Here is a 57671-nt window from a genome sequence, read left to right on the forward strand (position 1 = left end):
AGGTCGAGTGAGTTACGACGCGATAGGCAAAGGTGAAAAGATCGTTTTGATCGCTGAGAACCCGTTACCTCGATGAGGGTTGAAGTCTTCAATGTGAACGAAAAATTCAAGTATCTCAGAGGGTTTATCATCTTCGACTAATAGGAACTCGAGTAATCCCTGTTCGACATGGCATGAAACAATGGTCTCACTCGAATAGTCAGCTAGAACCTGTTCAACATTGATTAAGACGCTCGTCTCAGGCAAGACGTTGAAAGCATCTTGCGCGCATTTAAGAATACAGCTGCACACATACTCACGATATAAGGTGTTGCTTTCTGAAAGGGATAAGGTTTCTAACTTTACTTCGCCTTGGCACAATACCTTTTTCTCTTTTGGGATCACGTTGTGCTTATTAACCTGAATATTGACTTCTAACAGGTGCCCATTCTTATAGGTATTAAAGTTATGGTTTATCAGCTTAGTGTCGACTACAGCGGCGTTTATAGGGTTCTGTTGCGCTTCTGAAAGGGCAGAAAGCTTGGCGCCACTATCGTTGTTTAAAATGCCTTTCGACAACTGATTACCTTTGGCCCAGTAGCTGTAGTGTTGAACCCAACTTACAAACTCAGTTTTGTATTGTTCGATGTCTTGTTCGGCGGCACGCTCGATATTATTGGTGAGGGTGTACAACTTCGACTTGCTGCCCAACAGCATATCTAGCCAGTTAGGCTTGTACTCATCAAGCGCTTCCATGGCTTTGACTTTATGATCGAATCGGACCGTTGGCATTGCCGGCGCAGGTTCCATCGCAATCGACTCCCAATTCATTTTTGGGGTCGGAATGGTATGCACGGATTGGATTAAGTGGAGGTGCTGATTGAATAAGCTCACTTCACTTACAGCGTCCTCAAGTTGTTTGGTATTCATCTACATTCCTGTCGACTGTTGTTCTTGTCATTTGGCGCTTAGTTTATGGTCAAAGCGCCAGAACAGTATTTAAATGAATGTGAATGATCTTTCGTGAGGTTACTTGATATTGGTTTAGGAATATTTGGGGAGGAAAGTGGGGTTTATGATTGAGTTAACAGCATAGAAACACAGAGAGCAAGGCGCTCTCTGTGTTGGTCATTTTGCTACTATCGAAACTTGCTGATGAGCATTATCTCTGGCGTCTTGCGACCAAAGTAAATCGGTAATCGTTAGACGTGAAGTAGTTACGGCTGTATTCAAACACCGTATTATTGGCAAGGTAACCACGAGTGCGCTTTTCAATAATCGGTTGAGCAGGGTCAATACCTAGCTGTTTAGCCACGTCTTCTGGCGGAAGAATCGGAACCAGTTCTTGTTCACTTCGATCAATCACCATGCCTTTGGTGTTTTCAATAAAGTCGTATTTTGATGTTTGCATCACTTGATAGGTAAGATCCGGGAATAGAGCAACCGGTAACCAGGTTTCTTCAACCGTGATTGGGTTGTTGTCTATAAAACGAACACGCTTTACGTAGAAAACCAATTCGCCTTCTTTGATATCTAGATGTTCAGACATCGCCAAAGAGCAGGGTTTCATTTCAAAGGCCAAAACCTCACTGTGTGTAACCACATCCAAATGCGCCCACTTTTCTTGAAAGCTCGACTGTTTGTAGATGTCGTAATTGATCTTGTTCTCTTTCACATAAGTGCCGCTGCCTTGAACGCTTTCAAGCTCATCGTTTTCGATCAGTAGCTTGAGTGCTTGTCTTACGGTGACACGGCTGACAGAAAAGACTTCACGTAGCTGTGCTTCTGTTGGAAGTGCTTCTCCAACTTTATATTCACCAGAACTGATCTTTTCTCTTATTGCATCGGCGATTTGGCGATACATCGGGAGTCTTGCCATTTTTGCCTCATTTGTACGCTAGAACAACTAGACTTTGTTTAAGAACCTGTACCTTAAACGCGTAGATTTGCTCTATATAATCCTAATTCAAAAGGTTAGGGTGAGCATCGTATCGGTATTTTGTAGTACATATAATACAAATTAAACGATACATAACAAGCTTTCTTAAAGGATTTACCAATACGATTTGAATACAAATTAAATACAAATATGTATTGATGAGATCGTGATCACGGATTAAATGTCTTGAAGTTGTATTATTCCTATCGTCGGCAGGGACGACTGTCGTACTAATCCGTGACTATGGGACAAAGGTTATGAAACTTACTACTCTAACGAATAAGTCGCTCGTAAATCTGCAAACTACGTTTAGCAGTCGAGAAGAAGCGATTTACGCACTTGCTGACCAACTGGATCAGCAAGGCAAACTGCATAACAAGCAAGAGTATCTTGATGCAGTATTTGCTCGTGAAGAGCAAGGCCCGACAGCGCTTGGTGAAGGCCTAGCTGTACCGCACGGCAAGACTGACGCGGTTAAAGAAGCTGGCTTCGCAGTAGCAACGCTTAAAGAAGAGATGAAATGGAAAGGCTTGGATGAAGACGAAGATGTCAATCTTATCTTCCTAATTGCGATTCCAAATGCAGAAGCGGGTTCTACCCACATGCATCTGCTCACTGCACTGACAACTACATTGGTTGACGACGATGTTCGCGAAGCGGTATTAAAAGCGACAACGGCTGAAGAAATCTTTGCGCTTCTTGATGGCGACAATCAACAAGAAGAAAGACAAGACAACTTAGATACAAATGCACCGACAATTGTATGTGTGACTGCTTGCCCTGCAGGTATTGCTCATACTTATATGGCAGCAGAATACCTAGAAAAAGCCGGCAAAAAGCTTGGTTACAAGGTTCATGTTGAAAAGCAGGGCGCAAACGGTATTGAAGATCGCTTAACTGCGGAACAACTTAATAATGCTGTAGCGTGTGTGTTTGCTGCTGAAGTTGCGATTAAAGAATCTGAGCGTTTTAATGGCATTCCTCGTGTTGAAACCCCAGTTGCAGAACCGATTAAGCACGGTGAACGCATTCTTAATGAAGCGATTGAAGAGTCGAAAAAAGGCAACGGAGCAGAACGTAAAGTTGCTACCGATGACAAACCGAAGAAACTGCCGTTGAAAACTGAGCTTAAACAAGCACTGCTTTCTGGTATTTCTTACGCGGTTCCTCTTATCGTTGCTGGTGGTACTGTTCTTGCGGTTGCTGTTCTTATCGCGCAAATTTTTGACCTGCAAGAGCTTTACGCAACAAAAGATTCTTGGCTATGGATGTATCGCAAACTAGGTGGCGGCCTACTGGGTACATTGATGGTGCCAGTACTGGCGGCTTACACAGCTTACTCATTAGCAGACAAACCCGCACTTGGCCCTGGTTTTGCCGCAGGTATTGCAGCAAACATTATTGGTTCTGGTTTCCTAGGCGGTGTTGTTGGTGGTTTGATTGCTGGTTACGTGATGCGTTGGGTAAAAGAGCATGTTCGCTTAGGCCCTGCGTTTAACGGCTTCCTTACTTTCTACCTTTATCCGGTGATCGGTACTTTGGTGGCAGGTAGCTTGATGTTATTTGTTATCGGTAAACCTGTAGCGTTCCTAAACCAAGGTCTAACGGACTGGTTGAACGGTATGTCAGGCACCAATGCGCTGTTATTGGGTGCGATTCTTGGTCTGTTTGTATCATTCGACTTAGGTGGTCCGGTAAACAAAGCCGCTTACGCATTCTGTTTAGGTGCAATGGCGAACGGTGTTTATGGCCCATACGCAATCTTTGGTTCAGTAAAAATGGTATCGGCGTTCACCGTAACGGCTTCAACCATGATTGCTCCACGCCTATTCAAAGACTTTGAGATTGAAACCGGTAAATCTACATGGCTACTTGGCCTAGCGGGTATTACCGAAGGTGCAATCCCAATGGCGATTGAAGATCCAATCCGTGTCATCGGCTCATTCTTACTAGGATCAGTGGTTACAGGTGCGATGGTTGGTGCGGCAGGTATTGGTCTATCGACTCCGGGCGCAGGTATCTTCTCTATCTTCTTGTTACACGATTCAGGTTTGGGCGCATTCTCTGCTGCTACAATCTGGTTCGGTGCTGCGATTGTCGGCACAGTGATTTCAACTGTTACTCTTCTGATGTGGCGTGGTCATGCTGTAAAAAAGGGTAAGTTTGAAGCAAGTACTGCAACACAGAACTAACTAAATTTTGAGCTAACTTCTAACTCGCAATTAAAACACCATATAAAAAATAACGAACAACTTGGCTGTCCTAAATACCTGTGCTCCTAACGGTTTTATTCACACAGATTCTGGGCGTGGTTTTCTGCACCCTAAATTTAGTGGCAGCCAATTTTAACCTCTTGAAAAAATTTAATTTAGTCGTATTTGAGTTCGAATTTTAGATTTACTCGAAGCGACACATTTAGGTAAATGATTATGACTACATCACGCGTACATATTACTCCACACATGCACTGGGATCGTGAATGGTATTTCACAACAGAAGAGTCTCGCATTCTTCTTGTGAACAACATGGAAGAAATCATGAACCGTCTGGAGAGTGATCCAGAATACAAATACTACGTTCTAGATGGTCAAACCGCTGTTCTAGAAGACTACTTTGCGATCAAACCAGAGAACACAGAACGCGTAAAAGCATTGGTTGAAGCGGGCAAGCTTATTATTGGCCCTTGGTATTCTCAAACCGACACAATGCAAGTTTCTGGTGAGTCGATTGTGCGTAACATGATGTATGGTATTCGTGACTGTATGAAATTTGGCGACGCAATGAAGATTGGTTACCTACCAGATTCATTCAGCATGAGTTCTCAACTGCCGATGATCTATAACGGTTTCGACATCACGCGTGCAATGTTTTGGCGTGGTTGTTCAGAGCGTCATGGCACCAACAAAACAGAATTCTTATGGCAGTCTAATGACGGCAGTGAAGTTACGGCACAAGTGCTTCCGCTAGGTTACGCAATTGGTAAATACCTTCCGCAAGATGAAGAAGGTCTACGTGCTCGTTTAGATAAGTACTTCCCAGTGCTAGAAAAACCATCGGTAACGAAAGACATCCTATTGCCGAACGGCCACGATCAAATGCCGATTCAGAAAGACATCTTTGAAGTAATGGACAAACTTCGCGAAATCTACCCAGATCGTGAATTCTCAATGAGCCGCTTTGAAGAAGTGTTCGAAAAAGTAGAAGCGGCACGCGACCAACTCGATACAATCAAAGGCGAATTCAACGACGGAAAATACATGCGTGTTCACCGTACGATTTCTTCTACGCGTATGGACATCAAATTGATCCACGCAGAAATCGAAAACAAGATTGTAAATATCTTAGAACCGCTAGCATCTATCGCTTGGACATTAGGCTTTGAATACCACCACGGTTTGATTGAGAAAATGTGGAAAGAGAGCATGAAGAACCACGCTCATGACTCGATTGGCTGCTGCTGTTCTGACAAGGTTCACGCTGAGATCCTTAACCGCTACATCCTTGCGGACGACATGGCGACAAACCTGATTCATTTCTACAAGCGTAAGATTGTCGACCACATGCCGGATCGCGAAGGTTGCGACAAACTGGCGATGTTTAACCTTTCTCCGTACGAGCGTGAAGAAGTGGTGAACACAACCATTACTATCCGTGCTCAAGAATTCTCAATCTTTGATGAAAACGAAAACCCAGTTGAGTACTTCATCCAAGACAAGCGCCAAATTGACCCAGGTAAAGTAGACCGTCAAATCGTTCACTACGGTAACTACGACCCGTTTATGGAGTTTGATATTCAAATCAAACGCACTGTGCCAGCAATGGGCTTCACCACGTTACACATCCAAGGGAACGAGAAGGGCGCAGTAAAAGTTGCAGAACAAAAAGACTATTTGCTAGAGAACGAGTACTACCGAGTCAATGTGAACGACAACGGTACTCTGACTATTTTCGATAAAGAGACAGAGCAAGTATTCGACCAAGTACTTCGTTTGGAAGACGGTTCTGATGACGGCGATGAGTACGATTACTCTCCATCTCGTCAAGAATGGTTACTGTACTCAGACGAGTTCCCAGTGGAAACATCGATTGACCACCAAGGCTTCCAATCGGTAGCGAACATCGCTTTCCGCATGAACGTACCAGCAAACCTTGCAGAGCGTGAAGAACGCACGGGTCAAAATGGTTTTGTTGAAGCGCAATGCCAAGTGGTATTGAAACAAGGCTCTCGCCGCATCGAAGTCCGTATGGAATTAGACAACCAAGCAGACGACCACCGTGTACGTGTTTTAGTACCAACGCCATTTGTTTCTGAAACTGTGGTTGCTGATAACCAGTTCGGTTGCATTACTCGCCCAACCAATGACCCAGCAATGGCGGTTTGGGAGGAAGAGAAGTGGAAAGAAGCGCCAGTTCCTGTGTATCAGTTAATGAACTTTGCTGCGCTAGAAAACGGCAAAGCGGGTATGGCTATTATGTCGAATGGTCTGCGTGAATTTGAAGTGATTGCATCTAAAGGTGACGAAAATAGAGATACCTTCGCACTGACACTATTCCGCGGTATCGGCGTGTTAGGCAAAGAAGAGCTATTGCTTCGTCCGGGTCGTCCTTCAGGTATCAAGATCCCGACCCCTGATTCACAAGTGCGCGGCAAGCTAGTGTGTGAATTCACGCTGTGTGGTTTCTCTGGTAACCACATTGACGCAAACGTCATGGCGCAAGCACGTGACAATGTCACTCAAATCGAATGCTACAACAAGATCCCTTACAACGCGATGAAGCTAAACGTGGGTGAGCAGAACCTTCCGATGAACTTCAGCCTTCTGTCTAAGCAACAAATAGGCGCGGTACTAAGCGTACTGAAGAAAGCGGAAGACGAAGATGCACTGATCATGCGTGTCTACAACCCAGCAGAAACAGGTTCAGTGTCAGATTCAATCTCGTTTACTCAAACCGTTTCAAGCTGGAAAGAGACAAGCATGGATGAGCGCGTTCGTGAAGGTGATGTAACAACAGAAACCTTCGGTGACTTGTCTTTTGGCGACTTATCTTTTGGTGAATTAGCATCTTGCCAAGCAAAAACATTCCAAATCAAATTCTAATTTCAATAACCCGCTCACCTTGGTGGGCGGGAATGGTGAACGACAATGAAAATTGTAATTGCCCCTGATTCGTTTAAAGAATCACTCGACGCTCATCAAGTTGCGTCTTGTATTGAGCGTGGATTTACGGACGTTTTCCCTCATGCAGAGTTTGTGAAAATGCCACTCGCTGATGGTGGTGAAGGCACGGTAGACGTGTTGCTAGAGGCGCTCAATGGTAAGAAACAACGGTTGAAAACGATGGACCCAATCGGACGTGAATGCACAGCTTACTGGGCATCGTTAGAGCAGACTTTTGATGGAATTAAGGTGAAAACTGCCTTGTTGGAATTTGCTCAATCGTCGGGCTTAGACCGATTAACGGTAGGAGAAAGAGCACCTTTAACCGCGTCTTCGTTTGGTACAGGGCTATTGATTAAGGATGCGTTAGATCAAGGCGTTGAACAAATCATTATCGGCTTGGGCGGTAGCGCAACCAACGATGCAGGTGCTGGTATTTTACAAGCGTTGGGAGGCAAGTTATTAGACAAGCAAGGCAACGAGTTATCTGGTGGCGGCGCCGAATTAAGTCAGCTAGCAAGCATCGATCTTGATGGGCTGCACCCGAGATGCAAAGAAGTTGCGTTCGTGGTCGCTTGCGATGTGAATAATCCACTGTGTGGCGAAAGCGGAGCAAGTGCCGTGTTTGGTCCTCAGAAAGGGGCTTCACAAACTCAAGTTCAACAACTTGATGCTGCCATTGGTCACTTTGCCGATATCGCACAAGCACATACGGGTACTAATCATCGCGACACAGCTGGTTTTGGTGCTGCTGGTGGCACACCTCTGGGGTTAAGTCTTGCATTCAATATCCAAATTAAAGCGGGTATTGAGATGGTATTAGATGCCTTGGATGCAGATAAGGTTCTTGAAGGTGCTTCACTGGTCGTGACCGGAGAGGGGCAGATGGACAACCAAACCCTGCAAGGTAAAACACCTTTCGGTATCGCTCAGAGAGCTCAAAAGCTGAGTATTCCAACCATTGGAATTGCGGGCTCTTTGGGGAAAGACGTTGAAAAGCTTTACGGCTCAATGTCTAGCTTATTTGGAACCGTACGTTCACCTCAGTCTTTAGACCAAGTTTTATCAGAAGCGGATCAAAACCTGACTCGCACTGCCCGTAATATCGCCGCCACGCTCAAGCTTGGCAGCCAGATTTTTAATGAGAAGTAATGATGTCTCTATTTAAACTCGACAATGTTATTCAAAACTATGCATGGGGAAGCAAAGACTCCATCAACCAACTGTTTGGTATTGTGAACCCAAACCAAGAACCTCAAGCAGAAATTTGGATGGGTGCTCATCCAAATGGTTGCTCAAAAGTAGGCGATACCGGTGAGCCGCTTTCTCACATGATTGATGAAAATAGAATCGATGTCTTAGGTGGATACACGGCGGCACGTTTCGGTGAACTACCTTTCTTATTTAAGGTGTTAGCAGCTGAAACACCGTTGTCGATTCAGGTTCATCCGAACAAGCGTAAATCTGAATTAGGTTTTGAGAGAGAGAATGCACTCGGCATCCCTTTGAATGCGTCAAATCGTAACTACAAAGATCCAAACCACAAACCTGAACTGGTTTATGCGTTGACCTTCTACAAAGCGATGAATGGCTTCCGTCCAATCGACGATATTATTGCCTTGTTCGAAGAAGCGGATATTCCTTCGTTAGCGATTGAACTTAATGTACTGAAAGCCAATGCCGACAGTGATTCTCTGAAGTCTTTCTTTAGCGCAATTATGTCTCTTGAAGGTGACCGCAAAGTGTCTGCGCTTAATGAGCTTTATGCTGCACATGCGCGACCAGCTAAAACGGTCATGGGGCGTGAAGCTCTGCAATACAGCATTGAATTCAAACAGCACTATCCGGGTGATATTGGTTTGTTTGCACCATTGATGCTCAACGCGGTTGAACTGGCGCCCGGTGAAGCGATGTTCCTGTTCGCAGAAACACCTCACGCTTATGTTCAAGGCACAGGCTTGGAGATCATGGCAAACTCAGACAATGTGCTGCGTGCCGGTCTCACACCTAAATACATAGACGTTCCTGAGCTTATCGACAACACGATCTTTGAGCCGATTAAGCCAGAAGATATTCGCCTTAAGCCTGTATTGAAAGAGGGCAAGATGAGCTATCCGATTCCTGTGGATGACTTTGGATTTGATATCTTATCTGCGACTGATGAGAGCAAGTCACAGTATCTACGTAGCGCGGAGATCTTGTTCTGTGTGGAAGGAGAGGCGACCGTAACCTCAGAAGGTCGTACAGTTTCTCTTAAGCCTGGAGAATCGGTCTTTGTAAGTAGTAATTCAAGTGTTTACCAATATCAAGGGAATGGCATTTTGGCTCGTGCTTTTAACTAGTGCCCCCGTGCTAGCGATCAGCAAAAGAAATGTCAGAGTGCCACTGTAAAGTGGTACTCAATATTGGATTGATGGTTGTTACAGATCTGTCTTTGACAGTCATGATTATTGACCATACCCGCTACTCTGGCGGGTTTTTTATTATTAGAATGAGCATATATAAGCTTGTAGAAAAACAAACCCTGCGATCAGAGCAGGGTTTCCTATTGAATCAGTACTGAGTGATTGGTTAGGCAATGTGCGTCATTTTATTAAGCACAAAGGTTTCAATACAATCTTCAGTCGCAGCCATGTACTCGGCTATGTGTTGGCTCGCTAAGTGTTTCTCCAGATGAGCTTCAGACTCCCAGTTCTCATGAAAAACGAAGTGAGCAGGGTTACTGTTATCTTGGTGCAGATCGTAGTTAATACAGCCATCTTCAACACGGGTTTTATCGATCAATTTAATCATCTCTGATTTAACAAGCTCAGTTTTGTCTTCTTTAGTGACGATCGTTGCAATAATAGTCAGTTTGCTCATTCTTTATCCTCAGTGTTCCACTCGGTAAGTGTAATTAATATAAGCAGTTGAATGAGAGGGGTAAAGATTGGCTAGATCCAATTACTATGGATACTTTAATCCATAATTAAAGCCAGTCTCTTTAATAAAAAATGCCCGACTATAATAGTCGGACATGGATGATAGAGTTTATTCGAAAGTATTAGTTGTTGATTTCTGCTTTAATCCAAACCATACGGTGGTCAGAAGATATGTCCTTACCGTTTCCGTAATTACCTACACGTTCGTCATTCATTAATAGACGGCCGTCTTCGAACGTTGCTGGCCAGTAAATACCAGAGTCTGAAATCGTTAGGTTTTCTGATGGTACAACATGATCAAGGCGTAGTCCGCTCGTGCTGGTCACTTGACCAGGGTATGGAGTATCCCAGTTTGCTTCTTTACATTCGCCAAGAGCTAGACATTCTGGGCCACCAAGGCTGGCAGGTGCTAATGGACCGAACGTCGCTAACCGGTTAACTTTGTCGTGGTCCATCAGTGCATTGATTGCTGTCAAATCACCATCACCTTTAAGAGGGTCAGCGTTAAGGTCGCCCATAACAACGAATTTAGCGTCTGTACTTAATCCGCCAGTCACGCCTTTATCGTCGTACATGTAGCTTTGACCTTCGATGTAATCGACCCAGAAATTAACTTCATCTGCATTTTGAACCTTGTTCTTACCCGTGTCGAAAATAGGTGGCGTTGGGTGAGACATAAGTAGGTGAATCGTCTCTGAGGTACCATCTTCTTGAGGGATTAGGATCGGTGCGTCAACGTGGTTTTTAGAAGAAAGGCGAACTTCTGCCCACTCTTCAGTAGTATACCAGTCGTCACCACACTCCATGCCATCTGGGATAGGGTTCCAAGAATCGTTACAGTTGGTGATAGTTGGCATGGTAGCCGAAGGCATATCGCTCCATTTGAACTTTTGGAAAGTACGAATGTTGTCGTGATCAATTTCATACATAGACATTAGAGTGAACGCATATTGTCCGTGGTAGGTACCAAAGCCCCATGCATCGCCTGGTAGTTGCCCCGGATTACCGTCATTATCTAGGTCAAAACCAAATTCGTTTAAAAGGCCAGTGTTGGTCGCGAAGTTGGCAAAGTACTGGAATACGATTGGATCTAACTGAGTGCCGTCTTGATCAAAGCTATTTGAATTTTGAGATACAGATAGGTAGTTCAAGCGGAAACCGATAAGAGCATCGTTATTTTCAGCGGTACCATCGTTGTTAAACTCCGCCATCATGATTACTTCTGGGCGTTCAGTCTGGATGATTGCAGCTACGTTACGAATCTGGATTACTTTAAGAGCGGTGGCTTTGGCTTCTTCAGACAAAGTATCATTTTCCCAGCCTTCAACCAATGCGTCTTGCTCTGGCTTAGTCAGTTTCATTTCAGCTACAAGATCTTCGTAGGTATAACGGTCAAAAGACAGGTTGAATACGGCGATTTTAGCTTCTGTAGAAGATGGTACGGTTGGTTCTTGAGGGTAGTAGTTATTAGTTGTTTCGTCACCGCAGCCGAATAAAAGGGTAGTAGAGATTGCTAGCGCTAGTGATGTTTTTAACATTTTCATAAAATGATTCGCTTTTGTAGTCCGTGGAATAGGAGGGCGCGCATTTTATGTTACAAAATGAAATCCTGTAAGTGACTCTTGTCACAGTTGGTAATGTAAGAAAACGATTTCTTACACTGTATGTGTGATATTTGACATTGGTCCATTTTTGATTAGATTTTTTATTCAACCCAAATCGTAAATAGGGTAATAAAAACAAGAAAGCGCCGAGACAGTTTGAGCCTAGGCGCTTGATAAAAAAGAATATGTTATTAAAAGGTTAAGCGTACTGTTCCACCGTCATAGCCCAATTTTTCTTCTGCTGTTCAAAATTCATTTTGATTTGTTGGTAACGAACCTTAAGTACTGAGTGTTCGTACTTTTTCACAACATCTTCGCGTTTACTTTCAATTAGCTGCTTTTTGACCTCGTAGTATTCGTTCATGTTTGATACAAGTGCATCGAATTCTTGTTGAAGCTTTTCCGCGATTTGTTGCTTATCGGCACGGTGCATGATTTTTTGCTGCGTGCGCTTTAATAACATTGATGCTTCGGCTTTTTCGATGCGAGCTTGAGGCGTTTTCTTAAGCTTGCTTGCTAAGCCCATTAAAGAAGCACTCTTAATCAACCATTTAGTTGGATCGTATTGCCACCAGTAGATGCCGTTACGGTAATCGTTCTCAAAGATGTGGTGGAAGTTGTGGTAGCCTTCGCCAAAAGTGAGTACCGCTAGCACACCGTTGTCACGCGCTGTGTTTTTGTCGGTAAAAGGTTGGCTGCCCCAGATGTGAGCAAGAGAATTAATGAAGAAAGTTGTGTGGTGGTTAAGTACCAAACGAACTGCACCCACAATTAACAACATGCCAAGCACGTCTCCGTAAATTACACCTAATGCGATTGGAACACCGAAGTTCATAAGTAATGCTAATAAAACGTAATGCTTGTGCTGCCACATAACAATCTTATCTTTTTTCAGGTCGCGACAATTTTCGTAATCTGTGTACATTGCAGTGTTGTAATTACGAATCATCCAGCCGATGTGCGAATACCAAAAGCCACGCTTTGCTGAGTATGGGTCTTTGTCGTTGTTATCGACATGCTTGTGGTGCACACGGTGATCAGAAGACCAGTGTAGCGCGCTGTTTTGTAGAGCAAATGCGCCACCTAATGCAAACAGAAACCTTAGGCTTGAATGCGCTTCAAATGCTTTATGTGACCATAAGCGGTGATAACCCGTCGTGATAGAAAGGTTACAGAACGTAAAACAGATCGCTAGCCATATCCAGTGCTCCATACCATAGCCAAAAAAGTAGCCATAAACGGGAGCCGCGACAACAGCTAACAGCATGCTAAAAGAGAATACAAAAATATTGAGCCAGATTAGTGGTGGCTTTTTTGTTGATGGTTTATCGGCACTATTCATTAGTAAATTTCCATTGAGCTTACATCTGTTCGCTAGAATATCAGCGTACACGTGTAAGTCAATATTGAAAGTGTAAACGTGTATTAGTATGTTTTGCTTAAATATTGTATAAAGGTAGTGTGAAATGTAGTAACAAGTCATAAATGGAAGTACTAAGGGCTAATAAATGGAAATTAAGGTAGCTGAATATAAAGATTATGAGCGGATTGCCCAATTACACGCGGATAGCTGGAAGCTATATTACCGTGGCATTCTTGCTGATGATTACCTAGAAAATGATGTTCTGGAGGACAGATCTGTTATTTGGCAGACTCGTTTGATTAATCCTCCTTTCAACCAACATGTTTTATTGCTTGAAGAAGGCGGTTTACTGGTTGGTTTCGTCTGCGCGTTTGGTAATCACAACTTTGAACGTGGCACGTTCATTGATGCGTTACACGTAGACAATAATTACCACGGTCGTGGTGTTGGCAAGCGTCTATTGTCTGAATTATCAAAGTGGTTGCAGCAATACTATTCTGATTCGGGGCTTTACCTAGAGGTGATGTCTGAGAACCACCAAGCGATTGCTTTTTATCAGGCAATTGGTGGCAAAGAAGAACTAGAGCAAGTTTGGAACGCACCATGTGGCAGCCAAGTGAATGAAAAAGTGATTTCTTGGAGCTCTCCCGTTGAACTTGAACAGAAAACAGCGAGCGTTGTGTATTCTTAGTAGCTTCTTATTTAAGTAACTATAATTACTGAAGTCACTTTAAAGCCGAAGAACGAAGACAAAAGCCCCGAGCATTCAATTGTTCGGGGCTTTTTTGATTGGATTGTACCGTCCTAAATATGGTTGACACATTTCCAACATGAAATTGGAGAGTGTCATGAAAACAACAAGTAGACGTACTCAACGAGATTGTTCTCTTGCCTTTAAATTGGCAGTCGTAAGCCAAGTTGAAAAAGGCGAAATGACTTATAAACAAGCTCAAGAACGTTATGGGATCCAAGGTCGCTCTACCGTTTTAGTTTGGCTTCGCAAACATGGTCAACTAGATTGGTCTAAAGGAATAGAACAATCGAGAGCGTTAGGAGCGACTATGTCAAACTCTTCCTCAACTCAAACCCCAGAGCAACGAATCAAAGAACTCGAGCAGCAATTAGAAGAGACTCAGCTCAAAGCTGAGTTCTTTGAAGCGGTTGTAAAAGTCATGGATCGAGATTTCGGTGTCCGAATCTCAAAGAAGCGCAAGGCCGAGTTATTAAGGAAAAAACGGTCAGAAAGTTGACCGTCACTAAAGCTTGTCACTTCATAGGTATTACACGACAAGCTTTCTACAAGCGCTGTGATGCAGAAATTCATCAAACAAAAAAAGATGAATCAGTACTCGGTTTTGTGAAGGAGCAAAGGATGATGCACCCTCGTATAGGGACTCGTAAGCTGAAGTATTTACTTGCTCAGAAAGATATTGAAATCGGGCGAGACCGCTTATTCTCTCTGCTGAGAATGAATCGATTATTAGTGCAGAATCGAAGGGCTTATCATCGAACCACAAACAGTAATCATCGCTTTTACTGCCATCCAAATCGAATCAAAGAAGGCTTAATACCGGAAAGACCAGAGCAATTATGGGTTGCCGATATTACTTATCTAGCAACGCGGTGTGGTAGTACTTATCTCAGTTTAGTGACGGACGCTTACTCAAGAAAAATCGTGGGCTATCACATAGGTGATGATATGAAAGCTCGCACGGTCAAGCAGGCCTTTTTAAACGCGTTGAAAGAGCGGAAGAATACAGGTGAGCTTGTACATCACTCAGATCGAGGTGTTCAATACTGCTCTGTGGAATACCAAGAGTTGCATCGACAGTATAATGTATCTTGCTCAATGACTGATGGCTATGACTGTTATCAGAATGCGTTGGCAGAGAGGATCAACGGAATATTGAAGACGGAGTATCTGTTGAATAAGCCTAATGATTTAGATGAAGCAAAGAAAATGGTCGCCGAATCAGTAAAAATCTATAATGAATATAGGCCTCACACAGCTCTAAAATACAAAACGCCCGATGAAGTACATCGAGCGTTTTAGTCAATCAAGTGTCAACCCATATCAGGATGGGTCAGATTAATGGTCGTTATAATGAATCGCTAAGGCGCGTCAAATACTGGGCGATTAATCACTCCATGTGATCTTATTTCTACCGCTCTTCTTCGAAATGTAGAGTGCTTGATCGGCATCGTCGATAAGTTGTTCGACAGAGCCGAGAGCCTGTGACGCATATTTCACACCGATTGAAATTGTTACTTCTAACCGAAGGAGAGAAGGAGATTCTAATAGGGAGTTAACTAGCGATTCAATTGAAGCCTCAGTTTCTCCTTGGACCATCACCAAAAACTCTTCACCGCCGTATCGAAAGCAGTTACTGCTGGTTGGTAGCCTTTTTTGAATCTCATCGGCCAGTTCTTTGATCACCATATCACCCATTTGGTGGCCGTAGGTGTCGTTAATCGATTTGAAATGATCAATATCTATCATGATCGATGTTATGGATAACTGACGGTCTATGCTTGGTTCGATCACCTGATGAAGATAAAGGCGGTTGTAGCAACCCGTTAGAGCATCTTGATAAGAAAGGGCTTCAAACATATTGGATTGTTTGCGGAGTTGTATTGCTTGTTTACGAAGCTGTTCGGATTGAGTGAAGCGTTTATGCACTTCGAAATCTCGTCTTAAACAAGAAGCTGCAATAAGAATATAAGCTGAAGCGTATACGGAAATGGTTTCTATTTCGTGACTAGGCTCTGCTTCATAAAGCTGAGGGGCAAGGCCAATGAGATAAGCCAAAAAGATAAATGACAGCGTAGAGATGCTGTATTTAACAGACAGTCTTGAAAAGGTTCCGATGTAGATCATTACGAGAATGATGCCACCTTGGTAATCGAAATTACTCAGCTCGATAGCGAGTCGGCCTACATAGACCAAGAAAAGCGAGCTAATTACAAGGAAGGTACTCTCTATGAGTTCTAAAACGTTGGGTTTATTTGTAATGCAGTATCTGGCGACAGCCATCATCAATAGAAAAAGTAAGACTCGGAAAATGATAGGTGTTACACACTCTGTACCAAAGTGAATGTAGTCGGTAACAATGAAAGCACAGAATATTGAGATCGGGATGTAGATGAAATTTATGTACGGCAAATAAATTTCATTATCGAAATAGGTTTTAAATCTTTGATTCTTGAACCCAGAATAAGAGCGCATTGAGAAACTAGCCGAAATGAATACACAATAATTTGCGTAGTATGTCACAGTCTTTGGGATTGTAAATGACCATTTCTATAGATTTGTCAGTATGTTAGCTAGATCAATAAACGGTACAAGGCAATACTCACGCTCTATTATCGGTAGAACGTGAATATCTTAGAGGCTGGTGTAAGAGTGGTTAACAGAAACTAATGGAGATTAACAAAAACTAATAGCGATTAGCGCTTGTTCTTCAAGTAACGTTTACGGCGCTCTTCCTTCTTCTTAATCTGTTGCTCAGCTTTCAGCGCAGCCGCTTCTTCTACTTCAACCAATTCTTTGGTGATCATCTCTGGTAGCTCTAGCGTTACTTTACCTAAAGTACCGTTGCGAAGTTCGTGAAGTAGGATTTCCGAACACTTGTGAATGTCTATATGACCACCTGCACGAAGTGCACCGCGTTTACGACCAATCGCTTCCATCAACTCGATGTCAGACTCGGGCAGCTCTTCAATTTGGTAGCGTTCTTGCAAAAGGTGAGGGTACTGCTTCGCTAAGTACTCGACTGTGTAGAATGCCACTTCGTCGTATTCCATTGCTGTATCTTTTACCGCACCAGTCGCAGCTAAACGGAAGCCGCTGTGTGGGTTTTCTACTTTAGGCCAAAGGATCCCAGGAGTATCTGAAAGGATCACGCCGTTTTGCAGGTTGATGCGTTGTTGACGACGAGTTACAGCTGGTTGGTTACCCGTTACCGCAATCGTACGTCCAGCCAAACAGTTGATGATGGTCGATTTACCCACGTTCGGGATACCCATAATCATAGTTCGGATGTTCTTACCCATTTGTTCACGGTGTGGTGCCAGTTTACGAACTAGTTCCATGACGTGGTTAACTTCTTCTTTTACGCTGGTGGTAATCGCAATCGCTTTAACGCCTTGCTCTTTCTCGAAGTGTTCAATCCAACGTTCAGTAAGCTCAGGATCGGCAAGATCGCGCTTGTTCAACACTTTTACACAAGGCTTATCGCCGCGCAGTGAAGAGATCATTGGGTTTTCACTACTGAACGGGATACGAGCGTCCAGTACTTCGATGATCACATCAACCTGTGGGATAACTTCTTCGATTTCTTTGCGGGCTTTATGCATGTGACCCGGAAACCATTGAATAGACATAGAGATAAACCTTGATAAATATATTTGCTGCACATTGTAAGGGTTCGCTAGGGCGTGTAAAGCGCTATGTTGTACCTGAAGCCATGTCTTTACAGTGTAATCTAGGGGCTGTGGCTGTCACATGACTAGATATGGCAGGAGTTTCCCTGCCATTTAACAACACCTAGTAACAATGGATGAGATTGTACGAACGACTGAAAGTTGATTTTTGACGGGTTATTTCCTAGTTCGTGACTCTAAGAAATGGGTCATAAATACCATGTATAGCAAGACTAAAAATAGCTGGAAAATACGAACGTAAAACTTGTCATCCAACGCGCCGCTGCTTATTGATGTTCCCATAAGTACATTGAATCCGGTAAAGGCCGTAATATATATAGGTGCCTTTTGTGGAACGGTATAAATCTTTATTCCGAAAAGCGCAATGACACTGAGTACAACCATCATATATACATACATATTAGGTGCTAAAGATATGATGAGAAAAGTGACGAATGAAATCAGGCCTGCGAGGATGTTACTTACTGTGAAAAATAACGCGGTCTTACCGGACGTTTCGCTGCTTGCCATTAACGATGATAACATTACAAATGCAACGGTAAGCAGTATCTGAGAAAGTTGAAAATAGAAGTAAAAGCATACGAGTGGAAATGAAATCACCCATGCGCGTATAGCGGCTGTCCATCGCATTTCTTTGGTAAGTGGAGATACGGGAAAGCCAACAAAGTCCGTCTTCTCTTCTTCGGGAAAATAAACGTGTGAAAGGGAATACAAAGCGACGGCCAAAGTGCCTGAAAACGCAAAACCGATTCCGACATTCAGCGCGGATGCTTGATCGATTATCGTTATGGATGGAAGTAATATCAGTTCGATCATTAAGAATGTTGCGAACATGACCCATTTAGGGTCGGTAAATAAATAGTATGCCCAAAGCATCCCGAGTGTGAGTATAGAAAGAAAGGCAATTTTATACTCAGGTAGCCCCGTTGATACTACGAATCCAATTACGGCGGTGGATAGAAGCGCATAGGCCAACTGTTTGACATGGAGAATATGAAATTGAGGTTTATCAGTGATAAATTTTGCGGTCAGAAGTGGCGTACAAAAAGCTAATGGCCAGTTAAACCATAGTGCAAGGAATGTTGCCAAGCCGACTGTCGTGACGTAGCGAAAAATCCTACGCTCTTGTGCTTGTTCTATTTTATCGAACATAAGAGAACAAGCTCACTACGTTAATCCAGAATTTTCCAAGTAGGTTGAATAGAGTGTTTTCGCCAGTATAAACGATGACATCTGCTTGGCCTCCAATTCGCATTGATTGGATCGCTGATGGTTCGTTTATTTTGATCGTAACTGGAATACGTTGTGTGTCTCTTAACCATCCATTTTGGTTTTGTACACTCGCAAGGTCGCCAAGTTGTTCGTTTTTACCCCATGTGACTCCCAGGTCGATTGAAGAAACTGTGCCTTTGAACGTAGTGCCTGGAGCAAGATCTAATGCGATTTCAACATCATCGCCTGGCTTTATGTTACCGAGACTATTCTCTCGGAAATAAGCTTCAAGCCATAAATTGTCGCTTTCGACGAAGGTGACTAATGGAGAACCTGAAGAAGCGTATGAACCTTCTGATAAATTCAAGTTGGTTACCGCACCATCTGAAGGCGCTGATAGGGTTGTGCGCGATAAGTCTAATTGGGCTTTTTGTAATTCAAGTAGTGCTGATTGTATTTGTGCATTTTCCTCTCCCTCTGAACCCACTTGAGCTTTAGCTTTTTCTAGATTAGCGCGAGCGTTCATTACCTCAGCATTAGCTTTATCAATCGTGGCACGTGTTGTATCTGCATCTGACTTTGATACAACCCCTTTGTCTGCCATCGCTAATACTCGTTGACCCTGACGCCGAGCATTTTGTTGTGCAACTAACGATGTCGTGAGTTGTGCTTGAGCGGAAATAATACTGGCCATTTGCGCCCCAACTTGCTGCCCGGCTATCTTCAATTTTGCTTCTGCTTGTTTAACGGCTATCTCATAGTCGGTAGAGACAATTTTGAGCAACACGTCATTTTTCTCTACTTTAGTGTTTGCTGTAATATTAATTTGTTCTATTAAACCTGATACTTGTGGTTTTAAGGAAATGACGTTGCCTTCAACTCTAACGTTGTCGGTAGTTGGAATCATCCTGTCTGAAACTACAGCGATACCAATAGAAAGTATGGTGAATGCCAACAGACTGTTTGTCGCTATTTTTACTTTATTGATTGGTTTCTTTTTTTGCGTTTCAGTGTCGATTTTTTTTATTTCTGACATGTGAGGCTCTCAATTTAAGATTCTGATATGTAGGGAGTTAGGTGTTCTACTCCCATCAATGAACCATCACGTTATTAATGAGAGAGTGAACTATTTTTAAGATAAAAATAAGATCAAATATCTTGATTTAATGGCCATGTCGTGACATTGGTTTTTTTATTTTCGTGATGAAATTGAAATATATGCTAGGCAGAGTCAAATCGGTATTAATTAAATTGGTTATTTTTGATGTGTCACCAAATGGCAAGCATGACGTTAGATGAATGATTAACATGGATTTTGAACATCAATTGCAGCCAATTAAGAGGTTCGAGAACTGCAATTGAAACAAGACTAACGTTAAAGGGTACTGGATATGAAACTGATAAAGATTCTCGCATTCTCTATGATTGTGTTGACTTCCAACGCGTATGCAATCACAGATGCCAGTAAGATTGGAGCAAACTCAGGTGCTATGAATTACTGCTACGATAACTTTTCTGACCCTAGCCAAAATTCGAAATATAAAATTCTCAAACTGAAAACCTATGAAAAGTACCGAGATCTACTTAGTGATGAACGTGCAAGAGCGTTATTAATGAAAAGGGCTGCAGAAGGTGGCGATTATTTAGGAGGCCCTCTGGATAAGAGTCGATGCAATAGCCTACGAAAGGTGCTTTATATTAAATATAACTAAATAGTATGAATCTAACCCCTTATTTTTTTTGCCAAGTAAGGGGTTTTCTAATTTTTAGGCACGACTGTCAACATATCAAACGAGAAACATCTAATTATAAAGAAGGTCCTAACGTATGGCGTTACCGAATAGAGGAGTACCACTTGTTCGCACAGATTGTGTTCATGACCTGGCTGAACTCTTTAGTGAAAGAGATATTAATGTTTATTCTTTGATTACTGGTGTTAAAGCACCGGTTGACATACAAAGATGTGAATTCCCGTTTATACCTGAGACTGTTTTACTCAACATAATCAGAATGTTTGGTGAAAGTGTTTCGTTGGACACATTTGTGACTCGTGTTTGGTTAATGTGTAAGAACACCTATATACCGGGCGTGATTGCTCAGTTGGTTAAAGCAAGGGAGGGCACTGTAAAAGAAGCGCTAGAAGAATTCTGTGAAATCATTCGATATTACTCAAGCGGAGTTAAAATATCGTTAAAGCTCCATAATGATTGTTACTGGTTAGTTCGCGAAAAAGAGGGCGCGACACAAGACTGGTTTAAGTACGCGGAAATATTCTCGTTCATTTTCCTGGATGAGTTGATAACAGCTTTGACAAAACACAATAGCAAAGAAAAGTATGTGACAATTGTCAGCCCACATACGGAGTGCTTTTTTGAATGCTCACAGTTAGCACATGTTCAGTTTTTTACACTCCGCTCAGTCACAGGTATTCGTCTAAATAACGAAATTTTGCGTCAAAAAGTTAACTTAATAAAAAATTCAGGAAGAGAGGTTATAGATCAAGAAGGTATACCTAGTGATTTTTTGTGCTCATTCAAACATGCCATGCAACCATATTTGTCGATGGGAAAGTTACCCATATCAACGGCTGCGAACATACTGGGAATGAGTCCTAGGACTATCCAGAGGCGCTTATTCGGCGCAAGTGTAACTTATCGCGAAGTATTGGATGATCTTATTCTAAATGAAGTTCAGGTTCGGCTGAAGTACTCGGACGACTCAATAACGTCAATAGCAACCAATATCGGCTATGGTGAATCTGCTAACTTCACTCGTTTCTTTAAACGCAAAACAGGGTTTACTCCTTCACAGTTCCGCAGCCAACATCCAGGGTTATAGTTTTCTGTCAGTGAGGGGTAATTGTATGATTGACTCAAAACTCTATACATTGATTAGAAAAGTTCGTCTTTGGTTTCTCGTTTTTGTGCTGGATATATGAACTTTATTAAATCGCATTCCCGTGGCGCGATATGACAATTCTTAAACGCTCTGATCCAATAACATTATTGGGTAGACAACAAATAGAGGAATCATCATGTCACACCGTTTTAATGAATATCGCTTACCACTTGAAAGCTCTCTCAAACATGCAGTTTCTTACCTAGAGTCTTTAGCAGATAGACCGGTAGACAAAGGTACAACCTCACAAGCGTTACGTGAAGCTATCGGCGGGGATTTACCATTGCGACCAACAGACCCATCACAAGTGATTAATGACATGGTAAAGAATGTCGATGCTGGTTTAATGGCATCTGGTGGTGCACGTTTCTTTGGGTACGCGATTGGCAGTTCATTTCCCGCTTCACTAGCAGCCGATTGGCTCGTGAGTGCTTGGGACCAAAATGTGCCTTATTACGTTTCTAGCCCTGCTATGTCTGTTGTTGAAGAAACAGCTGCAGAGTGGATGGTTGAGCTACTAGGTTTAAATAAAGGTACGGCGGTAGGTTTCACTTCTGGTGCTCAAGAAGCGATTTACACCGGTTTGATTACTGCCCGCAATACACTGCTTGAACGCGCTGGTTGGGATGTGGTGACAAAAGGCTTGTTTGGAGCTCCTCGTATTAACGTTGTTGTCAGTGATCAAATTCATTCAACGATCAAGCGCGCGCTATCCATGATTGGCATTGGTCTTAAAACGATTGTCAAAGTACCAACTGACGATAACTTACGTATTATCCCAGATAACTTAAAAGAAATTATTTCAGGCTTAGAAGGCCCAACGCTTGTTTGCGCTCAAGCTGGCTGTATTGATTCCGGTGCTTTCGACCCATTTAATGAATTGGCTGATGCTGTCGAGAACCACGGCAACGCGTGGCTTCACGTAGATGGTGCAATTGGTTTATGGGCTGCCGCAAGTGATAAACAAAAGTATTTATTAGCAGGTATTGAACGCGCAGATTCTATTGATACTGACGGGCATAAATGGTTCAACATGCCGTATGACAGTGGAATGATCATCGTAAAAGATGCAGCGGCACTATCTAAAGCGATGGGCGGTAGTAACATGGGTGACTACCTTAATGATGCAATGGAAAAACCAGATCGAAATGCGATTAATTTTGGTATTTCTGCATCAAGAAGAGCACGTGGCGTTCCTGTGTATGCAGCATTCAAATCATTAGGCAAAGAAGGGATTGTTGAACACATTGATCGTTGTACTGAGTTAGCTCAGCGTATGGCGAATAAGCTTTCATCCGTGCAAGGTATTACGATTTTGAATGATGTTATTTCTAATCGTTTCTCAGCACAATTTGGTGAAGGCGATGACACTTACCGCAATGAACTAACAGATCGAGTAGTTCACCGTTTACAGGAAGAGGGAACATTATATCCATCAACTTCGGGTTACAAAGGTTTGAAGACGATGCTGTTCTCTGTTCTGAGCTGCCATACTTCGACTGAAGACATCGACCTATCTGCTGAGAAGATTGTTGAAGCATACCTGACGGAGAAAGAATTGATGGATAATGCAGCCTCTTAATTCATCCCTCAGAGAGTAAGTCCCAATTGAATATTGGGACTTTTTACTAATTTCCATCTAATCCATGAGTTCTGGAACCATTATCTTGAGATGAATAAAAAGCCGCTATATCTCTCAAGTCTTGATCATCGAGCTTACTGAGCTGAACTCGCATCATTTCTGCGTAGTCGCCTTGTCTATTTCCGCTTTGGTATGCTTTCATCGTGTTATAGAGGTAAGTTGAATTTTGACCCGAAAGTTTGGGGTAATCAGTGTTACTTGTTTCACCCGTGGGGCTATGACAGAAAACGCAACTTGGTGATTTCATTTTACCCAGTTCAGGATCGCCAAAATCAGAGGCATGAAGGCTAGGGGAAAGAGTGAGTAATAGTAAAGCGAAGGATTGATAAGTCATGTTTTACTCCAGTTAAAAACATGACAATAAGGCTTACCCTAAGGGGAAGCTCAAGTCTGAATTGCTATAGGTGTTAACAGTTAAAGCGTACTTTTTGCTCTGTTAGGTAAGTAGAGGGGCTGCAGAAGTGATGTTTTCGTGAGTTAACAAGTTCGACTCGTATTTTAGCGGGCGGGATGTTTTTCTACTTTTTAAAGTGTGATTAAACCACAGACGATTCGATTTAAACTTCGTTTATTGGCCTGACAGTGATTCTATGAGGAACTGAATAATATCAGGTCACCTTTCAAGGGCTTAAATTCTAATACGTCAGTTTGAAACAGAACTGCAATCTGCATTTTTGTATTTATGTTCATAATTTCAACTATATGTCTGGTTGTATAATAGTCTCTAAACTATTGATAAAATGTGCTTTTCTTATCGCTTCTTTTCTATTAGTGACATTTATTTTTTTGTATATGTTGTATACGTGCGTTTTTACCGTACTTTCTGAAATAAATAGTTCGCTTGATATCTCTAGATTTGAATCTCCTCTGACAACTCGTTTAAATATCTGAGCCTCTCTTTTCGTCAGGTTAGACAGTATTACCTGAGACTTGAAAGTATAAGAGCACGCATTGGATAAAATATGTGACATTAACTTTCTAGGTAGCCATAGATCGTCATCACATACTGTTTTTAAACAACGTGTAAGGTGTTCAATAGGAGCATCTTGATAAATCATCCCCTTTATATTAAACAGGTTGAATAACTGCATTACGGTAATACTCTGTCCGGTAATATCTGAGGGAACGTCATAGACTACCCATTTACTGGACTCTATTTTTGATAAGATGATGTTGATATCTTCGATATTTTCCAAGAGTAAGTAGCTAATGAGAACGACATCGAACGTTTTATGATTACGAGAGCGCTCAATGCTTAAAATACATTCTCGGCTAAAAGAAAAATCACTGTATTTCCCTATTTCTCGTTGAATAAACTGGTTGTTAATACCGTTGTCACCTACCAGGAGTATGTGCTTTAAATTATTTTTATTTTCATACATAATTTACTCCGAAACTGAAAAATCGTGTTTGATTGTATGATGATGGATTTTATATAATTGAGTTGCATATCTCACTTTTTATATAATTACATGATTATGGTTGTTGTGAAAGTTGGGGTTCGATAGAAATTTGTAATGTATCGTCATATTGTCCTCCTGGTTTGTTCTCTGTCTCACCGATGACAAAACTCAAAGGAATAGGCTGACCAATCGTAGCGGAAAGACGTTGAATTCTAGCGTCAAGTTGTTCAAGGTTTACTCTGTCGTTTTCGAGGGAAAGTTGGTATGGAATGTCCCATTTTGCCTCATTAGATTCATGACGTAGCATTCCTTGATGGGATGATTCCAATACGATGGTATAAGCTGTGTTGCTTTGAACCCATAGGTTAGGTGCGGAACGAATAACCTTGTTGGAATATAAAGTCCCTAGATCAAGGTCATAATGTTGTTGGGTCAATCCATAAAAATGAATTTTTGCAGCAGGCGGAACGTTAACAGATACCGGGAGTGAACTAGGACTAATTTCTATTTGTTTACTATCTGAGGTATAAGAAGGCGAGACTTCCAATAACCCTCGATAGGTTCCTGACGCTAGCCATTGCTTACTTGGGAAACGCATTTGTATCGTTGCCGAAGGTTGGCTTTCGGTTAATGATAAGTGCCATTGATTAGCCACTGACATACCAATCTGCCCACTCCATTCAAAGCCGAGTTTTGCTTGGTTTACCCCTTTTAACGATCGACTGGTATCGTTAAGTTGTAAAATTAAGTCTAATTTGCAGGGTTCGCCAATTATGATCGCATCTATACGATAAGTGTTTATTGTTGCGAACGTTCCTGCGCTGAAAACATCATATTGTGATTTCGATGAGACGGGTTGAATAGCCAAGGCACTGGCTTCACACGCCAATGCCGAAGGTACATGGCTTATGGCGATGAGGAACAAGGCTCCCCAAAGAACTTGTTTATTCCACATAAACATCTCCTAGTCTTATCAAGTTGTCACTGCGTTCACTGAGGGTAATGATGACTGATTCTTGTTCTTTAGTGTCGAGTACCAATTGATATTTTCCCGGCTTTAATCCAGAGATTGCGAATATGCCGTTACGATTGGTAAAGAAGTCAATCGGCAACTGTTTTGCCTCACCAAGGTAATGTGCGACACCAGCGACAAGTGAAATAGGGTTGTTACTTTGACGATCGAATAGCTTGCCAATAACAGTTAATACAGCATCAGATCCGATCTGTAGCTGGAATCCCCGTTTATAACCAGGCTTAATCCAAAAAGCACCATCGCCTAAGTCATACCCTGGTGGCAAGTTATCGACCTCGTAACCGACTACTTGGCCATTATAAGCAACAAGGTCAGGAACCATGGCACTTGCATCTCCTTTAAGGTAAACGCGTGCGTACTCACCATCTCTTGTTGGGTCGACAGCCACATCATTTTTTGCGAGGCTTTCGTGCTTGCTAACAATAGCAAATGCTTCGCGCACCGGTCTGCCGATCGTCACAGATGAACCTGCAAAAGCAAGGGCACTACTTATCGTCACATCAGTACTGTGATTTCGTGTTTCACCATTAATGTCTTCAAGCCGCGAAGCGTGGGTCGCGTTTAATTCATAACGGTTAGCCGTGTAGTTAATCCCAGCATCCATATCGGCATCCGTTTCTTCGTTAGTAATGACACTCGCAAACGCCGACATCCCCCCTGTGTTACCAATATTATTCTGATAGCTGTAATCTAAGGCGGCTTCATTAAGCTCTGTGGTGTAACGACCGACAACACGAGTTTGTCGACTAAGAGGCCAACTTATGGTGACAGTAGTGCTGATATCATCGTCTTCGGTTGCGTTATGCCGATAGTTAACGCGGGCACTCCAGGTAGCGGGGGTATCAAACAGTCCGTCCGATAAACTCGGGCTAATCAGCCAATAATCGTTTTCTTTGTCTACTCCCGAGCGATAATTGAGGGTCATGGCCGCGCGTAAAGACTGACCAAGGTAAATAGAGCTGAATGCAGATACATAATGGGTGGTTAAGTTGATATCGATATCGGAAGCATCAAACCCTGAGACCCCAGCAAAATTGTTGGTCAGATATTCATAACTTACACTCAGTTGTGGGGACAGCGTGTTCGTATTAGAAAATTCCGCATCGAACGCAAATTTGTAAGCGTCGCCAGTTCCAAATGTAGGGTGTTCGCTACGCGAAGCATTGAGTTCAGTGACGCCCCATGTAGAAGCGAGTAAAGCGGTGGCTCCATATTGGTAAAGATCTTCACGGGTTTGGAAGTTGGCACCTAACGTTAACCAAGGGTTAATACCCACATCGATATAACCATGCAAAATACGTTCGTCGGTTAGATATTCTATTTGCCCATTCTGTAATTCAGAAGGCGCTCCATACATGACGCTATATTCAAACTCACCGCTATTGAGCAAGTCGTTACCGGTCGCAATAGAAAACTCGATGCGTTCTTCATTCCCGGAGCGGTCGGTGATGACGAGTACAATATCATTGCTACCTTGCGCTAGAGGTATGTCACTAAGGTTATAGCTACCAGCGCCTAGCGTTAATCGCTGGACTGCAATCCCATCTATATAGACATCGACATTTGAAGCTCTTTGAAGTGTGAATGATTGATTGGCTCGTGGTCGTGCATTTCTGGTTGGAATGAGCGTGAAATCTCGAGTTAAGCCAATACCAAGTATGTCGGTGCTGTCCTGAAAAGATTGACCACTGTTGTACATATCACCGAGCACAAGTCGCGTGCCTTGTTCTGCAAAGTCAATATTAAGACGAGATCCTTCTCTTACGTATCGCGAATCTTGCGATGAGCTGTTTTCTAAATAAGATTCATACTCAAAGTTTAGAAAACCAATGTTAAGTGCTGAGTCAAACTGACTGCGATAGAGATCCTGCCTTGACGAATTCTGATCGACATATTGGCTCTCATTAGCCGAAAGGGCAAAGTTAACGTATCCACTAAACAAACTTGGCTCAGCATAGTTATAAAAATCATCTGCGCCATTCATAGACAGTTGCTGGGTTAAGCTAAATTCAGGCGGTACTGTCACGATGCATTCTAATGAAGAAAAATCGAAACTAAGACCTAATCCTACGCTCTCAAAATGGTGCTGAGACAGCATTTTATCGCTTGTCGTGTCATTGAGTTTCCCAATACCTTCTTGAGTTACGACGGACGAAAGGAGAGAAAGCGTACTTTCCTTCGGTAACAAGATTTCATTGTTTGCAGTAATGATAATGTCCGCTTCTCCAAGTATGGTGTCACTTATTCTTAACAAAGAGGTAAGTTGAATATCTCGTCCTGTCGGGTTCAAGACCATTTCTTGACCCCAAGCAGCAGGGCTTAAGGCAGCACAATAAAAAAGTACTAATACCAAGACATACAAAACTTGCCATATCTTGGGATAGGTTTCAGTTTTCATGCCCATGGTAAGTGCCCACTGGTAAATAATTTAAAGAAGAAGGCAAAGTAATAATGGAGCGTGGTGGAATAAACTGCTCACCTAAAGCCTCATGTACTTTTTGGCTCTGAGATTCGAGCCCCGCAAAATGAAGTAACGATGTATAGGTAAATCGCGACCCAGAATTAGTGAGTGTCAGTTGACCTTGTTCATCTATGTGTAATTTCACGTCAGGCTCTAAAGAGGACGAGTGAATGTGCAACAACGCATTGTAGTGAACTTGTAAATTGATACCGGTTGTTAGCCCGATGGGTTTGTCTATCCTCGCGTTGTTCTGGCCAATATTCACGGTACTGAAGCGAACGAAGTAACTCTGGGAGGTTTCGAGTGATCGGTTTCCCAACCACTGTATACGGAATACTTGGCGTGCACCGGGTGCCAACATTGCGGCTGGTGGAAACACAAACATCTCTTCACTCGATAGATCTGATGTTTGGAACGTGCCATCAGATAAGAAGTTCAAACGACGAACGTTAGCTTCAAGTGGGAGAGCTTGTGTTGAATTATTAGTTACAACCAGTTGCGATGTTGCCCGGTGATCTGTGTTGAGCTCGATGACGGTTGGAAACAATGTTATGCCAAACGTTTGTGCACACAGAAAGCAATAAATGAGCCCACCCAAGATATAACGTCTCATTGTTATTGATCCTGCTCTATTTCAATCGATAGGGTGTCCACATCATAATTTTTAAGAGGCTGCATTTCGAAAAAGCGAGTGGAGTAGGGTAGGACTAAAGTACCCGGAATACGTTTAGCGATTTCTACGCCTTTTAAATATGTTGAATTTTTACCATCAGATATTTTCCATGTTGTATTGGTTAATCGACCATAACTATTACCACTGTTAAGTACTTCAAGAACCCATTTGTTCTTTTTGTCATTTTGTTCGATACTTTTAATTTCTAGCTGAGAAGCCGTGTTCTGAGGTCGCACGTTGATAAGCGTATTAAACTGAAGCAAAAGACTTACTTGCCCTTGATTACTGCTCGCTCTTTGAACTTTTACTTGCTTAACAGCAATGCGATACGCTTTAGATTCTGTGATGGAAGGATCGCCCAAATACCGCACCATAATGGATTGTGATCTTCCAGGTTCTATTATTGCGGTCACTGGTATCACTAATAACTCGTCATCTGCAGGCGTCGTGGTCTCTTTCCCATATTCGTTCATTGTCATAAATACTGGAGACAATTCAACCGTGAGTGGTTCGGTAGACGAATTCTCAACCCTCATCGTCATTTGAGCTCTTTTTCCTAGTGGTGTCATTTCCATAGACATCGGCTCTACTTTGAACGCATGAGCTGACAAACAAGTGAGTGACAATAACAAGAGAACAGTCCATTTATGCATGATCCATTTACACATCGCGGTGAGCTCCAAATTAAACTAAAGTCAGTGATGCAACTGAGGTTAAGGTGTTTTAATACTGAGGTTAAGATTAAGCCGGAGGCCAAATAATAGCCCCCGACTTATTAACCTCTAATTTGAGGTGATATTTACGGTTAATGTATCTGAGTAGCCACCTGCCCATGGGGAGGTTTCTGTTGTCACAATATCAATAGATGCGGCAACACCAGTAGCCAATACTCCGGAACCGCCATAAGAATTACTGACTGAAACGTCATTTTGACCTGGGCCCCCTGGTGCATTAAGCGTAAAAGGAGCTAAACCTGAAGGGTTGAATGTTGCATCGTATGTAAGAGCGTAGTCTTCGCTATCGTCTGACTCTAGACCACCTTCAGCACTTGTCAGTGTCACAGTTGCACCATCGACGTCATTACACTTCATGTTAAGACCACTAACAGAAAGGTTTTGAATTTGAGATACGTTACCGAAGTCCATCAGTTGCGTTGAAAGACCAGTAACTTCACATACAGGTGAAACAAAACCAACTAACTGGACATCACCAGGAGCGGCTTGGACTTGAGCACCAAAAATAGCAGTGACTGTTGCTGCGTAGAGTGTTAGCTTTTTCATTAGAAATTCCTTTATCTTAAATGATTGGCTCGAATACTGCTGAGCGTTTGTTGTTCTGCAGATACATTGCAGAGTTTTCACTTTGTCACGCTATGAATCGAAGGGTAAACTTCGATCTCGATAACGTCTTGATAATAACCTGCGAAACGCAAGCTATTTTCGAGTGCTACCCTAAGGCTCCCATGTTGAGCGAAAGGAATAACACCAGAACTGTTTATCATTACGGGTGAAGTAAGTTGGCTGCTGTGCCTACTTTCATAAAGACGAATTTCGTCTATTTGTAATGACAAATTGTAACTCTCAATAATATCAACCCCTTGGTGTTGATATTTTAAGCCTCCATATTTTGAGTTGATCGTTATACCCAACGGACGGTTACAATACATATTAAAAGGCAGCGATTGCACATCACGGTGTTCCGTAAAATTCATAATGTTGCCAGAGGAAAAGTTTATTTCGCATCGATCTTTGATCTGACCACTAATTCCTAACGTTAAGTTGTTAGCGCTAGCATAGAATGAAAGTGACATACTAAAAATTAACACGGATACGGTGAAGTTATGAAGAATCCGAAATACTCTAAACATAATTTCACCTCTCACTGATTGAATGTAACTTGTTGCTTAACTTTCAAAACTATAAGTGCTTTAAAAAATGGTGAAGTAGTAAAAAAAGTTTATTATTTAGGAGAAGTATGAGTTTTAGTATGATTTTAAGCTGAGAGGTAGAAGCGAAATTATTAGAGAATAATTTAATATTCAATTGGATAGCTTGGTTTTACTCAATACTAATATTGACGGAGATTTTTTATTTAATTGATTTAAATAGAGCTATGGTCTATACGGGTGTTTTGGAGTTTTTGATGGGTTAATGTCATCATGAATGTGACAGTATTATTAACGAAAACACCAATTTGATTATTTAATTTATAAGTTGATTGTAGCGATTTCAGATTTTAATAATGGAGGGCGAATATCTACTTTTTCTTTATTGAAATTAGTTCTTTACAAGAATCTATTAGGATTGATGTGCTCTAGCTTTAATTACCGTATGTGTGGTTATTAAAAACTTGAAGCTATTATGACTAAGTCATTTACCTTTAGTGACAATACAATGCTGATAAGCCATTCATGTAAATCCAACTTAAACAATAATTTAATGTTTAAATGTTAGAATAATTTCCAGAAAGTATTCTCATAGGCCAAAATGAGATCGCGTTCTGATCCAGTCAATTAAGTGTGTTTATTAGAAAATTAGCAGGTGTCGAAGGCTATTTGGGCTGTGGAATGGGTTAATGATTTTGCTGAAAGAATAAAGCTTCCCACAGGGGATGCTTTATTCTCAATTGCTATAAAGGCTAATCTCGTCAAGAGTTAAAGCGCATTTTCTAGCTTTGTTAGGAAAGTAACGATGTCTTCTGAACTGATATCTCTATGGGTAACAAAACGTACTGGATTACCTGGCGACATCGTAATACCTTGTTCACCTAACTCTCGCGCGATGCGGTTAATATCCACAGATTCATCTAACTTCGCAAATACAATGTTAGTTTGAATGAAATCAGGGTTAACAGAGAAGCCTTCTAGCTTGCTTAAACCAATCGCTAGGTTTTTTGCGTTCTCGTGATCATTTTTAAGTTGAGCTACGTTCTCAGTCAGCGCCATTTTACCTGCGGCGGCAAGAATACCCGCTTGGCGCATACCGCCTCCGACCATTTTACGCAGTCGACGAGCTTTAGCGATGTACTCTTTGTTGCCAAGGAGTAGTGAACCGATTGGAGCGCCTAAACCTTTTGATAAGCAAATCGTCATAGAGTCGAAGTGCTGTGCGATCTCTTTGATGTGTACATCCAGCGCCGCTGCTGCATTATAAACGCGCGCGCCATCTAGGTGCATTTGTAAGCCGTGTTGGTTTACGAATTCACGTGCTTCCGCTAGGTAAGACATTGGCAGCACTTTACCATTGATCGTGTTCTCTAAACTAAGAAGCTTAGTACGAGCAAAGTGGCTGTCATCTGGCTTAATCGCAGCGGCAAGCTTTTTAAAGTCGAGTGTGCCGTCTGGGTTGTTCTCGATGGGTTGAGGTTGAATCGAGCCGAGCACTGCAGCACCGCCAGCTTCATACTTATAGTTATGCGCTTGTTGGCCACAAAGGTATTCGTCACCACGCTCACAGTGTGCCATTAAACCAAGTAGGTTGGCTTGTGTACCTGAAGAAGTGAACATCGCTGCTTCAAAGCCGGTTTCATTGGCAGCCCACTGTTCCAATTCGTTTACGGTTGGGTCATCGCCATAAACATCATCGCCCACTTCTGCATTTGCCATTACGTCACGCATAGCTTGCGAAGGTTTAGTTACGGTATCAGAACGAAAGTCCATGCTTCTCTCCTAGAGTACTTTAGGTAGTCATATAATTGGCTATAGATAGCCACATAGTTGGGCTTTGCTTAAACAAGCGATAGTTTTTGTATCGGTGATTTGATCGTGTCGTATTTTGTTGTGCAGCTCTTCTAAGCTCAGCTCTATCACTTCTATAACTTCATCTTCGTCGCATTCAAATCGGGTAGTGAGGCTAAGATGTTTTGCGACAAATAAATGCTGAATCTCATCGCAGAATCCAGCCAAAGGTGTGACTTGTCCTAAGCTCTGAAAAAAAGTTGCACTGTAACCGGTTTCTTCTTCCAGTTCGCGCTGGGCACATTGAAGAGGTGTCTCATCAATTTCCATCGTGCCTGCAGGTAGCTCCATAAGCCATTTCTTAAGAGAAGGACGAAACTGATTAATGAGGATGATTTTTCCTGACGAAGTGATAGGAAGAATAACGGCCGCGCCAGGGTGGTGTATTGTTGTATGTTTTACCACGACGTTCGTAGGGAGCGTCACGTTCTCTTCGATGAGAGAAATACTTTTCCATTGATGGATAACTTTACTCATGCAATTTGGCCACATTCCTTGCCAATTTTTCGTATAACTGAAGACGTGTACCACCATAACGTCTATGGTGTCGAAAATAAAAGAAAAATTAGGCTTAGCAATAGATTTAATTTGACGCCGTTCGTGATGTTACTCTCATAATTGGAATCTATGATTACGCGAAAATTGCAGCGTAACCATCTGATATAAAGGCAACTCAATAATAAAAGATACTTGTAACAAAGTGCTAACAAATGTATAAAAACGTATCTACACTCTCAACTGTTCAAAGATTTTCGGAGTAACGCATGAACCCTTCTATTTCCTCACATGCTGACAAGGCGCTACTCTCTGAAAGAATCAACAAATTAGCGCATGCTCTCTCAGATGGCGTTTACGAAAGAGAAGACACCATTAAGCTTTGTTTACTGGCGGCTCTTGCCGGTGAAAGTGTGTTCCTATTAGGCCCTCCGGGTATTGCAAAAAGTCTTATCGCTAAACGCCTCATCCAAGCTTTTGACAACAGTAGCTACTTCGAATATTTGATGACACGTTTCTCTACACCAGAGGAAGTGTTTGGCCCGCTAAGTATCCAAGAATTAAAAGACAACGGTCGTTACGTAAGACTGACCGAGGGTTACCTACCAACCGCACAAGTTGTATTTCTTGATGAGATCTGGAAAGCAGGTCCTGCAATCCTAAATACTTTGCTCACGGTCGTTAACGAAAAGACGTTCAAAAATGGCGCAGACATCGAGCGCGTGCCGATGCGTTTATTAGTGTCTGCATCTAACGAACTTCCAGATGAAGACAGCGGCTTAGAAGCTCTTTACGACCGGATGCTCGTTCGTGTGTTTGTAAACCGTATTCAAAACAAACAAAACTTCAAATCGATGCTGACGACGGGTACTTCTCAGGAAGCTGTGATTCCAAAAGGTTTGGCGATTACTGATATTGAATACCATCAATGGCAGAAAGAGCTCGATAACTTGGAATTGACGGATAACTCGTTTAACAAGCTATTTGAACTGAAAACCATGCTTGAAGAGACTGTCAAAAAGCAAAGTTCGGCTACTGAAACTGATCTATATGTATCGGACAGACGCTGGAAGAAAGCGGTCAAGCTGTTGAAGGCAAGCGCATTCTTCAGTGGTCGTGATAGCGTAAACCCGCTGGATATTATGCTACTGCAAGATTGTTTATGGCATAGTCCAGAATCGCGAGACGTAGTTCGTAGTGTGGTAAAAGATTTTGCATTGAACCGAGCGTTTGATCAGCAGGAGTCGAAATCTCAAATCGAAATGTCACGTGAAGAGCTTGAAGAAATTCAAGATGATGTTGAATCAACGTTATCGGTGTCGCTCTCTATGGAATCAACCAGCGGCTTACTGCGTAAAGATGTTTACCAAAATGATATCAAGAACGCGAAAATGTACAGCGTCGGCAGCGCTTACAACCTAGTTAAACTGGTTATGCTGCAAAGCAACATGTCGGTTTCTGAATCTGAGAAAGGCGATAGCCGTTGGGTATATGTAGCCAAGGATGATTTTGACCGTGCGCTTAAAGAAGGCCACGGCGATATTTACGGTTACGTAAATGAAAATAAAAACCTATGCCGTTTAAAACTCGACTTGGATGCATCGAACCAATTAGTGATTAAAGATATTGCCAATCGCTCTGTATTGGTGAGTGTGGTTACTACCGACGGTTTAGACCAAGAATTGTATAACAAGTGGTTGAGTGGCGCTGAGAAAGCCTTAGAACAGTTAACTGAGGCTGAATTTAAGTTAAAGAGAGTTCGAACTGAATTCCATGATGCGTTGCCTCACAACTATATTGATCCTGATTTACCGAAGGCAATGGAAGCAAGCTTGCAAGCTGTAACGCAAGATCTTGAAACCACGAAAGTGAAGAGCAGTAAGATCGCACAGCGCATTAAGTTCATGAGTCAGTACTTCGAGTAAGGGGGAGAGCATATGTTAGGAGCAGACGGCTTAAACCTCGCTTTGATGGTAGCTGACTCAGGAATCATTGATACAGCGATGAATGATCTCATCGCTCGTTCTCAAGTCATGATGGCTGCTGAGAACAAGGGCGTGAAAACGTCGGTTAAAAACCATTTGGTTAAGTGGCGCGGTAAAGTGAAGAAACGTGTCACTAAGGTGTGTGAAACTGATCGTTTCCAAGAAGAAATTGCATTGTACCAAGAGGTTATCTACTGGGATGAACCCCAGTTTTTTGATGAGATTGACAGTGTCATCAAAAAATTGGAGTGGCACTCAGCGTTCTACCTTCAAGCAAGACGTTTAATGGAAAACAACAAAGGCGTTTATAACGCAATGTTTCCACACTACTTTTGCGACCAGTGGTATCAATCGCTTTCAGACGCGATTAAGCAAGCTCAAGTAACCGAACTTGAAACCAGCAAAGAAAAAGTCTTAGCTGACCTTTATCAACGCATGGAAACCATGAAAAACATGGATAAAGTGACGGAGTCGGGTGATGAAGGCAGTGTAGGGCGCTTGTGGGACATGGCTTCGGCTAAGTTGAGCAAAACTGACTTAACGGTAATGAAGCGTCATGCGGAGTTTCTGAACAAGCATAAAGGCCTTCAAGAGATCGCTGAGAAGCTTGGTCGTATGGCTGGCTTAGAAGACGATCCTTCTCTGCACAAAGCCCCTGTAGAAGAACTGCAGATGGTTGAAGAGAAAAGCGATGAAGCAGTCGATGATATTGTTGGGATTCATGAAAGTGATGACCTCAACAAGATGCTGCCGAACGAGACCATGTTCTTAGCGTATCCAGAACTTGAGGTTATCTTCTACAAACATTTGGCAGACAAGCGTTTACTTAGCTATCGTTCGCAAGGTAAATCTCGAACGCTACGTAAAGTGAAAGCTCAAAAGCCAGACAGCAAATCTGTCGACATTGAAAAAGGTCCATTTATTGTTTGTGTTGATGCTTCGGGTTCAATGAGTGGTTTCCCAGAACAGTCGGCAAAAGCGATGGCTTACGCTTTGATGCAAATCGCCTTAGCTGAAGAACGTGACTGTTATGTGATTTTGTTCTCTTCAGAACACATTACTTATGAATTGACGCGACAAGACGGCCTACGTGAAGCCAGTGACTTCCTAAGTTACTCATTCCACGGCGGGACAGATCTTGAGCCAGTGCTAATGAAGTCGATTGATTTGATGATGGGCGACAAGTACAAGAATGCTGATTTGATCGTGCTTTCTGACTTTATCGCTCCAAAGCAGTCTGATGAAATGATTGCTCAAGTCGAGAAACTTAAAACACACAAAAACCGTTTCCATGCAGTTAGTCTTTCTAAGTATGGCAACCCTCAACTTATGACCATGTTTGATCACTGTTGGTCGTATCATCCAAGTCTCGTTGGCCGCTTCATGAAAAAGTGGTAGTGCGAAAACACCTTAAATGAATCGACTTCGCTGTATGCTTTTTGAATGAAAAGATCGAACATGCAGCAATTTGATTTAAATGTCAGCAAACAGAATTTAAATTCACATTTTTGTTTGACTATCTTCACTCAATCCGTAAAGTAGGCACCCGAACACAGCGGGGCTAACGTTTAGTCGGTTCTAACGTGTTGAAAAATGGCGCCTTGGCAGAGTGGCTATGCAGCGGATTGCAAATCCGTGGACCTCGGTTCGACTCCGGGAGGCGCCTCCATTCTCTTTCTTATTTAATTAATGAGAAATTAGAAGAATGAAATTGCGATACTAGCTCAGTTGGTAGAGCGCAACCTTGCCAAGGTTGAGGTCATCGGTTCGAACCCGATGTATCGCTCCAAATTTTGTAATGTTGATTCATTTTAACATTAAGATGGTGTTTTACTTTTCAGTAATCGGCATCGCAATAAAGAATTGCGTGCCCTGGTGGTGGAATTGGTAGACACAAGGGATTTAAAATCCCTCGGCGTTCGCGCTGTGCCGGTTCAAGTCCGGCCCGGGGCACCATCTATTTGATTGTTACCTTTTGTTAGGTAATGCTCAAAAGAGTTGTTCTCTTTAAACACTATTGAAGGCGCCTTGGCAGAGTGGCTATGCAGCGGATTGCAAATCCGTGGACCTCGGTTCGACTCCGGGAGGCGCCTCCATCATTTAGAAGAAACCAGTCCTTGTGGCTGGTTTTTTCGTTTCTGGCTTCTTTGTTTCTTGTTTCTCCATCCTTGCCTCTTCATTTCTCCCCTTTACCTTTCATAGACCCACTCTATTTTGATGAGATCCTAAGTTGAACCTTTGTTGATAGACAGGTAAATAAACCAAAGTCACAATTAACCATAATGCTCAATTTGTTTCATTGTTTTATGGGATAACCCAAATTAAAACATGTGTATGAGTGATAGTGTCCCTCTTTTATATTTCTTTAATTGTTCTATAAGAGGTTCTTAAATATGCAATTTAGTCTAAAGAGGAAAATGGTTTTCTCTGTAGTTTTGGCGATTGCTGTTACATCTGCCATTCTTCTTTTCATGGGTTATAAGACGTTTCAAACAAACAGCTGGCAAGCAATCGAAAGTGAAAGCCGCAATACGCTTCAAGCTCATGCAAAAGGCATCAGCGACTGGTTTTACGATAAGAAGCAAGCAGTACACGGGCTTAAGCAACAAGTACAGCTTAACCCTTCAATAGATATCGTTCCTCATTTACGTCAAACCTTGGTATCTGGTGGGTTTGGATTGAGCTATTACGGTAACAAAGAAGGTGAGATGTTTCGCCATGATCCTTCATTGAATAAAGCGGGTTACGACCCAAGAGTCCGAGGTTGGTATAAACAAACATTGGCTGAAAATCGAGCTGTGACAACAAAGCCTTATGTGAGTGTGACGATGCAAACCTTGGTGGTGACACTGACCGATCCTGTGACCGAAAATGGTTCAATCATCGGTGTTGTGGCATCTAATCTTGCGTTAGACAAGCTAATTGAAGATGTGTTGGCTATTCAGGTTCCAGGTAATGGACGAGCGATACTAATTGATAAGCAAGGCACGGTCGTTGCTCATAAGAATAAAGATTTCATCCTTAAGGAAGTCAAAGAGATAGCACCTGAATTAAGTGTTTCTGGATTAAACAGTGCTGCGCAGAACTTGACGACGATCTTTACGCAAGTGGATGGTGCCGAGCGAGTCATCATGGCTGAGCCAATTAAAGGCACTGACTGGTTACTTGTGATTGAAATGGATAAAGACGTACTAGAGCAGCCCCTGTTCGATATGTTGATTAGCCAAATTACCACAGGTTTGATTGTATTGATCGTTATGGCTGTAGCAACCTCATGGTTTGTGGCTCGTCAATTAGTTGAACTGGGTCGAGTGAGTGAAGCATTAGCTGATATTGCGGAAGGGGAAGGCGATCTCACCCAAAGACTACAAGTGTCGAGCCAAGATGAGGTGGGTCAGCTTGCCGATAAATTTAATGTCTTCGTTGATCGACTCCATCAAATGATGCAAAACGTCACTCAAGTTTCTACCGCGATGAACAGCGGTGCCGAGCATGCTAATACCAGTGCGATGAAGCGCAGTGATAGTGTAAGCAGACAACAAGATGAGATCACTATGGTAGCAACGGCTGTAACCGAAATGGCGACAGCAACAGCCGAAATCGCCACGAATGCTGAGAGTACGGCCAAAAGTGCGACTCATTCGGTGGAGTTGAGCGAGCAAGGTTTCCAACAGATGGCCAAAAGCCAATCATCGATCAATGAACTTGCTACTGAGCTAACAAGCGCTGTGTCTATCATCAGCGAGCTTGAAGAGCATGGTCAACAAATCGCGTCTATCTTAGCGACGATTCGTGAAATAGCGGAGCAAACTAACTTACTCGCGCTCAATGCGGCCATTGAAGCGGCTAGGGCAGGCGAACAAGGCAGAGGTTTTGCTGTGGTGGCTGACGAGGTTCGTGTGCTTTCTCAACGTACTCATGCTTCAACAGAAGAGATCGAAGACAAGATCAAACGCTTACAACAAGCGACCAATGGTGCGGTGAAAGTGATGACACAAAGCCATGATATGGCGAAAACAAGCGTACATGACGTGGACATGGCCGGAGAGAGCCTAGCTCAAATCCGTGAAGCGATTCAGATGATCAGTGATATGGCGACTCAGATTGCTTCTGCCGCTGAAGAACAATCTTTAGTTACCGCGGAAATCAATGCGAATACTGAGTCTGTTCGTGAAGTTAGTGATGTGATGGCGCTTGATGCGACAGATGCAGTTTCGCAAGCCGATCAGCTCAGCCACTTAGCTAACGATCTCAAACAGGAACTATCAAGATTTAAACTTTAAGTTCAGTTAAAACCATAAAGAGCACAAGTCATTACAAGCTTGTGCTCTTTTTTTTATCCAGCCAGCATCAACTTAATTCACTGCCTCAGCGCTTATCGAAGAAATCTTTGTTACGAATATACTTGCTCATTAGGTGATAAGAGAAAGGTCGGATCAACCAACTGAAAATTGAGCGTCCAAGGCGTATTAACGTCGGTGTGTTTTCATAGATCCTGCCGTTATAGAGCCAAAGTACTTTCCCTACATGCCAATACAGCAGTGGCACGGGCGGCATGAAGGTGACAATATCGATGTCACAACAGATACGGTAGGTTTTCTTGCTCAAACGGTAGTTCTTTTTAAAACTCCAATCACCAATTGCAGGTTGTCCAAAAGTCACAATTCGTTTGATACAGCCTGGATACTTTTGGTCTAGGTAGTCAGCAAATACACAACCAATAGAGCCACCAGAAGAGTGCCCAGTAATAGAAATTCTTTTCCCTTGCTCTAACAAAGGCAAGAGCGTGGCTTCTAAGCGTTCGATAACGGTTTGCCCAAGCTTGTCTTCGTTACGACCTGGTTGGCTTTCTTGGAACATAAGATGATAGAAGCCAGCGTGTACCCGATAGTTCAACCCAATCCTTTTACAGCTTCTGGTCCATAGTGCAAAAGTGAGTAGCCAGTCAAAAACGCTGTGTGACCCCTTGATAACCACGACGACTTCATCTTTGTCGCTGCTCCATAAGACTCGAATCATGGTTTTGCCAAACTGATTCTTTATGATGCGCTGTCCATTAGGATCAAAACCATAACGAGTTTGTTTAAATACTCTAGGGTAGGCGAGGTTGCAGAGCACGGCGTAGCGTTCATATTGGTATCGTTTTAGTGGCTTCACGTTGTCATTTCGTAATAGTTGTTACTTAAAACTTTAGTCTTTGAATGTGAAAAGCACATGAAAACGAGGGAGTGTTTCGTTCATTCTATGGAATCAACAGTATTTAGTGAATCTTCGAACTGGATTTCGGCTTATGAGTTCCCGTTAAAACTCAAAATCTACGTATAAGAACCGTACAAGCTGCACTAAATTCAATCGTTTGAGTTCGATAATTAATCACTTGAATTGAAAGATAAAATTTACTGTTGACGAATTTTTTCTATCCGTTAAAGTACACCTCGTTCTCACGGCTTAGGTCGCTGAGAGATGGTGTTTTACTCTTCAGTAATCAGCATCGCATGATTGCGTTGCCCTGGTGGTGGAATTGGTAGACACAAGGGATTTAAAATCCCTCGGCGTTCGCGCTGTGCCGGTTCAAGTCCGGCCCGGGGCACCATCTATCTAGCTTCTACTTTGAGTAGAGTGTTGAACAAAGAGTGGTTCTCTTTAAACACTTCAATATATTTTTATGTTGATAAAGGCGCCTTGGCAGAGTGGCTATGCAGCGGATTGCAAATCCGTGGACCTCGGTTCGACTCCGGGAGGCGCCTCCATTCTCTTTCTTATTTAATTAATGAGAAATTAAAAGAATGAAATTGCGATACTAGCTCAGTTGGTAGAGCGCAACCTTGCCAAGGTTGAGGTCATCGGTTCGAACCCGATGTATCGCTCCAAATTTTGTAATGTTGATTCATTTTGACATTAAGATGGTGTTTTACTTTTCAGTAATCGGCATCGCAATAAAGAATTGCGTGCCCTGGTGGTGGAATTGGTAGACACAAGGGATTTAAAATCCCTCGGCGTTCGCGCTGTGCCGGTTCAAGTCCGGCCCGGGGCACCATCTATTGGATTGTTACCTTTTGTTAGGTAATACTCAAAAGAGTTGTTCTCTTTAAACACTATTGAAGGCGCCTTGGCAGAGTGGCTATGCAGCGGATTGCAAATCCGTGGACCTCGGTTCGACTCCGGGAGGCGCCTCCATTATTTAGAAAGCCCGATCAGAAATGATCGGGCTTTTTTACGTCTGTAGGAAAGTGTTCTTAGATAACATTTCTTGTTCTGTCTTTGTTCTGAATAATTAAGGAAGCAAGTGCTATGAATCGTATCTCTGTTTGATCAGTAAACACGTATATGTGAATCAAAGAGTCCAACGCTGATCAGTGAACTGCATTTGTTCAATGCTTGATAGGGTATTCAAGCCATCGCGTGAAGTAACGGTGTCATTGAGCTGAAATTTACCGCCCCCAAGATTGTGGATTTGGTATTCACTTTTAGGACCATGTACTACAACCGTATTAACACCTAAATTTCCGGTTACCTTATTATCATATCCATTGATCTCAATATTTGCGTTATTCTTGCCCGATAGCGTTAGTTTCGTCAGATATTGAGAGTGATGAGTGTAGGGCGTTGCTGGGTCATATTGCATTTTAAAAGTGCCGGTGAATGTATCAGCAATGTATGCGTCGTAAGCCAGGGTTGGAGAGAAAATCTGTTCCGTAATATATTGCGCGTTTGGATCTCTTGTAGAAAAGTCGTCGCGAGTTTTAACTCTGTTTAACCCCCACATACCTTCGCCACTATACGCCCCCCAAAGCCCGTAATAGCTATCAATGACGGCTGCAAAGTACTCTTGGTCAACACTGACTTCTTCTTGCCACTCTTCCAAAGTGTCAACTGGAGGTGTATAGGCATTATGTAAAGCCTGAGTCTGTATTGTATTTAGCTCTTTTTGAAATAAAGGTAATGCCGATTCGCCACTTTGAGGGGAGTTAAGAACACCAATACCATAGTCATGGACTAGGTGGAGAATTTCCTCGTAAGACGCATCGCGATGCTCTTCATAATCCTGTCGAACGTACCATTCTCCGCCTTCTACTTGAATTTCCTCTTCGAACAAGGGTTGGCCATCCAAATCGTCGTTATATTGGGGCTCATCGTGGTAATTCATTAGCTTCAATATTGCGCCATTGTTCGCCATAGCATTTGCAATATCGCGTTTTGAGTCAGCGCTCCCGTATTTAGTGCCATCAACGGGGGTTAGATAGTGGTTGAGAACATTGACTGCTTTGACTATTTGATAATCGCTCAGGCGATCCATAATTAGAATATGGATAGATTTGCCATTGGGGGCATTGACCGCGACATGTCGGTTATAACCTGCTTTGGAATACGCAGAGAACTGAGAAGGGACTGCTTCTATTGTGATCCCGTGAACAACGGATGGTTTGACATTTTCTTGGCTTGCCACAGGCTTGCTTTGGCTTGAACTATTACAACCGACAAGAAGAACAGTGGCAGCGAATGCAGTTAAAGATAACACTTTCATGGGACACATCTTATGATTTTGAACGTAGTGCCAATATACCGAGATGTCGCTTGATATTGGGTGATTACAGTTGCTGTAATACATATCCATACAATGTCTTACAAAGCCCGTGATCCTAACCGTTCTATCATTTTAAGTTGTTAGCGGCCGCGAGTAGTGTCGAGGTATGGATGAGTAAAATAGCGAAGGTAATAGTTTCGTCTGTCATAGACACGTTATGCGTAATAGTGGAGGAGATGGTATTTGCTTTGTCACCATTAATTGATCATATGACTCTTCACAATTACTCATACTTCTTCATGAAGTAAGAGGTTTGGCAATTTGTAGAGTAGAAAATGGAACAGTAAATGAAAATGATTGTCATTTACTTACGTTGTTGCTAACCTATTATGAAACTTTACAACACTCTTTCTAGTGCGCCAAAGTGTATATAAAATCCCGCTAAACCCTACCAAAACTACGGTTATTCGTTTGCTTTGACTGATAATTAGGCAGATCTACCTCTTTTGTCCTACCCCTTTTGGGTAGTTCGATTTCGTAATTGATTTACATCATATTTTCATTTTCTTTCATAATTCATTATTCGTGTAGTTAAGAAATATATAACCTTCAGGAATTCTTATGAGCAAGATGAAGTTAGTCGTAATCGGTAACGGGATGGTAGGCCATCGCTATATCGAAGATTTAGTCGAGAAGACAGATGTCGCTAACATGGATATCACGGTGTTCTGTGAAGAGCCCCGCGTAGCCTATGATCGTGTACACCTTTCTTCTTATTTTTCACACCATACTGCGGACGAACTTTCTTTAGTTAAAGAAGGCTTCTACGAGAAACACGGCATCAACATGCTGATCGGCGAACGTGCAATTAACGTTAACCGTGAGAAAAAGACTGTTTACTCAAGCACAGGTCGTGAAATTCAATACGACAAGCTTGTTCTTGCAACCGGTTCTTTCCCATTCGTTCCGCCAATCAAAGGTCACGAAGGTAAAGACTGTTTCGTTTACCGCACAATCGAAGATTTGAAAGCGATTGAAGCAACCGCTAAGAACTCAAAATCTGGTGTTGTTGTTGGTGGTGGTCTACTTGGCCTTGAAGCGGCAGGTGCACTTAAAGCACTTGGCGTAACCACACATGTTGTTGAGTTCGCTCCTAAGCTAATGGCTGAGCAACTTGACCAAGCGGGCGGTAACCAACTTCGTCAAAAAATCGAACGTATGGGCGTAAACGTTCATACAAGCAAAAACACGCTAGAAATTGCTCCTGAAGGCACTGAAGCTCGTAACGTGATGCGTTTTGCAGACGGAACTGAGCTAGAAACTGATTTCATCGTATTCTCTGCTGGTATTCGCCCACAAGACAAACTTGCTCGTCAAATGGGCCTAGGTATTGCACCTCGTGGTGGCATTGAGATTAACGATCACTGTCAAACGACAGACAAAGATGTTTACGCAATCGGTGAGTGTGCGTCTTGGAACCAAACGTTTTACGGCCTTGTTGCTCCTGGTTACAAAATGGCGACCGTTGCTGTTGACCACGTTGTTGGTAACGAAAGCACATTTGAAGGTGCCGACATGTCAGCGAAGCTGAAGCTTCTTGGCGTGAAAGTAGGTTCTATCGGTGACGCAAACGGTCGTACACCGGGTTGTAAGAGCTACGTTTACCAAAACGAAGAGTCTGAAGTTTACAAACGCATCATCGTTTCGGAAGATAACAAGAAGTTGCTTGGTGCCGTAATGGTCGGTGACACATCTGATTATGGCGATCTTCTACAGTTAATGCTGAATGAAATCGAGCTACCAGAACACCCAGATGCATTGATTCTTCCTGCTCACGCGGGTGCTGAAAAACCAACACTTGGCGCGGACTCTTTACCAGAAACTGCCGTTATCTGTTCTTGTTTCGATGTAACGAAAGGCAAGATCGCTCAAGCGGTTGCTGAAGGTCATCACACCATTGGTGATATCAAAGCAGTCACTGGCGCAGGTACAGGTTGTGGTGGTTGTATCCCTCTTGTCACTTCAGTGCTAAACGCTGAACTTGCTAAAGCAGGTGTGGAAGTGAAGAACGACGTTTGTGAGCACTTTGCTTACTCTCGCCAAGAGCTTTTCCACCTGATTCGCATCGAAGAAATCAAAACATTCGATGAGCTACTAGAGAAATACGGTAAAGGCTACGGCTGTGAAGTATGTAAACCTCTAGCGGGTTCTATTCTTGCTTCTTGCTGGGGTGAACACATCCTCAAGCCTGAACTAGTGAAACTGCACGATACCAACGATAACTTCCTAGGTAACATTCAAAAAGACGGCACTTACTCGGTTATCCCTCGTATGGCTGGTGGTGAAGTAACACCTCAAGCACTTAGTGTTCTTGCGGATGTGGCGGCTGAATACAACCTGTACACAAAAATCACGGGTGCACAACGTATCGGTCTGTTTGGTGCTCAGAAAGATGACCTACCAGCAATCTGGAAGAAGTTAATCGCTGCAGGTTACGAAACGGGCCAAGCTTACGCAAAAGCTCTTCGTATGGCTAAGACATGTGTTGGCTCAACTTGGTGTCGTTACGGTGTTCAAGATTCAGTTGGCCTAGGCGTGATGATCGAGAACCGTTACAAAGGCATCCGTACACCTCATAAGATGAAGTTTGGTGTGTCGGGCTGTACTCGTGAGTGTGCTGAAGCTCAAGGTAAAGATTTAGGTATTATCGCGACTGACGCGGGTTGGAACATGTACGTGTGTGGTAACGGTGGTATGAAGCCTCGTCACGCAGACCTACTGGCAAGCGACCTAGACCAAGAAACACTGTTGAAATACATCGACCGTTTCATGATGTTCTACATCCGCACGGCTGCGCCACTACAACGTACTTCGGTATGGATGGACAACCTAGAAGGTGGCGTTGACTACCTACGTGAAGTGATTGTTGATAACAAACTTGGCATCAACGACCAGCTTGAAGCTGACGTGGCTGGTCTAGTGGGTAACTTCGCTTGTGAGTGGACTGACACTATCAACGACGAAGCTCAACTTAAGCGCTTCTCACACTTCATCAATGCTGATGACCGTGATGAAAACGTTGTGTTTGTTGACGATGGCCGTGAACAACACCGCCCAGCAACATTCACAGAAAAACACCCAGAAGCGAAGGGCGACATCCTTCACGTTGAACTGGTTTAATTGGGAGACGACATCATGGCATTTACCAAAGTTTGTAAGATCGAAGATATTATTCCAGGTACCGGTGTTTGTGCATTGGTTGGTGGTGAGCAAGTTGCTATTTTCCGCCCAACGAAAGCCGAAGAAGTGTTCGCTATTAGTAATACTGACCCGTTTTTCCAATCAAACGTTTTATCTCGTGGTTTAACGGTTGAGCACAAAGGTGAGCTTTGGGTGGCGAGCCCACTTAAGAAGCAACGCTTTAACCTAGCAACAGGTGTGTGCATGGAAGACGAGAACTTCAGCGTGAAAGCGTATAAAGCTCGTATTACCAAAGGTGCTGTTGAAATCTCAGCATAATCAAATACGTAACAAGATTTGATAGTTCAAGGGTTCTAGTTCCCGACATTGCCTTAGTTCGGCAGCTAGAGCCTTTTCCTATCCAATTTTAACTTTTAATTTTAACTTTTTAAGGACAACCTTATGTCTCCTGATTTTAAACCAGCTGAATTCGTTCAAACGATGATCGATGTGGGTGAAGCGAAAACGAAAACAAGTACTCGCGATCTTCTTATTCGAAGCACAATGGCAGGCATCATTCTTTCTCTTGCTGTTGTTGTGGCAATTACGACTATCGTGCAAACAGGCATTGGTATTGTTGGCGCTCTTGTGTTCCCAGTAGGCTTCGTTATTCTAAGTGTTATGGGCTACGACCTAGTAACGGGTGTATTTGGCCTTGCTCCTTTAGCGAAATTCGATAACCGCCCAGGTGTGACTTGGGGTCGTGTTCTACGTTGTTGGGGTATTGTTGGCCTTGGTAACCTCATCGGTTCTCTAATCGTTGCGGTATTGGTTGCTATCTCATTAACGGGTAACTTCTCTTTAGATCCAAACGCAGTAGCACAAAAGTTCATTGCGGTTTCTACAGCTCGTAGCCTAGGTTTTGAAAACATGGGTATGGACGGATGGATCACGTGTTTCGTACGCGGTATCTTCTGTAACCTAATGGTATGTCTAGGCGTGATTGGTAACATGACAGCACGTACTGTGTCTGGTCGTGTAGCAATGATGTGGTTCCCAATTTTCATCTTCTTCGCACTAGTATTTGAGCATACAGTAGTAAACATGTTCCTATTCCCACTGGGTATGATTCTAGGCGCTGATTTCGGTATCGCGACATGGTTGAACTTCAACCTTATCCCTACAATCCTTGGTAACATCGTTGGTGGTTTGTTCTTAACATGTGTTCCTTTGTTCCTAACACACGCAAGAACAGCTCCTTCTCTAGGTGCTAAGTAATTCTGAATACGGTGAAACGTAATTTAGTATGAGATTAAGAGCCCCAACAACATGTTTGGGGCTTTTTTAGTTCGAACGCCTTAAACATCATCAATGCGTTGATTTTTATTGAGTAATACCAATCACAGTAAGTAAGTGATCAGAAATAGCGCAGGAAAAAGGCTTGAGAACAAGGCGGAATTTTTCGATAAGTAGTTATTCTACAATCAAAAATTCTAACGAAGTTATCGAGCGTTTTAACCAGCTAGGATGAACAGTTATTTACTACGATTGGTATCAAATAGCTGCAATAGACTGTTTTGTTATAATTACTTCTATCTTCGTTAGTATTTAGACTGAATATTTAATTCAACACCTGATAGTCTAAGGGTTAAGGATTTGGATAAGTCATCATGAATACAGTGACTTATCACATAGATTAAAGCTTGAGACAAAACAAGCAAACCTTCGGAGCACAGCATGTCAGAAGTATCGTCATCGAATGTTAAAGAAGTAACCAAAGGACTGGTTTCATTAGTAGGCGCGGGCCCTGGTGACCCAGACTTACTTACCCTAAAAGCGGCACGTGTTATTCAACAGGCTGATGTGGTCGTTTATGACCGCTTAGTATCTAAAGATATTTTGGCAATGGCTAACGCCGATGCAGAGATGCTGTATGTGGGGAAAAAGCTCGACCATCACTGTGTACCACAAGATCAGATCAACCAACTGCTAGTAACTAAAGCGCAAGAAAATAAGCATGTTGTTCGTCTTAAAGGCGGTGACTCGTTTATCTTTGGTCGTGGTGGCGAAGAGTGTGAAACTCTCGCTGAAAATGGTGTGAAGTTTGAAGTGGTACCCGGCATCACTGCAGCGGCAGGCGCGACGGCTTACGCGGGGATTCCGCTTACACATAGAGATCACGCACAAAGCGTTCAATTCATTACTGGCCATCTGAAGAAAGACGGTGAAGATATTGATTGGCGTTCGCTTGCTCAGCACAACCACACGATTGTGTTCTACATGGGTCTGAAAGAGAGCCCGAACATTCAGAAAAACTTGCTTGATAATGGTATGCGAGCAGACATGCCCGTTGCAATTATTGAAAATGGTACGCGCCAAGAACAGAAAGTGTTCCGTGGTGGTTTGAGTGACTTAGCCAACCTTGCGAGTGTCGCAAAAAGCCCAGCACTTATCGTTGTTGGAAGTGTTGCTCAGCTCCATGAAAAACTGGCTTGGTTTAACAAGCATGCTTAAGTGATTGATGATCAAGCTTAGCTTGTTAGCTCGTTAGTTTGGTTGATGGTTAACCAAAGGCTTAGCTGACTAAGAATCAAATACTGCAGCGGCTGCCTTGTCGCTGCATTTCTTGTTTACGCATCGGCATCTCATCAATCAGGTTAGTGATCAGGTTCCAATCGGTTTTTCCGCTCCATCTGTGCTTCTCTTGTCCGTCTTTACCTATTAAAACAGCGGTATGCGACCCTTTTTGTATCTCATAGATGCTCGTTACTGCCTCTAGATTAAACTCTTCATCAAGCCATGTCGGTACGGTATAGCCACTTTCTGCTATGACCATCACGACCACATCACGTTCGTCCAATTGACAGTTGTTTATCAGTACTTCATTGAGAAACGCTTTAACGACAGAGTCTTCCGTTGGGGCGAAATAGATCACGCTACGATGAGGGAGTAATTTGGAATGGGAGTAGGCTGGGTAAGCGTGTAGCGAGTTAACTGACAGAATCATAAACATAACCGCGCTTGTTACTAGAGTTTTTACTGATTTGGATAATGCTTTGGCTAACGCTGCACAGCAACGTGGCAACACTGAGCCGTTGGTGTCGCTGCGAAGACATGATCTGATTATTTGTCGGTACTGCATGTTCCACCTTCCTTGATAAACTCAAACAAGTTCTGAGTTAAGCCAATAACAATGACGTCAAGCTAGTGATAGCTACGTTAAGCATAGCTAATGAGTTCATTTTTATTAAAGAAAGCGGCTCGCATTTTAGAGTTGAATAGAATAGGGTATACGGAAAATCTAAAGGTATGAATTTATGGAAAACATAGCAATTTTGGTCGACGTTCAGAACGTTTACTATACAACGCGTGACAAATACCGTTCTAACTTCGACTATAACCAGTTTTGGTATGTTGCCACGGAAGGGCGTAACGTGGTTGAAGCCAATGCTTACGCGATCTCTAGTCAAGATCCTAAACAGCGTCAATTCCATCACATCCTTCGTGGTGTCGGCTTTAATGTGAAGTTAAAACCGTTTATTCAGCGTCGAGATGGAAGCGCAAAAGGGGATTGGGATGTCGGTATCGCGTTAGATGCGATAGAACTTGCTGAGACAGTTGATACCATTGTTTTAGTCTCTGGTGACGGTGATTTCGAAATCCTTGTTGAGCGAATCAAAGAACGATTTGGTAAGCCAGTTGAAGTGTATGGTGTACCGGGGTTAACTGCTCAAAATCTTATCGATTCTGCCTCAAAATTTGTACCGATTGAAAAAGATTTCTTACTATAGGGTAAATCTCGCATTTTATAATTGAAATCAATAATAACGATAATTAAAATGCAAACTATTATTATTTATCGGTTTGTATGATGTCGCGCGTTTTAGTTGTTGATGATGATATTCAGTTATGTGAATTGTTGGGCGAAGTCTTAGAAAATGAAGGGTATCACGTTGATACCGTTCATTGTGGCGAGTCTGCGCTTGAGTTCATTCAGTCTCACCCTGTTGATTTAGTATTACTTGATGTAATGCTACCTAACCTAAGCGGTATTCAAGTTGCTAGACGAATTTGTCAGCGCTTTGCTACCCCCATTCTTATGCTAACCGCTCTTAACGACGATGCCTCGATGCTCGACGGATATCAAGCGGGGGCTGATCAATACATCGCCAAACCTTTTAACGTTCCAGAACTATTGACTCGTATCAAGGTGATCTTGCGCCGAGTTGGTTTTGAGCGTCAAAGACAGTCTTTAGCTTCATCTAACCATGGTTTGTGCGAACAACTTTCTCGTTTACCACTAACCGGCACTGAAAAAGATCTGCTTGATTACTTGGTCAAAAATGACGGTATCGTCGTATCGAAATCTGACCTTCAAATCCATGTACTTAAGAAAGAGCTTTGTCCTTTCGATCGTAATTTAGATATGCATATCAGTAATATACGTCGAAAATTGGTGCAGGCTGGCTTATCTAAACAACACATCAAAACAGTTCGTGGTAAAGGTTATAGCTATCTAGAGTCGGTAGGGGTATGAGCCAAAAATTGCTGCGTTGCCCTGATTTTATTGCCAAGCGTAAGGATGGCTTAACGTTTCAATTATTCAGCTACCTGACGGTGATCCTAGTAAGCATCTTGATCCTTCAAGGTGTGGCGGAAAGAGCGCTGATGAAAGCCTTATTGAAGGTACCTGAATCGGTAAAGTCTGAAATGCTCGACCTTGCTTATCAAGCCAATGTGTTGATTGAGGAAGGGGATATGGATGAGTTAGCCGACTGGGGTAATGCTCAAGGCTACTATCTGTTTGTTATCGATGAGAATAATCGCCCCATTACTCATCGACATATGCACCCGCACTTTGAATTCAAATTGAAGTACTTGCGAACCTTGGATCATCAGTTGAGCGATCGTGTCAGTAAGCCTATCTTCGGTTTGCCACTGAATAATGGCAACACGTTAGTCATTCAACTACCGCACCAGTTTCATCCGGCTAAATCCTTTGCTCCATATTCCTACATGCTGAAAGCCTTGATTGCATTGGTCGTACTGTCGCTGTTCTCCATTATTATGGCAAAAAGCCTGCAGCAACCTTTGGATCGTTTAAGGGAGGCGAGTCGAAGATTAGCGCAAGGGGATTTCTCGGTGAGTGTTGTGTCTGAGCTTGATTCAACCACGCGAGAATTTAACGAACTTGCCCATGATTTTGATCATATGACTCGTGAGATTAAGTCACTGGCTGAAAAGCAGCGCCGTTTGATTCGTGATGTGTCCCATGAGCTACGAACGCCATTGGCAAGGCAAAACCTCGCCTTACATCTTTTACGCAGCAAGGTCGATGATAAGAGCATTGGCTTACTTGAGCGAATGGAAAGTGAAACCGAAGAGATGAACAAGCTGGTGGGGGAAATCCTTGAATTCAGCCGCTTAGAAACGTCTCGTTATGATTCTAAGTCGAGCTTGATGCATCTTGAGCATTACTGTTCGATGCTCATCGCGCAGATGCAAAACGACTTGAAGCCGAATCAAACCTTAGTTGGCGATTTAGAGACGCCGACATCAATGGTTCATGTTGATGAGAGGTTGCTTCTCAGAGTGATTGGTAATTTGGTCGGTAACGCAATTAAATACGCCGGTGAGAATGCTCATGTTGTCGTGATGACTTACGAATTGTTAACCGATAAACGTTACAGTGTCATATCTGTAGAAGATGACGGTGATGGCATTCCTGATAACAAGATTGCAGGGATATTCGACCCGTTTACTCGCATAGAGTCAGCGCGCGATAAACAGTCTGGTGGCTACGGGTTAGGTCTTGCGATTGTTAAAGAAGCGATGGGTGTGATGAATGGGCATGTGACCGCTGAGAACAGAGAAGGTGGGGGACTGAGAGTAAATTTGATGTTCCCAATCAGTGAGTAACTTTCCCTAATGCGAAGTACGTTAAATAGCTAATTATCTCAACTCAGTTGTACTGACTTAAGCGATACCCAATAAAAAATGCCACTGCAGATGCAGTGGCGTTTTTGTTTATACGCTTTTCATTATCAGCTAAGGCATAGCCATTAATTACGCCTTAGCTTGGAGATAAGAGCGATAGAGAAGCTAGATTATGCCTGTTGGCGTGCTAGCTTAACTTCTTCTTCTTTCTCACCAGCTGCCGGGTCGTTGAAGCGAGACTCATCAAGAGAACCTTCAGACTTAGCAACGATGATAGTTACGGCACTATCACCTGTGATGTTTACTGCGGTACGAATCATATCAAGAAGGCGGTCAACACCCATGATTAGAGCAATACCTTCAAGCGGTAGACCAACTTGGTTCAATACCATCGCTAGCATAACAAGACCAACACCAGGAACACCTGCAGTACCAACAGACGCCAATGTCGCTGTTAGGATAACCATTAGGTAATCACCCATAGTCAGGTCGATGTTATAAGCTTGTGCGATAAACGCAGTTGCAACACCTTGCATGATAGCTGTGCCATCCATGTTCACTGTTGCACCTAGTGGTACTGTGAATGAAGCGACTTTGTTGTCTACGCCCATGCGGTTTTTAGCCGTTTCCATTGTCACTGGAATCGTTGCGTTCGAAGAGGCAGTTGAAAACGCAAACATGATTGCATCTTCCATCTTACGTAAGAACGTAATCGGGCTTAGGCCTGTGAATCCTTTAAGCATCGCGCTGTAGGTAACCAAACCGTGCAGAAGTAGGGTACCTGCAAGCACTAAGAAGTATTCTGCTAGGTTCCAAATTGCGCTTAAACCAAGACCAGAGAACAGCTTCGCCATCAAGAAGAACACACCGTAAGGCGCAAGGTTCATCAGAAGAGCGACAAGCTTCATGATCACTTCGTTTAAGTCAGAGAAAACCGCGGCGATACGCTCGCCAGGTTTACCCGCTGCACTGATTGCAATACCAAACAACACTGCAAATACGATAACTTGCAGCGTTTTGCCCTCAGCCATCGCCTGAATAGGGTTGGTTGGGAACATGTCGATGATTACTTGGCCCAAAGAAGGGGCATCAGCTGATTTGAAAGAGCTCGCAGCAGTAAGATCCGCACCAGCTCCAGGTTGGAACAGGTTACCGATAGTAAGTGCTAGAGTGATAGCAACGGCTGTAGTACCGATATAAAGTGCAAGCGTTTTGCCCCCCATACGGCCAAGAGTTGATAAATCTTTAAGAGAGCTTGTACCGCACACTAGTGAAACGAAGACTAGAGGCACAACAAGCATTTTTAAACTGGCGACAAAAATCTGTCCGCCTACTTCAAAGAGTCCGTTAACGATGTAGTTGTTAACAAATCCGCTGTCTGCAAAAAGGGATTGAATGGCAAATCCCGTTAATATGCCCACGACCATACCGAGGATAACTCGACCAGTTAGAGACATAGGTTTCTTGGTATTCATTTAGAACACTCCTTATTATTTATAACTTTGATACCTTTTCAAAGTGAGCAGGAGATTAGCAGTCGGTTGTTCAAATCGAAAAACAAAAAATGAGTTTGAAATTATAGATGTGATCACAATCACTGATAATTGTGTAAATTAAACAAATAAAAACAAAGTAATTCACTATCTATTTACATTTATCGAGGGTTTTATACATAAATCCGTCGTTTCAAAGGTAGTAAATAAGACAAGACAATTTTCTTATCGATCGTCATATCTTAAATAGACCAAGCAAATAATGGTGTTTCAGAAGATTCGAAGATAACTGCGAGGTTTTTTATTCAAACGAGCTGTAAATATCTGTATCGAATTGGATTTGTATAACCTGTTAAAACCACTAGATAAGCGCCTTTACAAAGCTTTACGAATGCAAAGAATGTAAATTTAATGCAAATGGTAATAGTTATCACTTATATTCACTCCCGAAATGATTAGTGGTACCGGAAACGGTTCAACGAGCACATCGAATAAATAAAAAGTGCTCGAATAAAAGAATAAAGCGGAGTAAAGGACATGTTTTCAAAGAGCCCATTGGCTTTAGTGATCGGCGCAGTATTAGCTTCACCAGCAGTATTGGCAGAAACAGTAAAAACAGACGAGCACATGGTTGTTGAAGGTCGCGACTACGGTTACAAAGCCGACACAAACACAACAGCAATGCGCATGGAGGCCACTCAATTAGAGACTCCGGGACAAGTTTCAGTAATCGATGAGCAAATCATCGATGAACAGCGTGCTAGCACTTTGGGCGAAGTTTTACAAAACGATGCAAGTGTTAGTGCTGGCGGTACAAGTCGTAACCGTGAGCGTTTTTCTCTTCGTGGTTTTGAATTAAGCAGCTCTGACGGCTTTTTACGTGATGGACATCAACATTGGTCTCATTACCGCCAACCTATTGAGCTTTTAGAGCGTGTAGAGGTTTTAAAAGGCCCATCAGGTTTACTTTACGGTAAGTCGGAGCCGGGTGGCCTTGTAAACATGGTTACCAAAAAGCCGACTGCGAATACTCAGATGTCATTAAGTCAAGATGTGGGCTCTGATGACCATTATCGCACGACACTGGACGTAAGCGGATCTCTAAACTCAGATGAGACACTTCGTGCTCGTACAGTGCTTTCTAAAGAAACATACGGCTCATACCGTTCTTATGGTGATGGAACTGAACCAGATACAGATCGTTTTGTTGGTGGTTTATTTGTGGAATATGACATTACAGATCGAGTAATGATTTCTGCACATTACGACAAAACAGAAGATCATGGTAGCGTCGATTCTGGTGCATATATTGTTAACGGAAAGCCAGTTCTTGGAAATACACACATCTGGGATGCTGAGTGGTCAAAAATTGAAAACGATGTAGAGAATTACGGTGTTGCAGTTGATGCGCTGATTACCGATACAGTTGGTTTGAAAGTGGGATATAACCGTCAGAACTTTGAACGTTTTGATGTGGAATCATACCCAAGTTTTTCTGATTATGAAGAGACGGGCCTTATCAAGCACTCAGGTAATGAGCGTTCAGATAAGTGGGTATTTGATACAGCATATGTTGATGTAACTAAGGACTTTGAACTATTAGGAACTGAGAATACTTTGTTAGTAGGTGGTAACTGGTTGGGTTACTCTTACGACCGTCATCAAACTTACTATAACTCAGTGTCTAAAGCTCCGAATGAAACTGTTGGTAAACCAGGCTATTCGGGAAAAGTGAAAGAATCTGATTCTGAATATGAAGCTTACGGTATTTATCTTCAGAATATGATGACTATAAATGACCAGTGGCAAGTTCTTGTTGGCTTACGTTTTGATGAGAAGAAAACTGATGACCTAACAGAGAACCAAGTTTCTCCAAAGCTTGGTGTTATCTATCACCCCGCGGAAAATGGCTCTATTTATGTACAGTACTCAGAGAGCTTTATGCCTCAAGGTGTTGTGAGTGGTGATGAGTACGTAAATGATGGCGAAGAGTTAGATGCGGAACGTGGTATTTCTTATGAAGTAGGCACAAAGTGGGAATTGCTTGATGAGCGTTTGTTCTTAAGTGGGGCATTATTCGATATTACCAAAGAAAACATTACGCTTGATGTGGAGGCCGGTGTCGACGGTAATGGCGATACTCTTTATAACAAGACTCAAGGAGGTGAGCAACAACACCGTGGTGTTGAACTCTTAGCTCAAGGTTTTGTAACCGAAAAGTTCTCTCTTAGTGCGTCAACGATGTATCTAGATGCCGAGATTACTAAGGACGATACTTATCAAGGTAACAAACCAGCAGATGTTCCTGAACTATCTGCAAGCCTTTGGTCTACATACAAAGTTATCGAAAATACAAATGTTAACCTTGGTTTAATTTATGAAGGTGAGCGTTATGGTGATGCTGCAAATACCTTTAAGAAAGACGGTTATGCTCGATTTGATATGGGTGCATCATATACACATAAATACAATGATGACTTAGACATTGTTGCTCGTTTGAATATAGAAAATGTATTTGATACAGAATACTTAGCGGGTGGTGGTTCAACAAGCTCAAGCCAAGATGGTGCAAAAAATGTAGTCATTGGCGAAGGTCGTAACTACATGGCGACTTTGCAGGTAAAATACTAATTTGTTAGTAGGGTGCTATTACTAGCATAAATACTTAAGGGGAAAGTTTCGGCTTTCCCCTTTCGTGATTCTGCTATTTAGTAAAATATCCCTAGTAATGTGAGTGACTTTTAATGATAATGAGACTGCTTATCAATAAAATTCATTTGACCTTCTTCTTATAGTAAATGACTACAATTATGAATCTTTTAAAAACTAGCCTAGCACTTGCGATCAGTTTGGTTGCAACGTCTTCGATGGCAAACAGCTTGGATCAAGCTCAATCAATTCAAAACAAGACCAATAACGCGTCGGCTTCGAGCCAAAAGGTTATTGATAAAAGCTCACAAGCGACTTTAATGCTGCAAGCTGAGATTGAGCGTCTGCAAGAAGAAGTTAAAAACTTAGAAATCTATCGCGATCACCTTGCTGCATTAGTAGAAAGCCAAGAAATAGAATCTGAAAGCTATCTAGCGCAAATCGACGAAATTAAACTGACACGTCAAGGTGTTGTGCCTTTGATGTATAAAATGATCGACGGCCTTCAAGAAACCATTGAAAATGATCTTCCGTTCAAAAGACAGAGCCGCCTGAGTCGTGTAGAAAAGTTAAGAGCGGCGATGACGCGCGCTGATGTCAGTGACGCTGAAAAATATCGCCGAATTCTAGAGGCGTATCAAATTGAAGTGGATTACGGTATCAAGCTCAGTTCTTACGCTAGCCGTGTCGAGATAAGTAAAGACAAAGTACTTGAAGTTGACGTTTTGCACCTTGGACGTATTTCATTGGTCGCTCGTAACTTAAACGGCACTCAATATTGGTCTTGGGACCAAAATAGCTCGCAATGGCAAGAGCTTGATTCTTCGATGAAATCTGAGCTTGATAAAGCCTTCGATATTGCTAATAAGCAAGCGTCACCTAGTTTGATTACTTTACCTGTTTCTTTAACTGTTGCGGAGGTTAAGTAATGAACTTAAAGCCATTAGCAGCATTGCTTTGTATTACTTCAATTTCATTTTCTGCTTTCTCAGCTTCTGATACGACGGCTCAGCTAGTTAATAAGGCTAAATCAGAGAATCGTACTCAAGCTTCCCACAATGTTGTCCGTGAAGCGGATTTCAAAAAGACAGAACAAGAGCTGAAAGCGATCAAAGCTCAGCTTGAAGCGAAACGTACATCGGTTCAAAACGCGACAGATGTTCTTACTCAAACCTTTAGTGATAATGAAAATAAGCTGGCGCGTTTAGAAGAAAAACTGCGCTTAGAGACAGGCAGCTTAGGTGAGTTGTTTGGCGTTGTTAGACAAAATGCGAAAGATCTCGATCATGAAATATCTGACACCGTCACTAATGTCGATCGAGCTGCTTACACTGAAACTGTTTATGACATCGTTGACGCTAAATCGTTGCCATCGATGCCTCAATTAACAGGCCTTTGGCTAAGCATGATGGAGCAAATCCAAGCAAGCTCAGAGATAAGCAAATCGACAGTTTCTCTTGTTAATGATGAGGGAGTAACTGAAAGTGCGGAGGTTTATCGCCTAGGCTCTATTGGTTTGGTTGCAGAGCCAGGTTACGTATGGTGGGATTCCAAGCACCAAGATGCGATTGTTTATTTGAAACAGCCATCTAATGGTCCAACACTGGCATCGCTTTCTTCAATTGCGAATGGCGAAGTATCTAATGTGGTTGTCGATCCCTCTCGTGGATTCATGCTGGAACAATTAGCTTTAGAACCAAGCTTAGCTGACCGCCTTCAAGCGGGTGGTGTGGTTGGTAAAGTGATTCTTGGATTATTGGCTATTGGCCTAATCATCGCGTTGGTTCGTGGTATTTCTCTTGCTATCGCTCGTCAGAAGATTCGCGCACAACTTAAGAACCCTGAACAACCTGATAATAACCCGCTTGGTCGTGTTCTTGCAGTTTACAACAAAGAGCAAAACCAAACGGTTGAAGCACTGGAGCTGCGTCTTTTAGAAGC

Annotated in this window: 45 protein-coding genes and 9 tRNA genes (1 of these 54 running past the window's edge); 31 read left to right on the top strand and 23 right to left on the bottom strand. The window is 42.6% G+C overall.

The genetic code is table 11. From position 1 onward, the window contains the following. Positions 1–12 precede the first annotated feature (12 nt). Together AC3CID_RS19020 and AC3CID_RS19025 are read right to left on the bottom strand one after the other, a co-directional pair. Positions 13–909, bottom strand: coding sequence for a hypothetical protein (locus AC3CID_RS19020; RefSeq protein WP_488527929.1), 897 nt, complete (start codon positions 907–909; stop codon positions 13–15). A gap of 232 nt (positions 910–1141) precedes the next feature. Continuing rightward, entirely contained in the window at positions 1142–1858 is a 717-nt protein-coding gene (locus AC3CID_RS19025; protein ID WP_009845448.1) for a GntR family transcriptional regulator, read from the bottom strand. A gap of 317 nt (positions 1859–2175) precedes the next feature. Between AC3CID_RS19025 and mngA the strand changes: the two genes are divergently transcribed. The 4 genes from mngA (at position 2176) to manA (ending at position 9419) form a co-directional block, all read left to right on the top strand. Next, positions 2176–4110, top strand: a complete 1935-nt coding sequence (gene mngA, locus AC3CID_RS19030) for a PTS 2-O-a-mannosyl-D-glycerate transporter subunit IIABC (RefSeq protein ID WP_488527930.1) — start codon at positions 2176–2178, stop codon at positions 4108–4110. Between the two features lie 237 nt (positions 4111–4347). Continuing rightward, the gene (gene mngB, locus AC3CID_RS19035) at positions 4348–7017 is read left to right on the top strand and encodes a mannosylglycerate hydrolase (RefSeq protein ID WP_488527931.1); all 2670 of its coding nucleotides are present in this window, start codon (positions 4348–4350) and stop codon (positions 7015–7017) included. A 45-nt stretch (positions 7018–7062) separates the two neighbouring features. Then, positions 7063–8229 (top strand): glycerate kinase, encoded by a 1167-nt coding sequence (locus AC3CID_RS19040; RefSeq protein ID WP_488527932.1) that lies wholly within the window; start codon positions 7063–7065, stop codon positions 8227–8229. 2 nt (positions 8230–8231) lie between these two features. Then, positions 8232–9419: a mannose-6-phosphate isomerase, class I gene (gene manA, locus AC3CID_RS19045; protein WP_488527994.1), complete on the top strand. Its 1188-nt coding sequence runs from the start codon at positions 8232–8234 to the stop codon at positions 9417–9419. Positions 9420–9648: 229 nt separating this feature from the next. On the opposite strand, the gene AC3CID_RS19050 is transcribed toward manA, so the two are convergent. The 3 genes from AC3CID_RS19050 to AC3CID_RS19060 all read right to left on the bottom strand — a co-directional run bounded on the left by AC3CID_RS19050 (position 9649) and on the right by AC3CID_RS19060 (position 12944). Continuing rightward, positions 9649–9939 (bottom strand): putative quinol monooxygenase, encoded by a 291-nt coding sequence (locus AC3CID_RS19050; RefSeq protein ID WP_122056132.1) that lies wholly within the window; start codon positions 9937–9939, stop codon positions 9649–9651. Positions 9940–10120: 181 nt separating this feature from the next. Continuing rightward, positions 10121–11542: an endonuclease/exonuclease/phosphatase family protein gene (locus AC3CID_RS19055; RefSeq protein WP_488527933.1), complete on the bottom strand. Its 1422-nt coding sequence runs from the start codon at positions 11540–11542 to the stop codon at positions 10121–10123. A gap of 259 nt (positions 11543–11801) precedes the next feature. Next, complete coding sequence (locus AC3CID_RS19060; RefSeq protein WP_004731281.1) at positions 11802–12944, bottom strand: acyl-CoA desaturase; 1143 nt, start codon at positions 12942–12944, stop codon at positions 11802–11804. Between the two features lie 166 nt (positions 12945–13110). Here AC3CID_RS19060 and AC3CID_RS19065 point away from each other — a divergent pair, with 166 nt between their 5' ends. Continuing rightward, complete coding sequence (locus AC3CID_RS19065) at positions 13111–13656, top strand: GNAT family N-acetyltransferase (protein ID WP_004731280.1); 546 nt, start codon at positions 13111–13113, stop codon at positions 13654–13656. A 157-nt stretch (positions 13657–13813) separates the two neighbouring features. Further along, positions 13814–15018, top strand: a protein-coding gene (locus AC3CID_RS19070; protein ID WP_488527729.1) for an IS3 family transposase whose coding sequence is annotated in 2 segments (ribosomal slippage) — positions 13814–14201 and positions 14201–15018 — 1206 coding nt in all. Because the reading frame shifts where the segments join, the coding sequence is not laid out codon by codon here. Between the two features lie 84 nt (positions 15019–15102). Here the strand turns inward: AC3CID_RS19070 and AC3CID_RS19075 are convergent. The 4 genes from AC3CID_RS19075 to AC3CID_RS19090 all read right to left on the bottom strand — a co-directional run bounded on the left by AC3CID_RS19075 (position 15103) and on the right by AC3CID_RS19090 (position 19656). Next, entirely contained in the window at positions 15103–16128 is a 1026-nt protein-coding gene (locus AC3CID_RS19075; RefSeq protein ID WP_488527934.1) for a GGDEF domain-containing protein, read from the bottom strand. Between the two features lie 284 nt (positions 16129–16412). Continuing rightward, entirely contained in the window at positions 16413–17348 is a 936-nt protein-coding gene (ylqF, locus tag AC3CID_RS19080; protein ID WP_054545545.1) for a ribosome biogenesis GTPase YlqF, read from the bottom strand. Positions 17349–17564: 216 nt separating this feature from the next. After that, on the bottom strand, positions 17565–18560 hold the full coding sequence (locus AC3CID_RS19085) for a DUF2955 domain-containing protein (protein WP_473578292.1): 996 nt from the start codon (positions 18558–18560) through the stop codon (positions 17565–17567). Then, positions 18550–19656, bottom strand: coding sequence for an HlyD family secretion protein (locus AC3CID_RS19090; protein WP_473578290.1), 1107 nt, complete (start codon positions 19654–19656; stop codon positions 18550–18552). The genes AC3CID_RS19085 and AC3CID_RS19090 overlap by 11 nt, the downstream gene beginning before the upstream one ends. A 355-nt stretch (positions 19657–20011) precedes the next feature. Between AC3CID_RS19090 and AC3CID_RS19095 the strand changes: the two genes are divergently transcribed. The 3 genes from AC3CID_RS19095 (at position 20012) to AC3CID_RS19105 (ending at position 23100) form a co-directional block, all read left to right on the top strand. Beyond that, on the top strand, positions 20012–20332 hold the full coding sequence (locus AC3CID_RS19095; RefSeq protein WP_488527935.1) for a hypothetical protein: 321 nt from the start codon (positions 20012–20014) through the stop codon (positions 20330–20332). A gap of 115 nt (positions 20333–20447) precedes the next feature. Beyond that, positions 20448–21458 (top strand): helix-turn-helix domain-containing protein, encoded by a 1011-nt coding sequence (locus AC3CID_RS19100; RefSeq protein ID WP_473578288.1) that lies wholly within the window; start codon positions 20448–20450, stop codon positions 21456–21458. 196 nt (positions 21459–21654) lie between these two features. Continuing rightward, positions 21655–23100, top strand: a complete 1446-nt coding sequence (locus AC3CID_RS19105; protein ID WP_473578286.1) for a pyridoxal phosphate-dependent decarboxylase family protein — start codon at positions 21655–21657, stop codon at positions 23098–23100. A 46-nt stretch (positions 23101–23146) separates the two neighbouring features. Here the strand turns inward: AC3CID_RS19105 and AC3CID_RS19110 are convergent, their stop codons facing one another. The 10 genes from AC3CID_RS19110 to AC3CID_RS19155 form a co-directional block, all read right to left on the bottom strand. Beyond that, positions 23147–23494, bottom strand: coding sequence for a c-type cytochrome (locus AC3CID_RS19110; RefSeq protein ID WP_428787108.1), 348 nt, complete (start codon positions 23492–23494; stop codon positions 23147–23149). Between the two features lie 364 nt (positions 23495–23858). Continuing rightward, entirely contained in the window at positions 23859–24542 is a 684-nt protein-coding gene (locus tag AC3CID_RS19115; protein WP_004731200.1) for a response regulator transcription factor, read from the bottom strand. Positions 24543–24636: 94 nt separating this feature from the next. After that, positions 24637–25518, bottom strand: coding sequence for a hypothetical protein (locus tag AC3CID_RS19120; protein ID WP_215919122.1), 882 nt, complete (start codon positions 25516–25518; stop codon positions 24637–24639). Beyond that, positions 25508–27892, bottom strand: coding sequence for a fimbria/pilus outer membrane usher protein (locus AC3CID_RS19125; protein ID WP_488527936.1), 2385 nt, complete (start codon positions 27890–27892; stop codon positions 25508–25510). Before AC3CID_RS19125 ends, AC3CID_RS19120 begins: the two co-directional genes overlap by 11 nt. 91 nt (positions 27893–27983) lie before the next feature. Beyond that, positions 27984–28670: a fimbrial biogenesis chaperone gene (locus AC3CID_RS19130; protein WP_372243666.1), complete on the bottom strand. Its 687-nt coding sequence runs from the start codon at positions 28668–28670 to the stop codon at positions 27984–27986. 2 nt (positions 28671–28672) lie between these two features. Beyond that, positions 28673–29398, bottom strand: a complete 726-nt coding sequence (locus AC3CID_RS19135; protein WP_237298168.1) for a fimbrial biogenesis chaperone — start codon at positions 29396–29398, stop codon at positions 28673–28675. Positions 29399–29512: 114 nt separating this feature from the next. Then, complete coding sequence (locus AC3CID_RS19140) at positions 29513–30010, bottom strand: hypothetical protein (protein ID WP_017076027.1); 498 nt, start codon at positions 30008–30010, stop codon at positions 29513–29515. 77 nt (positions 30011–30087) lie between these two features. Then, positions 30088–30612, bottom strand: coding sequence for a hypothetical protein (locus tag AC3CID_RS19145; protein WP_428786964.1), 525 nt, complete (start codon positions 30610–30612; stop codon positions 30088–30090). 771 nt (positions 30613–31383) lie between these two features. Next, the gene (ltaE, locus tag AC3CID_RS19150; RefSeq protein ID WP_171308900.1) at positions 31384–32388 is read right to left on the bottom strand and encodes a low-specificity L-threonine aldolase; all 1005 of its coding nucleotides are present in this window, start codon (positions 32386–32388) and stop codon (positions 31384–31386) included. Between the two features lie 39 nt (positions 32389–32427). After that, the gene (locus tag AC3CID_RS19155; protein WP_428784901.1) at positions 32428–32943 is read right to left on the bottom strand and encodes an NUDIX hydrolase; all 516 of its coding nucleotides are present in this window, start codon (positions 32941–32943) and stop codon (positions 32428–32430) included. Positions 32944–33230: 287 nt separating this feature from the next. Here AC3CID_RS19155 and AC3CID_RS19160 point away from each other — a divergent pair, with 287 nt between their 5' ends. From AC3CID_RS19160 to AC3CID_RS19190, 7 genes are all read left to right on the top strand, one after another. Continuing rightward, entirely contained in the window at positions 33231–34886 is a 1656-nt protein-coding gene (locus AC3CID_RS19160; RefSeq protein ID WP_171308899.1) for an ATPase RavA domain-containing protein, read from the top strand. A 12-nt stretch (positions 34887–34898) separates the two neighbouring features. Beyond that, positions 34899–36344 (top strand): ATPase RavA stimulator ViaA, encoded by a 1446-nt coding sequence (gene viaA / locus AC3CID_RS19165; RefSeq protein ID WP_065105819.1) that lies wholly within the window; start codon positions 34899–34901, stop codon positions 36342–36344. A gap of 197 nt (positions 36345–36541) precedes the next feature. After that, a tRNA-Cys gene (locus tag AC3CID_RS19170) sits at positions 36542–36615 on the top strand. 44 nt (positions 36616–36659) lie between these two features. Continuing rightward, positions 36660–36735 (top strand) — tRNA-Gly (locus AC3CID_RS19175). A gap of 80 nt (positions 36736–36815) precedes the next feature. Then, positions 36816–36902: transfer RNA gene (locus tag AC3CID_RS19180), tRNA-Leu, on the top strand. A gap of 66 nt (positions 36903–36968) precedes the next feature. Beyond that, positions 36969–37042 (top strand) — tRNA-Cys (locus AC3CID_RS19185). 297 nt (positions 37043–37339) lie between these two features. Continuing rightward, complete coding sequence (locus tag AC3CID_RS19190) at positions 37340–39229, top strand: methyl-accepting chemotaxis protein (RefSeq protein ID WP_442806017.1); 1890 nt, start codon at positions 37340–37342, stop codon at positions 39227–39229. A gap of 85 nt (positions 39230–39314) precedes the next feature. Here the strand turns inward: AC3CID_RS19190 and AC3CID_RS19195 are convergent, their stop codons facing one another. Further along, positions 39315–40103, bottom strand: a complete 789-nt coding sequence (locus AC3CID_RS19195; RefSeq protein ID WP_488527937.1) for a lipase family protein — start codon at positions 40101–40103, stop codon at positions 39315–39317. Between the two features lie 349 nt (positions 40104–40452). Here AC3CID_RS19195 and AC3CID_RS19200 point away from each other — a divergent pair. From AC3CID_RS19200 to AC3CID_RS19220, 5 genes are all read left to right on the top strand, one after another. Then, a tRNA-Leu gene (locus tag AC3CID_RS19200) sits at positions 40453–40539 on the top strand. Between the two features lie 83 nt (positions 40540–40622). After that, positions 40623–40696, top strand: a tRNA-Cys gene (locus AC3CID_RS19205). A 44-nt stretch (positions 40697–40740) separates the two neighbouring features. Beyond that, positions 40741–40816 (top strand) — tRNA-Gly (locus AC3CID_RS19210). 80 nt (positions 40817–40896) lie between these two features. Beyond that, positions 40897–40983: transfer RNA gene (locus AC3CID_RS19215), tRNA-Leu, on the top strand. A 66-nt stretch (positions 40984–41049) separates the two neighbouring features. Then, positions 41050–41123: transfer RNA gene (locus AC3CID_RS19220), tRNA-Cys, on the top strand. 157 nt (positions 41124–41280) lie between these two features. On the opposite strand, the gene AC3CID_RS19225 is transcribed toward AC3CID_RS19220, so the two are convergent. Continuing rightward, entirely contained in the window at positions 41281–42471 is a 1191-nt protein-coding gene (locus AC3CID_RS19225; RefSeq protein WP_488527938.1) for a hypothetical protein, read from the bottom strand. 621 nt (positions 42472–43092) lie between these two features. Between AC3CID_RS19225 and nirB the strand changes: the two genes are divergently transcribed. The 4 genes from nirB to cobA all read left to right on the top strand — a co-directional run bounded on the left by nirB (position 43093) and on the right by cobA (position 48165). Continuing rightward, positions 43093–45651: a nitrite reductase large subunit NirB gene (gene nirB / locus AC3CID_RS19230; protein ID WP_076670776.1), complete on the top strand. Its 2559-nt coding sequence runs from the start codon at positions 43093–43095 to the stop codon at positions 45649–45651. 15 nt (positions 45652–45666) lie between these two features. Beyond that, positions 45667–45990 carry a nitrite reductase small subunit NirD gene (nirD, locus tag AC3CID_RS19235; protein ID WP_004731122.1) on the top strand — a complete coding sequence of 108 codons (324 nt, stop codon included), beginning with the start codon at positions 45667–45669 and terminating at the stop codon, positions 45988–45990. 123 nt (positions 45991–46113) lie between these two features. Then, positions 46114–46929: a formate/nitrite transporter family protein gene (locus AC3CID_RS19240; RefSeq protein WP_017109568.1), complete on the top strand. Its 816-nt coding sequence runs from the start codon at positions 46114–46116 to the stop codon at positions 46927–46929. Positions 46930–47388: 459 nt separating this feature from the next. After that, on the top strand, positions 47389–48165 hold the full coding sequence (gene cobA, locus AC3CID_RS19245) for a uroporphyrinogen-III C-methyltransferase (protein ID WP_488527939.1): 777 nt from the start codon (positions 47389–47391) through the stop codon (positions 48163–48165). 76 nt (positions 48166–48241) lie between these two features. Here cobA and AC3CID_RS19250 read toward each other — a convergent pair whose 3' ends face one another. After that, positions 48242–48793, bottom strand: coding sequence for a DUF4174 domain-containing protein (locus tag AC3CID_RS19250; protein WP_065105814.1), 552 nt, complete (start codon positions 48791–48793; stop codon positions 48242–48244). Positions 48794–48968: 175 nt separating this feature from the next. On the opposite strand from AC3CID_RS19250, the gene AC3CID_RS19255 reads away from it, so the two are divergent. The 3 genes from AC3CID_RS19255 (at position 48969) to AC3CID_RS19265 (ending at position 51570) form a co-directional block, all read left to right on the top strand. After that, positions 48969–49442, top strand: coding sequence for a LabA-like NYN domain-containing protein (locus AC3CID_RS19255; RefSeq protein ID WP_009845414.1), 474 nt, complete (start codon positions 48969–48971; stop codon positions 49440–49442). A gap of 80 nt (positions 49443–49522) precedes the next feature. After that, on the top strand, positions 49523–50188 hold the full coding sequence (locus AC3CID_RS19260) for a response regulator transcription factor (protein ID WP_017104767.1): 666 nt from the start codon (positions 49523–49525) through the stop codon (positions 50186–50188). Beyond that, positions 50185–51570: a histidine kinase sensor domain-containing protein gene (locus AC3CID_RS19265; protein ID WP_488527940.1), complete on the top strand. Its 1386-nt coding sequence runs from the start codon at positions 50185–50187 to the stop codon at positions 51568–51570. Before AC3CID_RS19260 ends, AC3CID_RS19265 begins: the two co-directional genes overlap by 4 nt. Before the next feature lie 188 nt (positions 51571–51758). Here AC3CID_RS19265 and AC3CID_RS19270 read toward each other — a convergent pair whose 3' ends face one another. Further along, on the bottom strand, positions 51759–53063 hold the full coding sequence (locus tag AC3CID_RS19270; RefSeq protein WP_009845411.1) for a dicarboxylate/amino acid:cation symporter: 1305 nt from the start codon (positions 53061–53063) through the stop codon (positions 51759–51761). A gap of 555 nt (positions 53064–53618) precedes the next feature. Between AC3CID_RS19270 and AC3CID_RS19275 the strand changes: the two genes are divergently transcribed. From AC3CID_RS19275 to AC3CID_RS19285, 3 genes are all read left to right on the top strand, one after another. Beyond that, positions 53619–55712, top strand: coding sequence for a TonB-dependent siderophore receptor (locus AC3CID_RS19275; protein WP_488527941.1), 2094 nt, complete (start codon positions 53619–53621; stop codon positions 55710–55712). Positions 55713–55891: 179 nt separating this feature from the next. Next, positions 55892–56659, top strand: coding sequence for a DUF3450 domain-containing protein (locus AC3CID_RS19280; protein ID WP_488527942.1), 768 nt, complete (start codon positions 55892–55894; stop codon positions 56657–56659). Beyond that, a protein-coding gene (locus AC3CID_RS19285; RefSeq protein ID WP_488527943.1) for a MotA/TolQ/ExbB proton channel family protein crosses the window boundary here: on the top strand, positions 56659–57671 show its 5' portion. It continues 364 nt past the right edge of the window; the window shows 1013 of its 1377 coding nt (coding positions 1–1013); its start codon is at positions 56659–56661; the stop codon falls past the right edge of the window. Before AC3CID_RS19280 ends, AC3CID_RS19285 begins: the two co-directional genes overlap by 1 nt.

Source organism: Vibrio sp. QJM3NY_21 (assembly GCF_057785975.1).

Bases quoted from the DNA above. Each gene is read 5' to 3' on its own strand.
- AC3CID_RS19020 (WP_488527929.1), bottom strand. From the start codon at position 909: ATGAATACCAAACAACTTGAGGACGCTGTAAGTGAAGTGAGCTTATTC.
- AC3CID_RS19025 (WP_009845448.1), bottom strand. From the start codon at position 1,858: ATGGCAAGACTCCCGATGTATCGCCAAATCGCCGATGCAATAAGAGAA.
- mngA (WP_488527930.1), top strand. From the start codon at position 2,176: ATGAAACTTACTACTCTAACGAATAAGTCGCTCGTAAATCTGCAAACT.
- mngB (WP_488527931.1), top strand. From the start codon at position 4,348: ATGACTACATCACGCGTACATATTACTCCACACATGCACTGGGATCGT.
- AC3CID_RS19040 (WP_488527932.1), top strand. From the start codon at position 7,063: ATGAAAATTGTAATTGCCCCTGATTCGTTTAAAGAATCACTCGACGCT.
- manA (WP_488527994.1), top strand. From the start codon at position 8,232: ATGTCTCTATTTAAACTCGACAATGTTATTCAAAACTATGCATGGGGA.
- AC3CID_RS19050 (WP_122056132.1), bottom strand. From the start codon at position 9,939: ATGAGCAAACTGACTATTATTGCAACGATCGTCACTAAAGAAGACAAA.
- AC3CID_RS19055 (WP_488527933.1), bottom strand. From the start codon at position 11,542: ATGAAAATGTTAAAAACATCACTAGCGCTAGCAATCTCTACTACCCTT.
- AC3CID_RS19060 (WP_004731281.1), bottom strand. From the start codon at position 12,944: ATGAATAGTGCCGATAAACCATCAACAAAAAAGCCACCACTAATCTGG.
- AC3CID_RS19065 (WP_004731280.1), top strand. From the start codon at position 13,111: ATGGAAATTAAGGTAGCTGAATATAAAGATTATGAGCGGATTGCCCAA.
- ylqF (WP_054545545.1), bottom strand. From the start codon at position 17,348: ATGTCTATTCAATGGTTTCCGGGTCACATGCATAAAGCCCGCAAAGAA.
- AC3CID_RS19085 (WP_473578292.1), bottom strand. From the start codon at position 18,560: ATGTTCGATAAAATAGAACAAGCACAAGAGCGTAGGATTTTTCGCTAC.
- AC3CID_RS19090 (WP_473578290.1), bottom strand. From the start codon at position 19,656: ATGTCAGAAATAAAAAAAATCGACACTGAAACGCAAAAAAAGAAACCA.
- AC3CID_RS19095 (WP_488527935.1), top strand. From the start codon at position 20,012: ATGAAACTGATAAAGATTCTCGCATTCTCTATGATTGTGTTGACTTCC.
- AC3CID_RS19100 (WP_473578288.1), top strand. From the start codon at position 20,448: ATGGCGTTACCGAATAGAGGAGTACCACTTGTTCGCACAGATTGTGTT.
- AC3CID_RS19105 (WP_473578286.1), top strand. From the start codon at position 21,655: ATGTCACACCGTTTTAATGAATATCGCTTACCACTTGAAAGCTCTCTC.
- AC3CID_RS19110 (WP_428787108.1), bottom strand. From the start codon at position 23,494: ATGACTTATCAATCCTTCGCTTTACTATTACTCACTCTTTCCCCTAGC.
- AC3CID_RS19115 (WP_004731200.1), bottom strand. From the start codon at position 24,542: ATGTATGAAAATAAAAATAATTTAAAGCACATACTCCTGGTAGGTGAC.
- AC3CID_RS19120 (WP_215919122.1), bottom strand. From the start codon at position 25,518: ATGTGGAATAAACAAGTTCTTTGGGGAGCCTTGTTCCTCATCGCCATA.
- AC3CID_RS19125 (WP_488527936.1), bottom strand. From the start codon at position 27,892: ATGGTCTTGAACCCGACAGGACGAGATATTCAACTTACCTCTTTGTTA.
- AC3CID_RS19130 (WP_372243666.1), bottom strand. From the start codon at position 28,670: ATGAGACGTTATATCTTGGGTGGGCTCATTTATTGCTTTCTGTGTGCA.
- AC3CID_RS19135 (WP_237298168.1), bottom strand. From the start codon at position 29,398: ATGTGTAAATGGATCATGCATAAATGGACTGTTCTCTTGTTATTGTCA.
- AC3CID_RS19140 (WP_017076027.1), bottom strand. From the start codon at position 30,010: ATGAAAAAGCTAACACTCTACGCAGCAACAGTCACTGCTATTTTTGGT.
- ltaE (WP_171308900.1), bottom strand. From the start codon at position 32,388: ATGGACTTTCGTTCTGATACCGTAACTAAACCTTCGCAAGCTATGCGT.
- AC3CID_RS19155 (WP_428784901.1), bottom strand. From the start codon at position 32,943: ATGAGTAAAGTTATCCATCAATGGAAAAGTATTTCTCTCATCGAAGAG.
- AC3CID_RS19160 (WP_171308899.1), top strand. From the start codon at position 33,231: ATGAACCCTTCTATTTCCTCACATGCTGACAAGGCGCTACTCTCTGAA.
- viaA (WP_065105819.1), top strand. From the start codon at position 34,899: ATGTTAGGAGCAGACGGCTTAAACCTCGCTTTGATGGTAGCTGACTCA.
- AC3CID_RS19190 (WP_442806017.1), top strand. From the start codon at position 37,340: ATGCAATTTAGTCTAAAGAGGAAAATGGTTTTCTCTGTAGTTTTGGCG.
- AC3CID_RS19225 (WP_488527938.1), bottom strand. From the start codon at position 42,471: ATGAAAGTGTTATCTTTAACTGCATTCGCTGCCACTGTTCTTCTTGTC.
- nirB (WP_076670776.1), top strand. From the start codon at position 43,093: ATGAGCAAGATGAAGTTAGTCGTAATCGGTAACGGGATGGTAGGCCAT.
- nirD (WP_004731122.1), top strand. From the start codon at position 45,667: ATGGCATTTACCAAAGTTTGTAAGATCGAAGATATTATTCCAGGTACC.
- AC3CID_RS19240 (WP_017109568.1), top strand. From the start codon at position 46,114: ATGTCTCCTGATTTTAAACCAGCTGAATTCGTTCAAACGATGATCGAT.
- cobA (WP_488527939.1), top strand. From the start codon at position 47,389: ATGTCAGAAGTATCGTCATCGAATGTTAAAGAAGTAACCAAAGGACTG.
- AC3CID_RS19250 (WP_065105814.1), bottom strand. From the start codon at position 48,793: ATGCAGTACCGACAAATAATCAGATCATGTCTTCGCAGCGACACCAAC.
- AC3CID_RS19255 (WP_009845414.1), top strand. From the start codon at position 48,969: ATGGAAAACATAGCAATTTTGGTCGACGTTCAGAACGTTTACTATACA.
- AC3CID_RS19260 (WP_017104767.1), top strand. From the start codon at position 49,523: ATGTCGCGCGTTTTAGTTGTTGATGATGATATTCAGTTATGTGAATTG.
- AC3CID_RS19265 (WP_488527940.1), top strand. From the start codon at position 50,185: ATGAGCCAAAAATTGCTGCGTTGCCCTGATTTTATTGCCAAGCGTAAG.
- AC3CID_RS19270 (WP_009845411.1), bottom strand. From the start codon at position 53,063: ATGAATACCAAGAAACCTATGTCTCTAACTGGTCGAGTTATCCTCGGT.
- AC3CID_RS19275 (WP_488527941.1), top strand. From the start codon at position 53,619: ATGTTTTCAAAGAGCCCATTGGCTTTAGTGATCGGCGCAGTATTAGCT.
- AC3CID_RS19280 (WP_488527942.1), top strand. From the start codon at position 55,892: ATGAATCTTTTAAAAACTAGCCTAGCACTTGCGATCAGTTTGGTTGCA.